At 65.8% G+C, this 46,330-nt stretch carries 39 protein-coding genes and 2 tRNA genes (1 of these 41 cut by a window edge); 27 read left to right on the plus strand and 14 right to left on the minus strand.

The window, feature by feature from the left end:
• Both NX782_RS06595 and NX782_RS06600 read right to left on the minus strand, forming a co-directional pair.
• Positions 1-431 carry the start of a TonB-dependent receptor gene (locus NX782_RS06595; RefSeq protein ID WP_258844639.1) on the minus strand. The gene continues 2,146 nt to the left of window position 1, outside the view, so only the first 431 of its 2,577 coding nucleotides appear in the window; the start codon lies at positions 429-431; its stop codon lies off the left edge, out of view.
• 251 nt (positions 432-682) lie between these two features.
• Positions 683-3,547 (minus strand): TonB-dependent receptor, encoded by a 2,865-nt coding sequence (locus NX782_RS06600; RefSeq protein ID WP_258844640.1) that lies wholly within the window; start codon positions 3,545-3,547, stop codon positions 683-685.
• 150 nt (positions 3,548-3,697) lie between these two features.
• Here NX782_RS06600 and NX782_RS06605 point away from each other — a divergent pair, with 150 nt between their 5' ends.
• Positions 3,698-4,519 (plus strand): hypothetical protein, encoded by an 822-nt coding sequence (locus tag NX782_RS06605; protein ID WP_258844641.1) that lies wholly within the window; start codon positions 3,698-3,700, stop codon positions 4,517-4,519.
• Between the two features lie 72 nt (positions 4,520-4,591).
• Complete coding sequence (locus NX782_RS06610; protein ID WP_258844642.1) at positions 4,592-6,709, plus strand: putative bifunctional diguanylate cyclase/phosphodiesterase; 2,118 nt, start codon at positions 4,592-4,594, stop codon at positions 6,707-6,709.
• Here the strand turns inward: NX782_RS06610 and NX782_RS06615 are convergent, their stop codons facing one another.
• Together NX782_RS06615 and NX782_RS06620 are read right to left on the minus strand one after the other, a co-directional pair.
• Positions 6,710-7,159, minus strand: coding sequence for a MarR family winged helix-turn-helix transcriptional regulator (locus NX782_RS06615; protein ID WP_258844643.1), 450 nt, complete (start codon positions 7,157-7,159; stop codon positions 6,710-6,712).
• Between the two features lie 13 nt (positions 7,160-7,172).
• Positions 7,173-8,717, minus strand: coding sequence for a GGDEF domain-containing protein (locus NX782_RS06620; RefSeq protein WP_258844644.1), 1,545 nt, complete (start codon positions 8,715-8,717; stop codon positions 7,173-7,175).
• A 294-nt stretch (positions 8,718-9,011) separates the two neighbouring features.
• On the opposite strand from NX782_RS06620, the gene NX782_RS06625 reads away from it, so the two are divergent.
• From NX782_RS06625 to NX782_RS06655, 7 genes are all read left to right on the plus strand, one after another.
• Positions 9,012-9,101: a potassium-transporting ATPase subunit F gene (locus tag NX782_RS06625; protein WP_258844645.1), complete on the plus strand. Its 90-nt coding sequence runs from the start codon at positions 9,012-9,014 to the stop codon at positions 9,099-9,101.
• Entirely contained in the window at positions 9,101-10,834 is a 1,734-nt protein-coding gene (gene kdpA / locus NX782_RS06630) for a potassium-transporting ATPase subunit KdpA (RefSeq protein WP_258844646.1), read from the plus strand. The genes NX782_RS06625 and kdpA overlap by 1 nt, the downstream gene beginning before the upstream one ends.
• 1 nt (position 10,835) lies before the next feature.
• Complete coding sequence (gene kdpB, locus NX782_RS06635) at positions 10,836-12,926, plus strand: potassium-transporting ATPase subunit KdpB (RefSeq protein ID WP_258844647.1); 2,091 nt, start codon at positions 10,836-10,838, stop codon at positions 12,924-12,926.
• Positions 12,927-12,942: 16 nt separating this feature from the next.
• The gene (gene kdpC, locus NX782_RS06640) at positions 12,943-13,536 is read left to right on the plus strand and encodes a potassium-transporting ATPase subunit KdpC (RefSeq protein WP_258844679.1); all 594 of its coding nucleotides are present in this window, start codon (positions 12,943-12,945) and stop codon (positions 13,534-13,536) included.
• Positions 13,533-16,247, plus strand: a complete 2,715-nt coding sequence (locus NX782_RS06645; RefSeq protein ID WP_258844648.1) for a DUF4118 domain-containing protein — start codon at positions 13,533-13,535, stop codon at positions 16,245-16,247. The genes kdpC and NX782_RS06645 overlap by 4 nt, the downstream gene beginning before the upstream one ends.
• A complete protein-coding gene (locus NX782_RS06650; RefSeq protein WP_258844649.1) occupies positions 16,240-16,944 on the plus strand; it encodes a response regulator in 705 nt (234 codons plus the stop codon). Before NX782_RS06645 ends, NX782_RS06650 begins: the two co-directional genes overlap by 8 nt.
• A gap of 83 nt (positions 16,945-17,027) precedes the next feature.
• Positions 17,028-17,780 (plus strand): TorF family putative porin, encoded by a 753-nt coding sequence (locus NX782_RS06655; protein ID WP_258844650.1) that lies wholly within the window; start codon positions 17,028-17,030, stop codon positions 17,778-17,780.
• On the opposite strand, the gene NX782_RS06660 is transcribed toward NX782_RS06655, so the two are convergent.
• Positions 17,781-19,697, minus strand: a complete 1,917-nt coding sequence (locus NX782_RS06660; protein ID WP_258844651.1) for a sensor domain-containing diguanylate cyclase — start codon at positions 19,695-19,697, stop codon at positions 17,781-17,783. It abuts the gene before it with no gap.
• Positions 19,698-20,169: 472 nt separating this feature from the next.
• On the opposite strand from NX782_RS06660, the gene NX782_RS06665 reads away from it, so the two are divergent.
• Genes NX782_RS06665 through NX782_RS06675 form a run of 3 tightly spaced genes read left to right on the plus strand, consistent with a single transcriptional unit; the run spans position 20,170 to position 24,028 of the window.
• Positions 20,170-20,697, plus strand: coding sequence for a (2Fe-2S)-binding protein (locus NX782_RS06665; protein WP_258844652.1), 528 nt, complete (start codon positions 20,170-20,172; stop codon positions 20,695-20,697).
• A complete protein-coding gene (locus NX782_RS06670; protein WP_258844653.1) occupies positions 20,694-21,707 on the plus strand; it encodes an FAD binding domain-containing protein in 1,014 nt (337 codons plus the stop codon). The genes NX782_RS06665 and NX782_RS06670 overlap by 4 nt, the downstream gene beginning before the upstream one ends.
• The gene (locus tag NX782_RS06675) at positions 21,704-24,028 is read left to right on the plus strand and encodes a xanthine dehydrogenase family protein molybdopterin-binding subunit (protein WP_258844654.1); all 2,325 of its coding nucleotides are present in this window, start codon (positions 21,704-21,706) and stop codon (positions 24,026-24,028) included. Before NX782_RS06670 ends, NX782_RS06675 begins: the two co-directional genes overlap by 4 nt.
• Positions 24,029-24,061: 33 nt before the next feature.
• On the opposite strand, the gene NX782_RS06680 is transcribed toward NX782_RS06675, so the two are convergent.
• Positions 24,062-26,224, minus strand: a complete 2,163-nt coding sequence (locus NX782_RS06680) for a TonB-dependent receptor plug domain-containing protein (RefSeq protein ID WP_258844655.1) — start codon at positions 26,222-26,224, stop codon at positions 24,062-24,064.
• 260 nt (positions 26,225-26,484) lie between these two features.
• On the opposite strand from NX782_RS06680, the gene NX782_RS06685 reads away from it, so the two are divergent.
• Positions 26,485-27,129 (plus strand): PEP-CTERM sorting domain-containing protein, encoded by a 645-nt coding sequence (locus NX782_RS06685; RefSeq protein WP_258844656.1) that lies wholly within the window; start codon positions 26,485-26,487, stop codon positions 27,127-27,129.
• Between the two features lie 65 nt (positions 27,130-27,194).
• Positions 27,195-27,629: a DNA-binding transcriptional response regulator gene (locus NX782_RS06690; RefSeq protein ID WP_258844657.1), complete on the plus strand. Its 435-nt coding sequence runs from the start codon at positions 27,195-27,197 to the stop codon at positions 27,627-27,629.
• A 19-nt stretch (positions 27,630-27,648) separates the two neighbouring features.
• On the opposite strand, the gene NX782_RS06695 is transcribed toward NX782_RS06690, so the two are convergent.
• Positions 27,649-30,213, minus strand: a complete 2,565-nt coding sequence (locus tag NX782_RS06695) for a family 20 glycosylhydrolase (protein WP_258844658.1) — start codon at positions 30,211-30,213, stop codon at positions 27,649-27,651.
• A 13-nt stretch (positions 30,214-30,226) separates the two neighbouring features.
• On the minus strand, positions 30,227-31,531 hold the full coding sequence (locus NX782_RS06700) for a sugar MFS transporter (RefSeq protein ID WP_258844659.1): 1,305 nt from the start codon (positions 31,529-31,531) through the stop codon (positions 30,227-30,229).
• 211 nt (positions 31,532-31,742) lie between these two features.
• Between NX782_RS06700 and NX782_RS06705 the strand changes: the two genes are divergently transcribed.
• The 3 genes from NX782_RS06705 to NX782_RS06715 are packed head-to-tail and all read left to right on the plus strand — an operon-like array spanning position 31,743 to position 33,096.
• A complete protein-coding gene (locus NX782_RS06705; protein ID WP_258844660.1) occupies positions 31,743-32,234 on the plus strand; it encodes an Hcp family type VI secretion system effector in 492 nt (163 codons plus the stop codon).
• A 12-nt stretch (positions 32,235-32,246) separates the two neighbouring features.
• Positions 32,247-32,717: a hypothetical protein gene (locus tag NX782_RS06710; RefSeq protein ID WP_258844661.1), complete on the plus strand. Its 471-nt coding sequence runs from the start codon at positions 32,247-32,249 to the stop codon at positions 32,715-32,717.
• A gap of 1 nt (position 32,718) precedes the next feature.
• Positions 32,719-33,096: a hypothetical protein gene (locus NX782_RS06715; protein WP_258844662.1), complete on the plus strand. Its 378-nt coding sequence runs from the start codon at positions 32,719-32,721 to the stop codon at positions 33,094-33,096.
• A gap of 77 nt (positions 33,097-33,173) precedes the next feature.
• Here the strand turns inward: NX782_RS06715 and NX782_RS06720 are convergent.
• Positions 33,174-33,264: transfer RNA gene (locus NX782_RS06720), tRNA-Ser, on the minus strand.
• Between the two features lie 69 nt (positions 33,265-33,333).
• Positions 33,334-33,657, minus strand: coding sequence for a helix-turn-helix domain-containing protein (locus tag NX782_RS06725; RefSeq protein WP_258844663.1), 324 nt, complete (start codon positions 33,655-33,657; stop codon positions 33,334-33,336).
• Between the two features lie 84 nt (positions 33,658-33,741).
• Here NX782_RS06725 and NX782_RS06730 point away from each other — a divergent pair, with 84 nt between their 5' ends.
• Together NX782_RS06730 and NX782_RS06735 are read left to right on the plus strand one after the other, a co-directional pair.
• Entirely contained in the window at positions 33,742-34,107 is a 366-nt protein-coding gene (locus NX782_RS06730; protein ID WP_258844664.1) for a VOC family protein, read from the plus strand.
• Between the two features lie 127 nt (positions 34,108-34,234).
• Positions 34,235-36,955 (plus strand): polysaccharide deacetylase family protein, encoded by a 2,721-nt coding sequence (locus tag NX782_RS06735; protein ID WP_258844665.1) that lies wholly within the window; start codon positions 34,235-34,237, stop codon positions 36,953-36,955.
• Here the strand turns inward: NX782_RS06735 and NX782_RS06740 are convergent.
• Together NX782_RS06740 and NX782_RS06745 are read right to left on the minus strand one after the other, a co-directional pair.
• On the minus strand, positions 36,950-37,885 hold the full coding sequence (locus tag NX782_RS06740) for a lipase secretion chaperone (RefSeq protein WP_258844666.1): 936 nt from the start codon (positions 37,883-37,885) through the stop codon (positions 36,950-36,952). The genes NX782_RS06735 and NX782_RS06740 overlap by 6 nt on opposite strands.
• A complete protein-coding gene (locus NX782_RS06745; RefSeq protein WP_258844667.1) occupies positions 37,882-38,814 on the minus strand; it encodes a lipase family alpha/beta hydrolase in 933 nt (310 codons plus the stop codon). Before NX782_RS06745 ends, NX782_RS06740 begins: the two co-directional genes overlap by 4 nt.
• A gap of 163 nt (positions 38,815-38,977) precedes the next feature.
• Here NX782_RS06745 and NX782_RS06750 point away from each other — a divergent pair, with 163 nt between their 5' ends.
• A complete protein-coding gene (locus tag NX782_RS06750; protein WP_258844668.1) occupies positions 38,978-39,304 on the plus strand; it encodes a KTSC domain-containing protein in 327 nt (108 codons plus the stop codon).
• Positions 39,305-39,451: 147 nt separating this feature from the next.
• On the opposite strand, the gene acs is transcribed toward NX782_RS06750, so the two are convergent.
• Positions 39,452-41,446, minus strand: a complete 1,995-nt coding sequence (acs, locus tag NX782_RS06755) for an acetate--CoA ligase (protein ID WP_258844669.1) — start codon at positions 41,444-41,446, stop codon at positions 39,452-39,454.
• A 240-nt stretch (positions 41,447-41,686) separates the two neighbouring features.
• On the opposite strand from acs, the gene NX782_RS06760 reads away from it, so the two are divergent.
• The 7 genes from NX782_RS06760 (at position 41,687) to NX782_RS26580 (ending at position 45,844) form a co-directional block, all read left to right on the plus strand.
• Entirely contained in the window at positions 41,687-42,238 is a 552-nt protein-coding gene (locus NX782_RS06760; RefSeq protein ID WP_258844670.1) for a YqhA family protein, read from the plus strand.
• Between the two features lie 16 nt (positions 42,239-42,254).
• On the plus strand, positions 42,255-43,790 hold the full coding sequence (locus tag NX782_RS06765) for a fumarate hydratase (RefSeq protein ID WP_258844671.1): 1,536 nt from the start codon (positions 42,255-42,257) through the stop codon (positions 43,788-43,790).
• 86 nt (positions 43,791-43,876) lie between these two features.
• On the plus strand, positions 43,877-44,740 hold the full coding sequence (gene murI, locus NX782_RS06770) for a glutamate racemase (RefSeq protein ID WP_258844672.1): 864 nt from the start codon (positions 43,877-43,879) through the stop codon (positions 44,738-44,740).
• 74 nt (positions 44,741-44,814) lie between these two features.
• Positions 44,815-44,890, plus strand: a tRNA-His gene (locus NX782_RS06775).
• Positions 44,891-45,042: 152 nt separating this feature from the next.
• Positions 45,043-45,405, plus strand: a complete 363-nt coding sequence (locus NX782_RS06780) for a Rap1a/Tai family immunity protein (RefSeq protein WP_258844673.1) — start codon at positions 45,043-45,045, stop codon at positions 45,403-45,405.
• A complete protein-coding gene (locus tag NX782_RS06785; protein ID WP_258844674.1) occupies positions 45,402-45,572 on the plus strand; it encodes a type VI secretion system amidase effector protein Tae4 in 171 nt (56 codons plus the stop codon). Before NX782_RS06780 ends, NX782_RS06785 begins: the two co-directional genes overlap by 4 nt.
• Positions 45,518-45,844: a T6SS effector amidase Tae4 family protein gene (locus NX782_RS26580; protein WP_502572700.1), complete on the plus strand. Its 327-nt coding sequence runs from the start codon at positions 45,518-45,520 to the stop codon at positions 45,842-45,844. The genes NX782_RS06785 and NX782_RS26580 overlap by 55 nt, the downstream gene beginning before the upstream one ends.
• A gap of 10 nt (positions 45,845-45,854) precedes the next feature.
• Here NX782_RS26580 and NX782_RS06790 read toward each other — a convergent pair whose 3' ends face one another.
• Positions 45,855-46,265 carry a hypothetical protein gene (locus tag NX782_RS06790; RefSeq protein ID WP_258844675.1) on the minus strand — a complete coding sequence of 137 codons (411 nt, stop codon included), beginning with the start codon at positions 46,263-46,265 and terminating at the stop codon, positions 45,855-45,857.
• Positions 46,266-46,330 lie beyond the last annotated feature (65 nt).

Here is a 46,330-nt window from a genome sequence, read left to right on the forward strand (position 1 = left end):
ATCTCGGCGCCCTGCGATTTGTAGACGTCCACGCGCTGCAGCATCGAGACCGGCACGTCGGTCAGGTTCAGGCTGCGGCCGGCGGCGGTGAACATCTCGCGGCCGTTGAACAAGGTGGTGACGCCGCCCAGGCCGCGGATCACGATGCGGCCGGCTTCGCCGTTCTCGCGCACGGTCTGCACACCGGTGATGCGGCCCAGGAGTTCGGCCACGTTCTTGTCGGGGAATTTGCCGATGTCTTCGGCGACGATGGAGTCGACCACCTGCTCGGCGTTCTGCTTGATCGCCTGGGCGCTCTGGGCCGCCTGGCGCTGGCCGCTGACGACCACGACGTTCGCGTCGTCCTGCTGGGCCTGGACGGATGCGCTGCCCAGCATCCCGGCACCGGCGAGCGTGGCGACGATGCCGCGCAATGGGAAGATGCGTTCCATATGTCTCCTAAGTATTCTTATCTTGTGCTGTCCATGGCATGTCTTTATGTGTGCATGCTCAGCGGTATCTTAGGAGGGAAAGTGATTTCAATCCAATCAAATTTTCCGCATTTCCGATATCGAAATTCGTATCGATTGCCCCAAAATTTCGCGCCAGAAAGTATGTGCTGTATGCACGATGGGTGTCAATTTCTTAAATGAAAATGGGCGTTGCGGAGGGGCGAACCCGGCAACGCCCTGCCCCTCAAGGCTTACATCTTCCAGCGCAAGCCAGCCGAGACCGAACGGCCGATCTGGAGGGTGCCGAAATTGGTCACCTGCTCGTTGCCGGCACTGCCGAAGTGGTAGTACTGCCGCTGCATTTCGTTGGTCAGGTTCACCCCACTGATATCGAAGGACATGTTGTCGTTGATCTTGTAGGAGATCTGCATGTCCACGCTCTTTTCCGGATGACGCCAGATACCGATCGGATTGGCAAACAGGGCGGCTTCGTTGGCGGCCAGGAAGCCGGAGCGCCAGACATAGGACAGGCGGGCGCTGACCGGGCCCTTTTCGTAAGCCAGGGTAGCGTTATAGGAGTTGTTGGACACGCCGAAGAACGGCGTCTCGAGCTGGGCGACGATGACGCCGGCATCATTGGCGTCCGGCACGTTCTGCGACGAGGTGAGTCGCGTATAGCTGCCCTGGAAGCCCAGGCCGTCCAGCAGGCCCGGCAGCCCTTTCGGGAAATAGATGAAGCCAAGCTCGGCGCCGCTGATCTTGCCGTTGGAGGCGTTGACCGGCGAGTTGATGACGTAGTCGTAGCCGTTCGTATGGTCGCCGCCCGAGGTCGAGTTGCGGAACGGGTCGTTGGCCGGATCGACGTGCACCCGGTGACGCAAGCCGACCACCAGGCCGTCGATCTTGCGCTTGAACAGCGTGCCGTAGAGTGCGCTGTCCTTCTGGAAATACCACTCGGCCGTCAGGTCGAAGTTCTTGGAATGCGTCGGTTTCAGGTCCGGATTGCCGCCGCTGCCCGAGCCATACCCCACCCTCGACACGTCGTCGCCGAGTTGCAGGACAGGATTCAGATCGCCAAAGTTCGGCCGGCGCAGGGTTTCACCGTAGTTAAAGCGCAGCACGACGTCCCTGGCCGGGTCGTAAATCAGGGTCATGCTGGGCAGCAGCTTGCTGGTCGACTTGCTGGCACTCGACGCCGTCACCGCCTTGGTGCTGGCATCGACCGTATAGAAGGTCATGTCGGTTTTGACCTTGACGTAACGGACGCCGAAATTGCCGCGCAGGCGATGGCCGAACAGCTCGTTCTGGGTATTCCCCATCAGGAACAGGTTGGTCGTCTTTTCATCGACCTCGAAGGTCTTCTGCAGGCGCAGCTGGTCGGTGGTCTGGAAGTTCGGATCGACCGAGTTGAAGAGCTTGCGCCAGTCGTCGATATTGTCGCGGATATAGTAAGCATTCGGTTCCACCCATGAGCGCGGCACGTCCGAGATGTCGCTGCCGAAGTTCGCGTTGGTCGAGGCATACGCCGCGCCCAGTGAGCCGAGGTTGCGGTTCAGGGTGCTCGATTGCGTCCGGTTGGCCTCCGACGCCTTGCGGTCGTCGAAGCGCGCGCCGAAGTGGATCGTGTCCAGCGGCCCCCAGTTGGCATCGAACACGCCCGCCAGCGTCGCCGTCGCGGCGCTGCCCTTGTTGCGGTTGGCGTTATCGTAGAACTGCGCGACATTCCACTTGGCCGGGTTGACCAGGTCGGCACCGTCGTTGAAGTGGAAGGCGGTGTCGTTGCTGCCGTCATTGAAGTTGACGTTGATGGACGGTGCGACGCGATCGATCCGGGTGGCTGTGAATTCCGAGTGATAGGTGCTGGTCTGGTAGGACACATCGCCATCCAGCCGCAGGCGGTCGCCGACATTCCACTTGCCGTTCAGGGCATACACATAGGAGTCGGTTGCCGAGGTAGTGTAGTCGCCGCTGTTGAAGCCATAGACGTTATTGACGGTACGGCTCTTGATGACGTTGGTTCCCGGGAAGGTCGTGATCGTCCCCGCCGGGTTGCTGCCGAGATCTCCCCACCAGTCGACAAAGCTGAACAGCAGGCGGTTGAAGGACTTGTCGCGATAACCGTTGTACATCGATTCGAAGGTGTAGACCGCATCGCTGTTCGGTTTCCACTGCAGGGCGATATTCGCGGCAGGACGCTTGCGCTCGCCTTCGACGTCGCTCTGGAAAACGGCGTCGCGCGCCAGGTAATAAGGATAGGGTTTGCCGTCGAAGTTCAGCGTCGAACCGGCGGCCATCGGCAAGCCGGTATGGGTACCGGCGGCCCAGATACTGGTGTCGGTGATGCGCTGCAGCGGCGTATAACCGGCGGGAACTTCGGCGGCATTCGGGCTGGTAAACGGCACCATGGCGCCCGGCGTCACGCTCTCGTTGCGGTAGTTGGTCTTGCTGGCCGACAGATTGACCAGCGCACCGAATTCGCCGGCGCTGGTGTCCCAGCGGTTGCTCAACATGCCGCTCAGCTGCGGGTTGGCTTTTTTCGCGGGATCGAGCCAGGTTTCACGCGCCGACAGCGACGCTTTCGGGCCTTTGAAATCGAAGGGCCGCAGCGACTTGACGTCGATCTGGCCTGCAATGCCGGTGTCCAGCTGGCTGGCGTCGCGCGTCTTGTAGACGTCGATCTGGCGCACCAGGGTCGAAGGAATGTCCTGCAGCGCGACCTGGGTGCCGGACGCGGTAAAGATATTGCGGCCGTTCCAGGTGGTCTGGACGTCGGGCAGACCACGGATCGACAAGGTGCCGACTTCGCCGCCGGCGCGATTGGTGACCTGGATGCCCGTCACGCGCTGCAGCGCTTCGACGACATTGTTATCGGGCAGCTTGCCGATGTCTTCGGCCACGACCGATTCCACGACCTGGTCGGTGGTGCGCTTGATCGCCAGGCTCTTGATCAGCGAGGCCTTGACGCCGGTGACGACCACCGTCGCGGTGTCAAGCGGTTCCGTGCTGTCGGCGGCCGCCTGCGCCCACACCGAGGCGCTGCTGAGCAGGCCGGCGCCCATCAGCACAGTCACCGTCAGCTTCAAGGACAAAGGACGTGCAGATACTTGCGATTTCATACGTCTCCTGTGTTTCTAGTTATGGGTATTTTTTTCTCAAACTGGCATTGCTCTAAAATCATGTTAGAGATCCGGCAATGATCAAGCCAATCGTTTTTTCTGGGTTTCCCATATCGGTTTCGATATCACACGAGATTTTTCAGGGACTGCATGCACAAAGAATGTCAATTTCTCGATTACGCCGAGCTGATTGCCGCCACCGATCTTGAACGGATTGTGAAAGCCGCCGACATCCCCGACGGCTTCCTGCTGGCCCGCGCCGGCCGGGTCGAGGCGCACTACCTCCCCTTCGATTACGTGAACGTCGATGCGCGCGTGGTGGTGGTCGGGATCTCGCCCGGCTTCGTACAATGGAAGAACGCGGTGCGCGCCGCGCAGCAGGGCTTGCGGGCAGGCTTGCCGCTGCCCGAGCTGCTGCGCGCGGCCAAGTACACGGGGGCCTTCAGCGGTGCGATCCGTCCCAACCTGGTGGCGCTGCTGGATGACATCGGCCTGCAGCGCTGGCTGGGCATCGCCAGTTGCGCCAGCCTGTTCGGCGCGGATGCGCACCTGATGCACGTGAGCGGGGCGCTGCGCCAGGCGGTCTTTGTCGACGGTCCCGACGGGGCAAAACTCAACTACAACGGTGCCAGCCCGAACATGCTGACCACGCCGCTGCTGCAGGACCAGCTGCTCGACTACTTCGGCCGGGAAGCGGCCCTGATCAAGGACGCCGTGTTCGTGCCGCTGGGGCCGAAGGTCGGCCTGGCCCTGGACTGGCTGGCCCGCCGCGGCGTGCTGGACGAGGGGCGCATCCTGCATGGCCTGCCCCACCCTTCCGGCGCCAACGCCGAGCGCATCGCCTACTTCCTCGGCCGCAAAGAGAAGACCGCCCTCTCCAGCCGCACGAACGGCGCGCAGATCGACGCCGACCGCCTGGCGCTGCGCGCGAAAATGGCGGCGCTGGGCATGCCGGGCATGAACCAAGGATGAGTTCACTTTGCGTGCTCCGCGTCTTGACGGCGGCGATTACACTGGAAGCGTCCCGTGTCCAAATGGCCGACCATGTCACCTCTTTCGTGGGAATACAACCAGCTCACCCTCGTGAACCTCGAAGACAAGCCCGCCGCTTTCTTCAAGGGGCTGATCCGCGCGAGCACGACGTCCATCATCATCACCGACCCGCAACAGGGCGATAACCCGATCGTCTGGGTGAACCCGGCCTTCGAGGCGGTGTCCGGCTATTCCCTGGAAGAGGTGGTCGGCCGCAACCCGCGTTTCCTGCAGAACAGCGACCGCGGCCAGCCGCCCATCGCGGCGCTACGCGAGGCCGTCGCTGCCGGACGAGCCCACACCTGCACGCTGCGCAACTACTGCAAGGACGGCACGCAGTTCTGGAGCCGCATGCACGTCTTCCCGGTCAAGAACGACGAAGGCAAGGTCGTCAACTTCGTCGCCTTCCTCGAAGACGTCAGCACGGCGATGCGGGCCCAGGCAGCGGTGGCGAGTGCGCGCGAACACCTCAGCACCGTCCTCGAGAGCATTTCGGACGGGTTCTTCTCAATCGATCACGACTGGCGCTTCACCTATGTCAACAACAGGGCCGCGGCCTGGATGCGGCGCACGCGCGAGCAACTGCTGGGCAAAATGATCTGGGACGAGTTTCCGGAAGCGGTCGGCGAGGCCTTCCACCAAGCCTATCTGCGCGCGCTGGAAAGCCAGGAGGCCACCAGCGTCGAGACGTACTACGCGCCGCTGGAGCTATGGGTCGGGGCCCGCATCTATCCCTCCGCGGATGGCATGACGGTCTTCTTCGCCGACATCAGCGAGCGCAAGGAAGCCGAGGCGCGCCTGGTCCACATGGCCACCCACGACAGCATGACCGGCCTGCACAACCGCTTCAGCTGCCTGCGCACGCTCGACCAGCTGCTGGCGACGGACAGCATGGTCGGCGTGCTGTTCATCGACCTCGACCACTTCAAGGAAGTCAACGACGCCCACGGCCACCACGCCGGCGACCTCGCGCTGCAGGAGATCGGGCGGCGCCTGGCCACCTTCGAAAACACCGATACCACGGTGTCGCGCATCAGCGGCGACGAGTTCGTCATCGTGCTCGCCAACGCGGAGGTCGGGAAAGCCAAGGCGCTGGCCGCGGCCGTGCTGCAGCGCCTGGCCGAGCCGATCGCGGTCGACCACCTGAAGGTCACGCTCGGCGCCAGTATCGGCATCGCGCTGGGCCGGGCCCGCGAACACACGGCGGACGAACTGCTCAACAATGCCGACGCCGCCATGTACGCGGCCAAGGACAACGGCCGCCACACCTTCAGCGTGTTCTTGCCCGAATCGGCGCGGCTGATCAAGGAGCGCCTGCAGTTGCGCCAGGAAGTCTTTTCGGCACTCGAGCGGCGCCAGTTCGTGCTGTTCTACCAGCCGCAGATCAGCGCCGCCAACGGCGCCGTGGTCGGCGCCGAGGCGCTGCTGCGCTGGGACCATCCGCGCCTGGGCGTGATCGCGCCCGGCGCCTTCCTGTCCATGCTCGAGGATACGCCGGCGATCACGGCGGTCGGGGCCTGGGTCTGCGAGGAAGCCTGCCGCCAGGCGCGCGAATGGGAACTGCTCGGCTACCAGCTGCAAATGGCGGTGAACGTCTCGCCGCGCCAGCTCACCGACGAGAACCTGCCGCTGCTGCTGAAAAACCTGGTGGCGCACTACGGCCTGGATACCCGCTGCATCAAGCTGGAGGTCACGGAAAGCATGCTGACCCAGGACATCGGCAAGGCCGCCACCGTCCTGCGCTCGCTGGAAGACGAGGGCTTTCGTATCGCCCTCGACGATTTCGGCACCGGCTACTCGAACCTGTCCTACCTGCGCCAGTTCCCGATCACGACGATCAAGATCGACCGCTCCTTCGTCGAGCAGATCGACGAGGACCAGCGCTGCCTGGACATCGTCATCGGCGTGATCGCCTTCGCCAAGTCGCTCAAGCTGGCGGTAATCTGCGAAGGGATCGAGACCGAGGCCCAGGCCAGCGCGATCCGCTCGACCGAATGCGACGTGCTGCAGGGCTACCTGATCGGCAAGCCGATGCGCGCCGGCGAATTCCAGGCCCTGCTGCTGGCCCAGCGCAGCACGCCGCAGCAGGCCGATCCCGGCTGCGGCCAGGCCGGGCCCGCCGAACACTGATCAGGTATTGTCGGCCAGTTTGCCGCGCAGGCTTTCCAGCTGCTGCTTGAGCGCGACGAGGTCGCCCGGCGCGCAGGCGGCGGCGCACAGCACGCCTTCCTGGATGCTTGCCGCCTCGCCGCGCATGGCGCGGCCGGCATCGGTCAGGCTGACCACGACCTGGCGCTCGTCCTGCGCGGAGCGGGTGCGCGCCACCAGGCCGGCCGCTTCCAGGCGCTTGAGCAGCGGCGTGAGGGTGGCGGAATCGAGGAAAAGCCGCGCGCCGATCTCCGACACGCTCACGCCCTCGCGCTCCCACAGCACCAGCATCACCAGGTATTGCGGGTAGGTCAGGTCCAGCTTGCGCAGCAGCTTGCGGTACACCTTGTTCATCGCCAGGCCGGTCGAATACAGCGCGAAGCACAACTGCTCGTCCAGCAGCGGGGTCTTGTTCGATTCCATGGAAGGCATACTAGATCGCGCGCTATGCAATTGCAAGCGATACGGGCTTCGCCACCACCTGGTCGCGTCCGCCGGACTTGGCTTCGTACAGCAGGCGGTCGGCGGCTTCGATCCAGGCGCTGCCCGCTTCGGCGCCGGGGGTGCCGGCCACCACGCCCAGGCTCATGCCGACCCTGCCGGCCGGACTGTCGGCGTGTTCGATCGCCAGTCCGGCGATCGTCGTGCGGATCGCCTCGGCCACGGTCCGCGCACCTTCCAGCGTGGTGTCGGGCAGGAGCACCGCAAACTCTTCGCCGCCGTAGCGCGCCGCCAGGTCGCCGGGACGGCGCGCGCCTGCCGCGATGGCGGCCGCCACCCGGCGCAGGCAATCGTCGCCGCCCACGTGGCCGTAGCGGTCGTTGTACTTCTTGAAGAAATCGACGTCGCACAGGATCAGGGCGAAGGAGGTGCCGGCGCGGCGCGCGCGCGCCAGTTCGCCGGCAAGGGCTTCTTCGAACAGGCGGCGGTTGGCAAGCCCGGTCAGGCCATCGCTCTCGGCCAGGGTCTTGAGCGCCTGGTTCTGCTGTTCCAGCGTGTCGCCGGCGCGGCGCAGTTCCGCCTCGAGCTGTTCGCGGACGCGGATCTGGCGGATCATGCGCACCCCGCCCCAGCCCAGCAGCAGGATCGCGCCCAGGACCACACCGCTCATCTTGAGCACCGAACTCCACCAGTGCGCCAAAATCTCCTCCTTCGACTGCGCGCTGGCGACCACCAGCGGATAGCCTTCCAGGTGGCGGTAGCTGTACAGACGCTCGATGCCGTCGATCCTGGCGCGCAGCATGGCCGTGCCGACCGGCCCCGACTTCCGCATCATCTGGATCACCGGTCCCTGGGCGATGCTGGTGCCGACCATACTCTCGTTGAACGGGCGCCGGTAGATCAGCGTGCCGTCGTCGAGGGCAAGCAGGATGGTGCCTTCGCTGCCGACGTCGAAGCGGTCGTAGAAGCGCCCGAAATAGCCCAGGTCCAGGGTCACCAGCGCAATGCCGCCGAAGCTGCCGTCGGGGCGGTCGATGCGGCGTGACACCGGGATCACCATCACGCCGGTGGAGCGGCTGCGCACCGGCTTGCCGACGTGGCTGCCGCGGTCGGCATGGGTCTGGTGGTATTTGAAGTAGTCGCGGTCGGCGTTGTTGTCACGGGCCGTGCTGATCGGCGCCGAGACCAACCGGCTGCCGTCCGCGCCGAACACGAACAGGCCCTGCACTTCTGTCGAATGGCCCGCGAAGGACATGAAGCGCTCATGCAGGCGTTGCCCCGCCGTGCCCTGCGCGCCATCGTGCTCGACGCGCTCCACGGTTTCGCCCAGGATCGCATCGGCGATCTTGAACGAGGTCTCGGCCTGGGCCGCCAGCGCGCGCGCCATGTTCGCGGTGCTGGCCGTGGTCTCCGCCAGCTGGCCCTGGTGCGCCGCCCACAGGCTCCAGCCGTGGATGCCGACCAGCATCACGCAGAAGGCAGTCAACAGGGCGATCGAACGGGCGATCAGCGGGCGGCGGATCTGGGTCAGGCGATGGAGGTGGGGCATGGAACGGGACAGGTTGGATCGGGAACTCGCGAGGGTTTCGGGAGGATAGCCCGTCCTTCGAAATAAGTCCAACACGCAACATTCAGACGCGCGCGTTTACGTCGCATATATGGCCGGACGGCGACTATTTACGCCTGTTTTAGGTCCTTCTCCCTAAGCTGGCCAGGTCGTCAACAACATCCTGAAGGGAAAAATGGACATTCTCAATGACAGCTTATTCATTGCCGCGACGGTCGGCCTGACCGCCCTCGTGTGCGGCCTGGCCCAGGCCTGCGAACGCCTTGGAGGCAGGCCATGAACCTCGGCTACTGGGCCGTGGGCCTGGCGGCGCTGGCCGTCCTGCTCTATCTCGTCAACGCCTTGCTGAATGCGGAGAAGCTGTGATGCCTACCGATGCGATTTTGCTACTGGCCGCCTTCATGGCCGTCGTGACGCTGCTCGCGGTGCCGCTCGGCGCGCTGCTGGCCGCCGTCGGCGAGATGCGTCCGGTGCCGGGCCTGCGCTGGCTGGCGCCGCTCGAGCGCCTGTGCTACCGCGTCGCCGGCGTGAAGCCCGAACGGGGCATGGGCTGGAAAAGCTATGCCTTCGCGCTGCTGCTGTTCAGCGGCCTGGGCACCCTGTTCGTCTACGCCGTGCAGCGCCTGCAGGGCTTGTTGCCCTTCAACCCGCAACACCTGGGCGCGGTTTCTCCCGATTCCGCCTTCAATACCGCCGTTAGCTTTGTCGGCAACACCAACTGGCAAGGCTATGCCGGCGAGCAGACCATGAGCTATTTCAGCCAGATGGTGGCGCTGGCCAGCCAGAACTTCCTGTCGGCCGCCACCGGCATCGCCGTGGTGTTCGCGCTGGTGCGCGGGCTGGCGGCGCGCTCCTCGGCCTCGGTCGGCAATTTCTGGGCCGACCTGGTGCGCGTCACCGTCTACGTCCTGCTGCCGCTGTCGCTGGTCTTCGCCGTGTTCCTGTGCAGCCAGGGCGTGATCCAGAACTTCGACGCTTACCTGCAGGTGCCGCTGCTCGACCCGGCCGCCGGCGCCCCCACCCAGACCATCGCCATGGGCCCGGTCGCGTCGCAGGAGGCGATCAAGATGCTGGGCACGAACGGCGGCGGCTTCTTCAACGCCAACTCGGCCCACCCTTACGAAAACCCGAACGCGCTCACCAATTTCCTGCAGATGGTGGCGATCTTCCTGATTCCTGCCGGCCTGTGCTTCGCCTTCGGCCGCATGGTGGGCGACCGCCGCCAGGGCTGGACCGTGTTCGCCGCGATGGCGATCCTGTTCGTGACCATGGCCCTGGCCTTGATGTGGGCCGAAGGCCAGGCCCATCCCGCCCTGCAGGCGCTCGGCGTCGACCAGGCGGCCGGGGCGCTGCAGGCCGGCGGCAACATGGAAGGCAAGGAGACCCGCTTCGGCATCGCCGCCTCCAGCCTGTTCGCGGCCGTCACCACGGCGGCCTCGTGCGGCGCGGTCAATACCATGCACGACTCCCTGATGCCGCTCGGCGGCCTGGTGCCGATGGCGCTGATGATGTTCGGCGAAGTCGTGTTCGGCGGCGCCGGCTCGGGCCTGTACGGCATGCTGGTGTTCGCCGTGCTGGGCGTGTTCATCGCCGGCCTGATGATCGGCCGCACCCCGGAATACCTGGGCAAGAAGATCCAGTCGCACGACATGAAAATGGTGTCGATCGCGATCCTGGTGACGCCGCTGGTGGTGCTGCTCGGGACCGCGCTGGCGGTGAGCAGCGGCGCCGGCACGGCCGGCATCGCCAATCCCGGCGCGCACGGCTTTTCGGAGATGCTGTACGCCGTGACCTCGGCCGCCAACAACAATGGCAGCGCCTTCGCCGGCCTGTCCGCCAACACGTCGTTCTGGAACGCCCTGCTGGGCGTGGCGATCTGGCTCGGCCGCTTCGCCATGATCGTGCCGGTGCTGGCCCTGGCCGGCTCGCTGGCCGCCAAGCCGCGCCTGGCAACCACCGGCGGCACCATGCCGACCCACGGCCCGCTATTCGTCGCGCTGCTGATCGGCGCGGTACTGCTGGTGGGCGTACTGAACTACGTTCCGGCCCTGGCGCTTGGCCCGGTCGCGGAACACCTGCAACTCTTTTCGGTGAAATGACATGGCCCATCCCGATTTAACGCTGTTCGATCCGAAACTGATCGCCCCCGCTTCGCTCGACGCCCTGCGCAAGCTGTCGCCGCGCCAGCAGTACCGCAGCCCGGTCATGTTCGTGGTCTACATCGGCGCCATCGTCACCACCCTGCTGTGGCTCGACGCCCTGAGCGGCGGCCGCTTCGTCGATGGCGGCGCGCCGGCCGGCTTCACCTTCGCGATCGCCGTCTGGCTGTGGTTCACGGTGCTGTTCGCGAACTTTGCGGAAAGCCTGGCCGAGGGCCGCAGCAAGGCCCAGGCGGCCTCGCTGCGCGCCCTCAAGCAGACCGTGATGGCCAAGAAGCTGAGCACCCCGGTGTACGGCACCACCTGGCTGCCCTGCCCCGCCGCCGACCTGCGCAAGGGCATGTTCGTGCTGGTCGACGCCGGCGACATCATCCCGGCCGACGCCGAGGTCGTGCAGGGCGTGGCCTCGGTCGACGAATCCGCCATCACCGGCGAATCGGCGCCGGTGATCCGCGAATCCGGCGGCGACTTCTCGGCGGTCACCGGCGGCACCCGCGTGCTGTCGGACTGGCTGGTGCTGCGGATCGCCGTGAATCCGGGCGAAGCCTTCATCGACCGCATGATCGCCATGGTCGAAGGCGCGGCGCGTCGCAAGACCCCGAACGAGATCGCGCTGACCATCCTGCTGGTGGCGCTGACCATCGTGTTCCTGGTCGTGACCGCGACGCTGCTGCCGTTCTCGCTGTACGCGGCGCAGGCCGCCGGCGCCGCCGGCCTGGCCAGCTCGCCGGTCACGATCGCGGTGCTGGTGGCGCTGCTGGTGTGCCTGATCCCGACCACCATCGGCGGCCTGCTGTCGGCGATCGGCGTGGCCGGCATGAGCCGCATGATGCAATCGAACGTGATCGCGACCTCGGGCCGCGCGGTGGAAGCGGCCGGCGACGTCGACGTGCTCCTGCTCGACAAGACCGGCACCATCACCCTCGGCAACCGCCAGGCCGCCGCCTTCCTGCCGGCGCCGGGCGTGACCGAGCGCGAACTGGCCGAGTCGGCGCAGCTGGCATCGCTGGCCGACGAAACCCCGGAAGGCCGCAGCATCGTGGTGCTGGCCAAGCAGAAGTTCAACCTGCGTGCCCGCGAGATGGCGGAACTGAAGGCCGCATTCGTGCCCTTCACCGCGCAGACCCGCATGAGCGGCGTCGACCTGCTCGAACGCCCGCTGCGCAAGGGCGCCGCCGACACCATGCGCAAGTACGTGCTGGGCCTGGGCGGCGTCTATCCGCAGGCGGTGTCCGCCGCCGTGGACGAGGTGGCGCGGCGCGGCAGCACGCCGCTGGTGGTGGTGGACGGCGCGCGCGTGATGGGCGTGGTCGAGCTGAAGGACATCGTCAAGGGCGGCATCAGGGAGCGCTTCGCCGAGCTGCGCCGCATGGGCATCGAGACCGTCATGATCACCGGCGACAACCATCTGACCGCGGCCGCGATCGCCGCCGAGGCGGGGGTCGACGACTTCCTGGCCGAAGCCACGCCGGAAGACAAGCTGGCCCTGATCCGCAAATACCAGGCCGAGGGCCGCCTGGTGGCGATGACCGGCGACGGCACCAACGACGCCCCGGCGCTGGCCCAGGCCGACGTGGCGGTGGCGATGAACACCGGCACCCAGGCCGCCAAGGAAGCCGGCAACATGGTCGACCTGGATTCGAACCCGACCAAGCTGCTGGAGATCGTCGAGATCGGCAAGCAGATGCTGATGACACGCGGCTCGCTGACCACCTTCTCGATCGCCAACGACATCGCCAAGTATTTCGCGATCATCCCGGCCGCCTTCGTCGCCACCTACCCGCAACTGAAGGCGCTGGACGTGATGAACCTGGCCAGCCCGGCCTCGGCGATCCTGTCGGCAGTGATCTTTAACGCCCTGATCATCGTGGTGCTGATTCCGCTGGCCCTGCGCGGCGTGCGCTACCGCGCGATCGGCGCCGCCGCCCTGCTGCGCCGTAACCTGCTGATCTACGGCCTGGGCGGCATCGTCCTGCCCTTCATCGGCATTAAACTGATCGACATGCTGCTGGCTGCCCTGCACCTGGCCTGAAGAGAACGACATGAACATGACTTCGCATTTCCGCCCCGCCGCCACCCTGCTGGTGCTGCTGACCGCGCTGACCGGCGCCGCCTACCCGGCGCTCGTGACCGGCATCGCCCGACTCGCCTTTCCCGGCCAGGCCGGCGGCAGCCTGGTGAGCCGGGACGGCAAGCCGGCAGGCTCGCGCCTGATCGGCCAGTCCTTCGCTTCGCCGCGCTACTTCTGGGGCCGGCCCTCGGCCACCGCGCCGGCCGCCAACAACGCGGCCGGCTCCTCGGTCGCCAACCTCGGGCCGTCCAACCCGGCCCTGCTGGACGCCGTCAAGGGCCGCATCGCCGCCCTGCGCGCCGCCGATCCCGACAACCTGGCGCCGGTGCCGGTGGACCTGGTCACGGCCTCGGCCAGCGGCCTCGATCCGGAGATCAGTCCGGCCGCCGCGTTCTACCAGGCCGGCCGGGTGGCACGCGCACGCGGCCTGGCGCGCGCCGAGGTCGACGCGCTGGTGCGCCGCCATAGCGAACACGCCCTGTTCGGCTTCCTCGGCGAAGAGCGCGTCAACGTGCTGGCACTGAACCTCGCGCTCGACGCTCTGCCGCCGGCCAGGGTCCCACGCCCATGATCGACGAGCGCAGGCCCGACCCGGACCAGCTGCTGGCCCAGGTGCGCGAGCAGGAAGCGCGCGCCGGCCGCGGCCGGCTGCGCATCTATTTCGGCGCCTCCGCCGGGGTCGGCAAGACCTATGCGATGCTGTCGGCGGCGCGCGCCCTGCACGCCGCCGGCGAGCGGCTGCTGGTCGGCGTGCTTGAAACCCATGGCCGGCGCGAGACCGAGAGCCTGCTCGACGGTTTGCCGCGCCTGCCGCTGCGCCAGGTAAGCTACCGCGGCAAGCTGCTCGCCGAGTTCGACGTCGACGCCGCCCTGGACAGCGGCGCGGCGCTGGTGCTGGTGGACGAGCTGGCGCATACGAACGCGCCCGGCTCGCGTCACCGCAAGCGCTGGCAGGACGTCGAGGAATTATTGGCCGCCGGGATCGACGTCTACACCACCGTCAACGTCCAGCACCTGGAAAGCCTGAACGACGTGGTTGGCGGCATCACCGGCATCCGCGTCGGCGAAACGGTACCGGACAGCGTGTTCGACGGCGCCGCCGAGGTGGTGCTGGTCGACGTCCCGGCCGACGAGCTGCTCGAGCGCCTGCGGACGGGCCGGGTCTACCAGGGGCCGCAGGCCGAACGCGCGGCCGGCAATTTCTTCCGCAAGGGGAATTTGATCGCCCTGCGCGAGCTGGCCCTGCGCCGCACCGCCGACCGCGTCGAGGGCGACGTGCGCGCCTGGCGGGTCGAGCAGTCGATCGCCACGGTGTGGAAGACCGGCGCCGCGCTGCTGGCCTGCGTCGGCCCCGGCCCGGAAGCCGAACAGGTGGTACGCAGCACGGCGCGCCAGGCCGGCCAGCTGGGCGCGTGCTGGCATGCGGTGTACGTCGAGACCCCAGCGCTGCAGCGGCTGCCGGCGGCCCGCCGCGCCGCCATCCTCGACCAGCTGCGCCTGGCCGAAAAGCTGGGCGCCACCACCGCGGTGCTGTCGGGCGCCGATGCGGCCGCCGAGCTGGCGCGCTACGCCGGCAGCCGCAATCTCTCGACCCTGGTGCTGGGCCGCCCGGCGCGCCGCCCTTTCTGGCAGCCGGGCCTGGCGCGCCGCCTGGCGCAGCTGGCGCCGGGTGCGGACCTGCTGGAAATCGCCTGCGCGGCGGCGCCGGCGCGCGCTGCCGCCGCCACGGCCGGGCAGCAAGCGGCGCAACAAGGCTCGCTGCGCCCCCTGCCCTACCTGCTGGGCGCGGGCGCCAGCCTGGCTGCCGGCGCCGTCGGCTGGCTGCTCAGCGCCTGGCTCGACCTGCCGAACATCGCGATGCTGTTCATGCTAACGGTGCTGCTGGTGGCGTATCGCCTGGGACGCGGCCCTTCGGTGCTGGCGACCTGCGTCAGCGTGGCCGTGCTCGACTTCGTGTTCGTGCCGCCGCGCCTGTCGTTCGCGGTGTCGGACCTGCAGTACCTGGTCACCTTCGGCACCATGCTGGCGGTCGGCCTGATTACCGGCCACCTGACCGCGCTGCTGCGCTTCCAGGCGCAGGTGGCGCGCCAGCGCGAACGGCGCTGGCACGCGCTCTACGAATTCGCCAGCCGCCTGTCCGGCGCCCTGCAGCCGGAGCAGGTGCTGGACGCGACCCACGAATTCGTGGCCCAGGCCTTCCGCGCCCGCGCCGCCCTGCTGCTGCCCGATGTGGAAGGCCGCCTGCAGCTGCCGCAAGACCCGGCCGCCGGCGCGCCGCAGCCCGAGGCCGGTACCGCGCAGTGGGTGTTCGACCATGGCCGCCCGGCCGGCCTCGGCACCGACACGCTGCCGGCCAGCCCGCTGTTCTACCTGCCGCTGGTGGCGCCGATGCGCACCCGCGGCGTGCTGGCGCTGGCGCCAGAGCACGACGGCGCCGGCTGGCTGCAGTCGCCGGAGCAGCGCCAGCAGCTCGACACCTTCGCCACCCTGACCGCGATTGCACTGGAGCGCGTGCATTACATCGAGGTGGCCCAGGGCGCGCTGGTCGACATGGAATCGGAGCGCCTGCGCAACTCGCTGCTGGCGGCGCTCGGCCACGACCTGCGCACCCCGCTGACGCTGCTGGTAGGCGTGTCCGAAACGCTGGCCGCCTCGCGCCCGCCGCTGGCGCCGCAACAGCTGGCGCTGGCCGCCACGCTCAAAAGCGAGGCGCTGCGCATGAACACCCTGGTCGCCAACCTGCTCGACATGGCGCGCATCCAGAGCGGCGGCGTGCACCTGCACCTGGAGTGGCAGTCGCTGGAGGAAGTGGTCGGCAGCGCGCTGCGCGCCAGCGCCGCCCTGCTGGCCGGACACACGGTAGCGGCAACGCTGCCGGCCGCGCTGCCGCTGCTGCAGTTCGACGCGCCGCTGCTCGAGCGCGTGCTGTGCAACGTGCTGGAAAACGCCGCCAAGTACACGCCGCCCGGCTCGCGCATCGCGATCGATGCGCGCGAGCGCGGCGACCTGGTCGAGCTGCGCGTCACCGACGACGGCCCCGGCCTGCCGCACGGGCGGGAAGAAACGATCTTCGAAAAATTCACGCGCGGACGGCAGGAGTCGAACACGCCCGGCGTCGGCCTCGGCCTGGCGATCTGCCGCGCCATCGTCGAAGCGCACGGCGGACGCATCCATGCCGAGCAGGCGCCGGGCGGCGGCGCCCGCATCGTGATCGCCCTGAAACGCGGCGCGCCGCCGCCGATGCCGGACCTGGAACCCGAAATGGAGGACCACCATGAGTGAGCGCCATCCCCTTGCCTTGCTGGTCGAGGACGAAGCGCAGATCCGCCGCTTCGTGCGCGAAGCGCTGCAGGACGAAGGCTGGCAGGTGTTCGAGGCCGGCGACAGCAAACACGGCCTGATCGAAGCCGGCACCCGCCAGCCCGACCTGATCGTGCTCGACCTCGGCCTGCCCGACGGCGACGGCGTCGCCTTCATTACCGAACTAAGGCAGTGGTCGCGCGCAGCCGTGATCGTGCTGTCGGCGCGCACGCTGGAATCGGAAAAGGTGCGCGCCCTCGACGCCGGCGCCGACGATTACCTCACCAAACCCTTCGGTGTCGGCGAGCTGCTGGCGCGGGCCCGCTCGGCGCTGCGCCGCCAGCGCCAGGCCAGCGCGGCGCCGGACGGCAGCAGCGTGGTGCGCTTCGGCACGGTGGCGATCGACCTGCAGGGACGCGCCGTCACCCGCGACGGCCTGGGCGTGCGCCTCGCGCCCACCGAATACAAGCTGCTGGCGGCGCTGGCACACAATGCCGGGCGCGTGGTCAGCAATCCGCAGTTGCTGCGCGAAGTCTGGGGCCAGCAATCGGCCGGCAACGCGCACTACCTGCGCATCTACATGGGACACCTGCGGCGCAAGCTGGAAGACGACCCGGCCCAGCCGAAGTACCTGATCACCGAAACCGGGGTCGGCTACCGCCTCACCCTCCCGCTCTAGTTTCTTCAACCAGCGAAGACCCGCTGCGCCGTGCCGCCAGGCCCGGCGAGGGCAGAACACATCCTCGAGAAAGTGAAAGCACCATGAAACAAGCCATCGCCACCACTGCCCTGTTCCTGCTCGCGCATGCCGCCGGCGCCCACGAAGCGTCACCTGCGCCCGCGCCGGCTGCCGTCGCCTGGAACATCGGCGCGGTTTCGGACTACCGCTACCGCGGCATCTCGCAGTCGCGCCTGCATCCGGCCCTGCAGGGCGGCGCCGACTGGTCGGACCCGGCCAGCGGCCTGTATGCCGGCACCTGGCTGTCGACCATCACCTGGGCCAGGGATGCCGGCGGCGGCGGCCACCTGGAATGGGACATCTACGCCGGTAAAAAAAGGGAATTGACGGGTGGCGTCAGCTACGACGTGGGCGTGCTCGACTACCTCTATCCGGGCAATGGCCTGGCCGACGTGCCGGGCTTCGTCAACGCCAGCACCGGCGAGATCTACGGCCAGCTCGGCTACGGCGCCTGGTATGCCAAGTATTCGCATGCGCTGAGCAATCTGTTCGGCTTCCCGGACAGCCACGGCAGCGGCTACCTGGACCTGGGCGGCAGTATCGACGCCGGCCAGGGCGTGAGCGTGCTGCTGCATGCCGGCCGCCAGCGCGTGGTGCACAACGATGCCGCCAGCTACACGGACTGGAAACTGGGCATCGCCAAGGCCTGGGCCGGCACCACGCTGACGCTGGCGGCGGTGGGCACCAACGCCGGCGCAGCAGCCTACACCTCGGCCGCGAACGGCAAATTCCTGGGCCGCAAAGCCCTGGTGCTGAGCGCAGTACGCAGCTTCTGATTACCCTGCGCTGGCCACCAGCACCGATGCCGTGTTGCGCCCCGCCTGCTTGGATTTGTACAGGGCTTCGTCGGCGGCGTGCGCCAGTGCCGACTGCTCCGGATGGGCGGACCAGGCGATGCCGATGCTGGCCGTGACCTGGCGCGGCTGGCCGTCGATCAGGAAGTCGGCACGCAGCGCTTCGAGCAGCTTGTCGGCGATGCGCCCGCACTCGCGTGCCGAGCCGACCTGTTCGAGCACGATCACGAATTCGTCGCCGGCCAGGCGCGCCACGGTGTCGGTGGCACGCACGGTGGCGGAGAGTCGCTTGGCGAATTCGCGCAGCACGGCGTCGCCGCTGGCGTGGCCGAGGGTATCGTTGATCTGCTTGAAGTGGTCGACGTCGAGATAGACCAGGGCCATCGCCATCGCGCTGCGACGCGCGCGTGCGATCGCCTGCACCAGGCGTTCTTCGTAGCTGCGGCGGTTCGGCAGGCCGGTCAGGTGGTCCGAGTGCGCCAGCGCGTGTAGCTGGCGCTCGTATTCGCGTGCCGAGGTGGCGTCGGTGGACAACACGTAGATGCCCTGCACCACGCCGTCACGCACGTGCGGCAGATAGGTGGTGCTGATCACGCGGCGGCGGCCGCGGCGCTCTTCCTCGATCTCCAGCGCCGAGGCATGGCCGTCCAGGCAGCGCTCCAGGGCCGCGCGGCGCGGCGCGAAGAAGGCTTCGCCCATCGCTTCGAGCACGGTCTTGCCGAGCATGTTGGCGCTCTTCACGCCAAACCACTCCTGGTAGCGCAGGTTGGCGAAGCCATAGCGCAGGTCGGTGTCGATATAGGCGATCAGGGCCGGCACGTTATCGGCGATGGTGCGCAGGCGCTCCTCGCTCTCGACCACGCGGGCGCGCGATGCCGTCAACTCGGTGACGTCCTGCATCGCCACCACGGCGCCGAGCGCCTCGCCGTTCGGGCCCTTCAGCGCGCGGCCGCTGGCCAGGATGCGGTGCATGCTGTGGCCATCGCCGTCCTGGCGCAGGATCACCATCGGCGCATCCTTGACACGTTCGCCGCGCAGCGCACGCGCCAGCGGAATGCGGGCTTCGTCGAGCGGCGTGAGGCCGTCTTCCTCGAACAGCTGATAGTGCCCGGCCCATTGCGCCGCCGTCAGACCGGCGACGTCCATGCCGTGCAGGTCGCGTGCGGCGCGGTTGAACAGGCTCAGGGTGCCGTCGGCGCCGCACGCGACCACGCCCACGTCCACCGATTCCAGCAAGGCGTCCAGCAATTCCTGCTTCTGCACCAGGGCCTGCTGGGCCTGCGCGCGCTGCTGCGCTTCCTTTTCCAGCAGACGGTTCTTGGCTTGCAGTTCGCGCGTACGGTCCTCGACGCGGCGCTCGAGCTGCACGTTCATCTCGCGCAGCGCCATCTGGGCGGCATCACGCGCGGCCACGAGCACGCTGCGGTTCAATTCATCCTGCACCATCTGGGCAAGGTCGCGCAGCATGCGTTTTTCGGCGTCGCTGAACTGGCGCGGCTGCTGGTCGATGATGCACAGGGTGCCGAGCGGCTGGCCGTCCACGCTGTGCACCGGCTGGCCCGCGTAGAAACGCATGAAGGGCGCGCCCACCACCAGCGGGTTGTCGGCGAAGCGCTCGTCGAGGTGGGTGTCGGGCACGACCAGCAGGTCGTCCAGCGCGACCGTGTGGCTGCAGATGGACATCGAGCGTGGCGTCTCGCTGGGTTCCATGCCGATACGCGACTTGAACCACTGACGCTGCGCATCGACCAGGGACACGAGCGCGATCGGTGCGCCGAAAGCCGTGGCGGCGATGCGCGTAAACCGGTCGAAACGGTCTTCCTGGGGCGTGTCGAGCACGCCGAGCGCGTGCAGTGCCTTGACGCGTTCGTCTTCTGCGAGATCCTGTTGACTGAGCATGAATCGTCCTTGCCGCCGAGCGGCCAACCAATGAACCGGCCACATCCAGCCGGGGGATCGGAAAGCCCGATGTGTTAGCGCTTTCCCAAGAGAACGATTCTAGTGGATTTCAAACGGGCTGTGCAGTATATCCACTATGATTTCCATGTGGAAACTATTGCAAATATTTTCATTTCTTTGTGCGAGTTATCGCCCCTGCCTGCTGGGACGGCGGCGGTTCGGGGCTGCAGATCTGACAAATTTGCGCGTTCAAAATCGAAAGCGGGGACGTGCTGAGTGGAGTTGGATACGTACAACACCACGATTTGACGAGCCATCCGAACTTGCACCAGAAGCAATTGTTATACAAGGAAGCCGTAAACCAAATGGCAAGCGGCGCCATCATCAAAGTAATCAAACAATATGTGTGTCATCTAACCGAGCAGGAAAGAGCCTCCCCGTAAGGTGAGCGTCTTACGATGAAAGGACGGCCATGGACCCTCACCAGCAGCATCCGATCCGCCTGCGCCTGAATGGGCAGGACCGGGAATTCGACGTCGAATCCTGGGTGACCCTGCTCGATCTCCTGCGCGAGCGCGCCGGGCTGACCGGCACCAAGAAAGGCTGCGACCACGGCCAGTGCGGCGCATGCACCGTGCTGCTCGACGGCCGGCGCGTGAATGCCTGCCTGACCCTGGCCGTGATGCAGGACGGCCACGAAGTCACCACCGTCGAAGGCCTGGCGAAGGAAGACGAACTGCATCCGCTGCAGCAAGCCTTCATCGATTGCGACGCCTTCCAGTGCGGCTACTGCACGCCGGGCCAGATCTGCTCGGCGGCCGGCCTGATCGCCGAAGGCCAGGCCAAAACCATCGCCGATGTGCGCGAACTCATGAGCGGTAACGTGTGCCGCTGCGGCGCCTATCCGCAGATCGTGCGCGCGGTGGCGCAGGTGCTGGAGCTGGACGCCTCGGCGCTGGACGAAGGCAAACCCTTCACCACCGGATCGGTGCTCGCATGAACCCGTTCGCCTTTACCCAACCCAAGGACATCGATGGCGTGCTGGCGCAGCTGGCCGAGGGCGCGCGCCCGATCGCCGGCGGCACCAACCTGCTCGACCTGATGAAGGAAGGCGTGATGCAGCCGCCGCAGGTGGTCGACATCAATGCCATCGCCTGCGCAGGCCTGGACGGCATCGAAGAAGCCGACGGCGGCCTGCGCCTGGGCGCCCTGGCCCGCAATGCCGATACCGCCTACCATCCGCTGGTGCGCGACCGCTACCCGCTGCTGTCCAGCGCGATCCTGGCCGGCGCCTCGCCGCAGCTGCGCAACATGGCGACCAACGGCGGCAACCTGCTGCAGCGCACCCGCTGCGTCTACTTCTACGATGTCGGCGTGCCCTGCAACAAGCGCGAACCCGGCACCGGCTGCCCGGCCAAGCACGGCATCAACCGCCAGCTGGCCATCCTCGGCACCAGCGAACAATGCATCGCGACCCACCCGTCCGACATGTGCGTGGCCCTGCGCGCGCTGGACGCGGTCGTGCACGTGCGCTCCAGCAGCGGCGAACGCGAGATCCCGTTCGGCGAATTCCACCGCCTGCCGGGCGAGCGGCCCGAGCTCGACACCACGCTGCAGCCGGGTGAGCTGATCACCCACATCGCCCTGCCCGACGCCGCGCGCTTCGTTGCGCACTCGGCCTACATCAAGGTGCGCGAGCGCCTGTCGTATGCCTTCGCGCTGGTGTCGGTGGCGGCCGCGCTCGACCTCGATGGCGGCACCATCCGCGCCGCCCGCATCGCCCTCGGCGGCGTGGCCCACAAACCCTGGCGCGTCGAGGAAGCCGAGCGCGAACTCGAAGGCAAGCAGGCCGATGAGGCCGCGTTCGCGCTGGCCGCCGAGCGCATCCTGCAAGGCGCGCGCGGCTGGGGCCAGAACGACTTCAAACTGCCGCTGGCGAAGAACGCCATCGTCCAGGCTTTACAGACCGCCGTGCGCGGCACCGCTTACGCCAGGGGAGAACGCGAATGACTGATTTGATTCCGGACCTGCGCGCCCCGAGCGCGCCGGAGGGGACCGGCCGCGTGAAGAGCGGCATGCCGGTCTCGCGCGTGGACGGCCGCGCCAAGGTGACCGGCGCCGCCAGGTACGCCGCCGAACACGCGGCGCCCGACCTGACCTATGGCGTGGTCGTCAGCGGCACCGTGGCCAAGGGCCGCATCAAGACCATCGATACGTCTGCAGCCGAAGCCGTGCCGGGCGTGATCGCCGTGCTCACGCACGAGAACCGCAAGGTCAAAATGCGCGGCAACGACCTCGCCTACAAAGACATGACGGCGCCCGCCGGCTCGCCCTTCCGTCCCCTGTACAGCGACCGCATCTTCTACAGCGGCCAGCCGGTGGCGCTGGTGGTGGCCGAGACCTTCGAAGCCGCACGCCATGCGGCCAGCCTGGTCAGCCTGACCTACGACGTCGAGGAACACGACACCAACCTGCTGGCCAACCTGGGCCGCGCCTACAAGCCGCGGCCCTTGAAGGCCGGCTTCACGCCGCCCAGCTCGAAAGGCGATGCCGATGCCGCCTGGGATGCAGCGCCGGTGAAGATCGAGGCCCAGTACTACAACGGCGTCGAGCACCACAACCCGATGGAGATGCACGCCTCCACCGTGGTCTACGGCGAAGACGGCCACCTGACCGTCTACGACAAGACCCAGAGCTCGCAGAACAGCCGCTGGTACATCTCGCATGCCTTCGGCCTGTCCAAGGACAAGGTCACGGTGCGCAACCCGTATGTGGGCGGCGCTTTCGGTTCCGGCCTGCGCCCGCAATACCAGCTGCCGCTGGCGGTGATGGCGGCCCTGCAGCTGAAGCGCTCGGTGCGGGTGGTGCTGACGCGCCAGCAGATGTTCAGCTTCGGCCACCGTCCCGAGACCTGGCACAGGATCAAGCTCGCCGCCGACCGCGACGGCCAGCTGAGCGCCATCGTCCACGAGGCGATCCAGGAAACCTCGCGGCTGGAAGACTACGTCGAGGTGGTGGTCAACTGGTCCGGGCAGATGTACGCCTGCGACAACATCAAGCTGGCCTACGAGCTGGTCGGCACCGACCGCTACACGCCGATCGATATGCGCGCACCCGGCGCGGCGCACGGCGTGCATGCGCTCGAGGTGGCGATGGACGAACTGGCCTACGAACTCAAAATGGACCCGCTGGCCTTCCGCCTCAAGAACTACGCGGAAAAGAACCCGCTCGAAGACAAGCCCTATTCCAGCAAGGAGCTGCGCCAGTGCTACCAGCTGGGTTCCGAACGCTTCGGCTGGAAGGACCGGCCGATCGAGCCGCGTTCGATGCGCGACGGCGAAGAGCTGGTCGGCTGGGGCATGGCCACCGGCATGTGGGATTCGCTGGTGATGGTGGCACGGGTCTCGGCCGTGCTGCACGCGGACGGCCGCCTGGTGGTGTCCAGCGCCGCCTCCGACATCGGTACCGGCACCTATACCGTGATGTCCATGATCGCGGCCGAAGCCATGGGCCTGCCGATGGAGCGCGTGACCTTCCAGCTGGGCGATTCGACCCTGCCGCTGGCGCCGGTCGAAGGCGGCTCCTCGCATGTGTCCACGGTCGGCTCGGGCGTGGCCGGCGCCTGCGAGAAGCTGCAGAAGACGCTGCTGAAGATGGCGCAGGCCATGCCGGATTCGATCTTCAGGAAGCTGCAGCTGCGCCAGGTCGAATTCAACGACGGCCGCATCCACCTGCGCGGTCAGCCGGACAATGGTGTGTCGCTGTCCGAGGTGCTGGCCCATGCCGGCAAGGACCGCGTCGAGGAAAAATTCCTGCTCACGCCGCAGATGCTGAAGCAGCGCAAGTACTCGCGCGCCGTGCACTCGGCCGTGTTCTGCGAGGTCCGGGTCAACGAAAAGCTCGGCATCGTGCGCGTGACGCGGGTCGTGAATGCGGTGGCGGCCGGGCGCATCATCAGCGCCAAGACCGCCGAGAGCCAGATCGTCGGCGGCGTGGTCTGGGGCATCAGCCAGGCGCTGCACGAAGAGACCTACACCGACCACCGGTTGGGCCGCTTCATGAACCACAACTACGCCGAGTACCACGTCGCCGTGAACGCCGACATCCACGACATCCAGGTCATCTTCGCCGACGAGGACGACCGCGTGGTCAGCAAGCAGCTCGGCGCCAAAGGCGTCGGCGAGATCGGCATCGTCGGCGTGGCGGCGGCGGTCTCGAACGCGATCTTCCACGCCACCGGCAAGCGCTTGCGGACCACGCCGATGTCGCCGGACAAGCTGCTGCTGGGGGACCATGAGGTGCCGCTGCACTCGCCGCCTGAGCTGAACTGAACTGAGCTGAGCTGAACCAGGCGGTGCGCGGGCTCAGAACTTCGTCTCGAGCATCGCCCGCAGCTGCAGGAAGGTCGGCGTGAAGGTGGTGTCGGTCAGGCGGCTACCGTCCGCGCTCACGTAGCTGGACGCGCTCACGTTATCCTGGCGCAGGGTGTTCGCCAGCGACATCCGCAGCTGCGCCCTGGGCGTGAATTTCCAGGTGCCGTACAGGTCCAGCCCGCGCTTCACGCCGGTATAGGCGTACTGGTTTTGCGCGATGCGCACCGGGCCGCCGTTCTGGAAGCTCAGGCTGCCGCCGAAGGTGGCCGGCAGGCCGTCGAAGCGGTAGTCGAAGCCGAAGGTGCCGGAGAGTGGCGTCTGCTGGTCCAGGCGATTGTTCGGGCCCGGCACCATGGACAGGCTCGACCAGCTGCGCGTGAGATTCGCGCGCAGGTCCAGCGCCGGCCAGCCGGGGAACATCTGGCGCAGCGGCAGCTTGGCTTCCAGTTCGATGCCGCGGGTGTTGGCGGCGCCATCGTTCACCGGCATGGCCACCCACAGGCCGTCGACCAAGAACACGCGCGAATGCGTGATGTCGTCGATGTGGCGGATGTAGGTGCTGGCGCTCAGCAGGCCGCCGCCCTGCAGGTAGTGTTCATACGCCAGGTCCAGGCCCCAGGCCAGTTCCGGCTTGAGGTTCGGGTTGCCCATGGTGTCCGGCGTGGTCGGGCTGTTGTTCGAGGCGATGCCGCGGCGCGGCACCAGGCTGGCCACGTTGGGCGCCTTGTAGGTGCGGGTGATGCCGCCGCGGATCTGGTCGTTCTTCGAACCCGGGATCTTGTACAGGGTCTGGAACAGCGGGCTGAAGACGCTGGACTTGTTGTCGATCGCCGCGTAGCTGTTGCCTTCGCTGCGGATCCGGATGCCTTCCCAGCGCAGGCCGAAGTACACCGACCATTGCTTGGTCACGCTCCACTCGTCCTGGGCGAACAGGGCCACGCGGCGCACGGTGGCGTCGAAGCTTTCGTCGCGGTTGGCGATGGGCGCGCCGACCGTGCTGGTCTCGCGCTGCAGCCGAGTCTCGTCGTGCAGGCTGTAGGCACCATCCCAGCCGAGCGCGATCGCATGGCCATCGCCGATCGGGCGCGCGTACTTGCCGGTGGTGCTCCAGCCCTTGTCGCTGAAGTCGCTGGCGATGTCGCGGTCCAGCGCCAGCACCTCGTTGGCGTCATACTGCTGCTGCCCCAGGCCGCTGTCGCGATGCGCATAGTTGAGGCCGAACTTGGCGTCGATCTTCGCGCCCTGCTCCAGGCGCTTGGTCCACGACAGGTCGCTGCGCAGCATCTCCATCTTGTTTTCCGCATCGGTGGCGGTGGCGACGTAGCGCGGCGGCGCGCCCAGCACGGTCGTCACGGTCTCGGGCGCGTCGCCACGCGAGCGGGCGATGTTGATGAAGTTCTGCGAGGTGATCACTTCGCCGGCGCCGAGGTTCCAGTTGATGCGCGGCGACAGGCCGATGGCCAGCAGGCGCCCGCGGTTGCCATCCTCGGCCACGCGGCGCAGGACTTCGCGCCCGGCAGCGTCATGGCCTTCGGTGACGACGGTCGACGGACGGTCCTGGCGGCCGTACAGCAGGTTGCCGCTCATCGCGTACGACATCTTGCCGCTCTTGTCCGACAGCTGGAAGGTCGAGACCGCGCCGTATGCGCCGTTCTCCACCTGCACACCGGTCTTCAGTTCGCGCTGCGCATTCTGTACCTGGCGTTTGAGGACGATGTTGATGCCGCCGGCGATCGCCTGGGTACTGTATTCGGCGGTGGCGGCGCGCATGATCTCGATGCGCTCGACCATCTCCGGCGACACCTGGTCCAGCGAGAAGCCCGGCGGCGCCGGTTCGCCGTTCAGCAGGATCTGCGTGTAGCCGCTACCGAGGCCGCGCATGCGGACATCGCCGCCACGCCCCTGCACGCCGCCCACGGTAATGCCCGGCAGGCGCTTGAGCACCTCGCCCAAGGTGGTATCGCCGTGACGCAGGATCTCTTCCTGGTTGACGACGATCTTGGTGGCGGTGTCGTCGCGGCGGGCGTCGTAGGCGGCGGCCTGGCCTTTCACTTCGACTTTCTGCACCTCGTTGGCATAGGCACTGAACATGCCGAAGATGGCGGGCGAGGCGGCGAGCAGGCGGACCAGGGTGTGGGTGTTTTTCCGTGACATGGGTTCTGGTGAGGCGATGAGCGTTGATCGAGGCCGCATCATGCCCCGCGCTCATCGCTGCAGACGGACCCATGCGACGACGTGTCGAAAATCCGGCGCGAAATGCCGGATAGCGCTATGTACGCTAGAGCACTGTCGGTCTGCTTTACAGATTTGTGACTGCCAGGCACAAATGATTGTTAATTCCGTTTACAAATCAAGGAGATAAAGTTGCAGGCGCAGAACTTGCTTGTTAAACGGAATCTTTTTGGGAGACACATATGTTCCGCAAGATTCTCTGCCTGGCCGCCACCGCCCTCCTCACCCAGGCCGCTTCGGCCAACGTCGTCTACACCTGGCAGCAGGTGGAACATTCGGATGCCATGCCCGATGGGCTGCACTTGGAGCTCACCTTCACCGATGCCGCCGTCGCCGCGAAGACGCTCACACTGGACCTCGAAAACCGCTGCATGTACGGCGATTGCGAAGAGCAGCAGGACAGCCTGGTATCGCTGCGCTACTGGTATGCCGGCGCCGACGGCAGCCAGCAATGGAACCTGATCGACTATCGCTACCGCGACGAGACGCTGTGGGGCCTGCAGCGCCTGTCGTTGGACCTGCAATTCGAGCCGGACGGCTACCTGAGCGGCTCGATCATGGCGAATGACGGCGCGTCGGACTTCACGATGCAAAGCGACGGCAATATCTTCAGCATGCTGTGGGCCCACAGCGACCAGCCTGCAGCCTGCGGCAACCCCGCTCTCGCCTGCACCGGCGAACGCGGCCTTCTGCGCAGCAGCGTGCCGGGCACGATGCACCCGCAGGAGCAGCCGCTGCCCGAGCCCGGCAGCCTGGCCATCCTGGCAGCGGGCGGACTGGCCGGCTGGCTCGCGCGGCGCCGGAGCAAGGCCGTACGGATGAGATAAATTGTTACAACTTGGCGATTGAACTCGCGTGAAGCGTCGTCATCCCTCTACCAGGAGGATAGACGATGAAATGCGCACTGCTTGTCGAACATGACCCGAAGGCCTGCGGCGAGACTGCTGCCCTGCTGAAGTCGCTCGGCTATATCGTGGCGACGACGGACAGCCCGCGCGCCGCGCTGAACACGGCACAAACGGTGCGCTTCAACCTGATTCTCACCTACACCACCTTCAACGCCGACGATCGCCGCTCCTTCCTCGGCGAGATCACCCGCCTGGCACCGCAGGCGCCGGTGGTCCTGCTGCTGGACGACGATACCCAGGTCCCGCACTACCATGCCGGTCGCATCGCGGTGCTCGCCAAACCGGTCACGCTGCGCGGGCTGCGCCGCGTGATCGAATTCGGCATCGACGGCAACGGCGCCATGCCTTCGTATGCGATGCAGCAGGCGCCGGGCGAGGAGCGGCGCGGGCGTAGTCAGCGGCGCACGCGGCCGCGCTGATCGTGCGCTTGCGCCTGCCTTATTCCTTTCCCGTCTTTGCCCTGTCGATGCCGGCCACCAGCCCTCGTCGCCCCTTGCGGTCGAAGGCGGCCACCCTGATCGATCCGGGTTCGGTAATCGGCCCGGTGACCAGTTTGCTGGTGACGGTCGGCTCGCTGCCGTCGCTGGTATAGCGGAGCTGGATGCCGGGCAGGACGTGGTTGACCAGCACCCGGTCGCCATCCAGCATCAGGCCGGGCGGCGCGATGCGATAGGCGACGTCGCCGCGCTCCAGGTCGAGGCGCGGCAACACGCGTTGGCCCAGCGCGTTCACGAAGCCCGACCAGGCCGTGCGGCGGAGTGCGGCGGCCCTGGCGGCGTCCGGTTCGGTGGCCCAGACAGGGTCCGGCGCCCAGGCCCGCTCCGCCACCGCCAGCAGACGCGGCATGAGCATGTAATCGACGCGGCTGGCGTCCAGCACGGTCTCGGTGAACAGCGTCGCCTCCAGTCCGCGCACGTGGCGCCTGCCGTAGTCGGTCAGGCCGTCCTTGCCGACGCGCCCGGCTTCCGGCAGGTGCTTGAGCATGTCGAAGGGAACGAAGTCGTAGACGGTGTCCAGCTCGACGTAGTCGTTCCAGTTGACGCCCGGCTCCTCCGGATTCGGATTGGCCGCCATGTCCAGGTACATGCTCGAGACCGGCGCCAGCACGATGTCGTAACCGCCGTTGGCCAGGCGGTTGGCGAAGTCCTCGGCGCCGCGCGTGTTGTTCCAGACCCAGGCCGTGAAGCCGCGCGTCGTGAAGCGCGGATTCGGGATCAGGCGGTTGCGGCCGGCCAGTTTCGTCTTGCGCGCCGCCAGCTCTTCCCAGCCCGACGTGGCCAGGCCGTGCCTGCGCAGGATGCCGTCGACGCGCTCGTAAAAATAATCCCACAGGTCGGCGGTGTCTTCCAGCTTCTCCTTCTTCATGCGCGCGAGGCTGGCCGGCGACTGCTCCCATGCGCCGTTGGCCAACTCGTCGCCGCCCATGTGGATGGTCTTTATTGGTACACCGGCATCGCGGTGCATGGCCACGACCTGCCCGACCACACGGTCGATGAAGGTGAAGGTGGAGTCGAGGCCGGGGTTGATGACGTTGTCGGTGAAGTACTGGGCCGAGCGGTAGCGCGAGCGGTCTTCGAGATCGTTCAACAGGTATTTGTCCGCATCCTTGCGCCCCGCCGCCTTCAGGCGCCGGTAGCGCGCCTCCATCGCCTGCACGGCGGCGCGCGCGTGGCCGGGCATCTCGATTTCCGGGATCACCTCGATGTGGCGCGCCTGGGCGTAGCGCAGGATCGCGATGTAGTCGGCGCGTGTGAAATAGCCGCTGCCGGCGGCGTTTTCCGGATCGGGGCCCGAGCCGTAGGCCGGCTGCAGGCGTACGCCCGGACCGGCAGCGTGGCCGCGCACCGCGCCGATGCTTGTGAGTTCCGGCAGCCCGGCGATTTCGAGGCGCCAGCCTTCGTCGTCGGTCAGGTGGAAGTGGAATTTGTTCAGCTTGTAGCGCGCCATCAGGTCGAGCCACTTGAACACCGTCTGCTTGCCGTGGAAGTTGCGGGCGACGTCCAGCTGCAAGCCGCGGTAGCCGAAGCGCGGGGCGTCGACGATGGTGGTCTCCTTCAACGCCAGTTCGTCGGCACCCGGCAGCGGCAGCAGCTCGCGCAGCGTCTGCAGGCCGTGGGCGACGCCGGCGGCGCTGTTACCGACGATGGCGATGCCGCTGTCGGCGCGGACCGTCAGGCGGTAGGCTTCAGGCGAGGTCTGGCCTTCCACGGCGCCGATGCTGAGCTGCAGTTTCGGTCCGTTTGGCGGGAGCGTCTGCGGGAACAGCGAGCGGGCCAATGCGGCTTCGTTTTTCAATGCTGCGGATGCCGTGATGGTCGGCTGGGCCTTGATGGGCAAGCTGCCTTCTTGCTGCTCGATTCGCAGCGGGGTCGGCAGCACAGCCGGCACTTCATTCGGCGGCAGCAGGTCGGCACTGGCGTTACGGCGATAGGTGTCGGCCGGCGTCACCACCGGCTTGGCGCCGCTCGTACCACGGTCCAGCTGTTCCGGACGCGTGACCGGCTGCAGCGCGAAGTCCTTGATGACCACGCCCACGTCCGGCACCGCGTCGTAGACCAGGTAGGGACCGACCGGCGCCTTGGATAGTTTGATGACCAGGCCCGGATAGGTGTAGGCGATGTCCAGCGTCTGGCCCGGCGCCACGCCTTCGAAGCCTGGTCCCGGATGCAGGCGGAACAGGCTGCCCGCGATGTGTTCGAGCACCAGCTTGCTGGGCAGCGGCCCCGGTTCCAGGCGATCCATGCAGTTGAAGTAGAGCGACCAGCCCTGCGCCGGCAAGGGCTGGCTGTCGTGGTTGGTCAGGATCAGGTGGGCCAACGAGCGGCCGTGCGGGGCCTGGGGGCTGAACAGGTTGCGCTCGAGTTCCCAGCGCAGTTGCAGTTTGGCGGCGCTGGCTTGTTGGTGATGGATTGCTTCCTGTTTGGTACTCGTTTGTGCCGCCGTCGGGGCGACCGGCGCGGCCAGCAGGGCCAGCACGCAGCCGGCAAATAAATGGTGACGCAAGCTTTTCTCCCAATCAGCGCCAGCGGCGGATCTTGTGGCCGGCCGCGGCATACCACAGGATCAGCGCATAGCAAGGCAGCAGCAGCCAGTAAGCGCTGCGCGGTGTGACGATGTCGGCCAGGTGACCATACAAGAGCGGCAGCAGCGCCCCACCGGCGATCGCCATCACCAGCACGGCGGACCCGCTGGCGGTATGACGCCCCAGTCCCTGCAAGGCCAGCGGCCAGATGGCCGGCCACACCATCGCATTCGCGAGGCCGAGCAGCGCCAGGCACATCACCGTGTTCGGCACCAGCGGCGCACCGCTCCAGCCCAGCAGCGCCTGCGACAGGCCGTGCTCCGCGGTCGACCCGAGCGCCACGCCGACCGTCAGCACCACGCCGGCAAGCCCTGACAGCACCAGCGCACGCTGCTGCGACATCCAGCGCGGAATCGCCACCACCCCGACCAGGTAGCCGAGCACCATGCAGACCATCGTGTACGAGGTCAGCACCCCGAAGTTGGCGACCTTCAGTTCGTGGCCGTACAGGCCGATGGTGTCGCCGGCGATCACCTCCACGCCGACATAGCAGAACAGCGCCAGCGCGCCCAGCACCAGTTGCGGGAACTGCAGCACCGAGCTCGCATCGACGCGGTCATCGATACCGTCGGTTTCGGGCGGGATCTCGCGCAGCTTCGACACATGGATGAAGGCCATGATCGCGAACAGGACCGCGGCCATGCAGGCATACGGGAACACCAGCCGCTGCGCCAGCACGTCCTGCGAAGCGGTATCGACGTTCTTCAGCATCAGGCTCGCGAAGATGATCGGCACGACGATGCCGGCACCCTTGTTGAAGAGGCCCATGATACTGATGCGCATGGCCGCGCTTTCACGCGGGCCGAGGCAGACGATGTAGGGATTGATGGCGGTCTGCATCAGCGTCATGCCGGTGGCCAGCGTGAACAGCCCGCCCAGGAAGAGTTCGTAGTGCCTGGTCTGCGCGGCGGGGATGAAGAGCAAGGCGCCGACGCCCATGATGCCCAGGCCCAGCGCCATCCCCTTCTTGTAGCCGGTGCGCTTGAGCACCGCCGCCGATGGCAGGGCCATCACGGTGTAAGCGATGTAGAAGGCGAAGGTGACCAGCAGCGCCTGGAAGTTGGTGAGCTGGCAGACGACTTTCAGGAAAGGGATCAGGGAGCCGTTCAGCCAGGTGACGAAGCCGAGGATGAAGAATAGCAGGCCGACGAAGAGCATGCCGGTGAGGATGTCGCGGGTGGTGCTAGGGGTGGTGACGGGGGCGGTGGGCTGCTCTGGGGGGCTTGCGCTGAGGTCCATGCTGCGGCACCTTGGGGGTTGTCGATGTGGCATGGTAGCAATGGCTTTGGTGCAAGTCTAGCGTTGGCGGAATTGAGGGCTTTTGTCTCGTCGTCGCCGCTAAACACGAGGTGATGTAGGGCTGGTTGACTCTGCCCAAATGCCATCGCTCGGCCTGGCGCAACAATGCGCCCTTGGCCCCGCTTACAAGCTCAAGCATGGAGAGAACGACATGGCAATCGACGTGTATCTGCAGATCGACGGCATCAAGGGAGAGTCCCAGGATGACAAACATAAGGATTGGATCGAAATCACTTCGGCCCAATGGGGTGTGATTCAGCCTAAGTCGGCAACGGCATCGACTGCTGGCGGCCATACCGCTGAACGTTGCGAACACCGAAGCGTTACGCTCACTAAATTGGCCGACCTGTCATCGCCGATGCTCATGCAGACGTCTTCGGCAGGCAAGACAATCCCCAAAGCCAGGCTGGAAGTCTTCCGTGCCGATGGACAGGGAGAGCGCATCAAGTACTACGAAGTCGAGATGGAAAATGTACTTATTGCCAGCGTCAACCAGGCAATTCACGAAGGCGGTCCGCTCCAGGATTCCGTTGCCCTGCGCTTTTCCAAGGTCAAATGGAAGTACACGCAGCAGAAAATTGGCGGTGGGGCTGGCGGTAACACGTCTGGCGGCTGGGATCTGGCTGCGAATAAAATTGCCTGACCGGAGTTGACGATGCTTGAAGTCCAACCCAAAGACAGCCGGGGCTACTTCATGTTGCCCCAATCGCCCGAAGGCGCCGGTTATTACGTTTATGGCACGCCGGCCGAGGGCGCCGGTCAGTATGCTCACCCAGCCATGATGAGCATGCTACTTTTCGTGGAAAGGCAGTGGTTGGCGACGGACAACCGGAAGTTTGGCATCGGGAATATCAGCCTGGCTGGAGGTGCCGATTACGCAAAACACCGCTCTCACAAGTCGGGGCTGGAAGTCGATGTACGCCCTGTCCGAAAAGACGGCAAACGGACCCCCGTCTATTGGCAGTGGGCAGATCAGTATGATCAGGCCGCGACTGCAAAGCTCATGGAACTCTTCCGCGCCTATCCCGGCGTCGGCAGAATTTATTTCAATGATCCAGAGCTTCGCCATCTTGCGCTGCCGCTGATCCATCACGATCATCATTTCCATGTTGAGCTGAAGGCCTGAGATGAAAATACTGTCCGGTGTGATCCTCTGTGCGACGGCATTGGTGACCCTTGCGTACGCAGCAAAGCCTTGGGACGGCAGCTACACGGTATTCAAAGGCGAGTATCTGATTTATTCAGGCGATCTGGGTGAGGAGGCTGCGCCGACACCAGCTGACCGTAAAGCGTCGTTTCTGCTGCAAGGGGAAGTGGCCCGAAACCTTTTCGAGTCGATCGGCCCTGACTTGAAGGATGCATGCGGCAGCTCTTCTGGAATGCGTATACGGCAGAAAGGAGATCTCGACTGCACGTATGACAAAAGCTCGAAGTCGTCGCCATATGCGTGTCATTTTGGGATCAATCTTCGTACAGGGAAGAGTATGTATGGGTCGATTTGCTAGACAATTCCAACGTCCAGTGCGATCTTGGACGCAATAAAACAAAAGCCACCCGTAGGTGGCTTTTGTTTTTTTATTCTTGGCGGAGAGAGGGGGATTCGAACCCCCGATAGGCTATGAACCTATACACGCTTTCCAGGCGTGCGACTTAAACCACTCATCCATCTCTCCTGATGGGTTTTCGCATGGTTGCGAAGCCGCCTATTATAACAAGGATTCCCAGCAGCACAATAGTAACTGTCACGCAGCGTCCAAACGCCGACGCCACGGCCTCAGCACCTGCCGCACCGGGTTCACCTGCGTTCCCAGCTCCTCCGCCCCGATCAGCCCACGCCGCTTCAGATGCCGCAGCGCCACCTGCACCGCCGACTTCGACAAGCCGGTCTTCACCGCAATCGTCTGCAGGCTGGCCGGCACCTGGTCGCGTCCCAGCGCCTGCGCGCTGTGCAGCAGGAACAGGTAGACGACAAACGCCGCCGGACGGCGGTCGTGCCCGACGAGATCGGGCATCAGGACATCGAACACATAGGCATCGACCAAAGATTGCCGCGCAAGGGTAGTCATGAATACTATAGTCGTTAAAAGCACACGGCGGGAGATGGTGCCACGATAATGCCACCCACTACAAGTACGACAGGACCACCACCCATGATCACCCAACTCAAGTTCGTCAGCATCCCCGTCTCCGACCAGGACCGCGCCCTCGCCTTCTACACCGACAAGCTCGGCTTCGAGATCTCCACCGACCAGCCGATGGGCCCGGGCAAGCGCTGGATCGAACTGCGCGTGGCGCGCTCGAGCACGCGCGTCGTTCTGTTCACGCCGGACGGCCAGGAAGACCGCATCGGCAGCTTCTTCAACGGTTCCTTCGCCTGCGACAACGTCGAGGCGACCTACCGCCAGCTCAGCGCGCGCGGCGTCGAGTTCATCGAGGCGCCGACCGTGCAGCCTTGGGGTTCCTTTGCCAAGTTCAAGGATCCGGATGGGAACACGTTTGTGCTGTCGTCGTCGTAAGACGGATACGAACTTGGGTTCCCGCCTTCGCGGGAACGACGTGTAAGGGCAGCACTTGCGCATTTCCCTGTTCCAGATCACACGACTGGTGATATTGTTGCCGAGTTAAAACTTTTGTCACCCGGCCGTGAAACGCAAAGCCTTCTATCTCGTCATCTTCGCCGTCGCCGCTGCCGGCGCCGGCTCCGGTACCTGGATCGCTTCCCGCAAGCCAGCCGGCTCGACGCCAACGCCGCAAGCCGCCGGCCCGGCCATGAACGTCAGCAGCATCACCGCCGACATGGCCCGCATGCTGGATGCCTACCGCAAGATGATCGTGCTGACGCTCGACGACGACAAGCTGTCCGACGCCGCAAGAAGCCAGACGCATGCGGTCGGCCAGCAGCTCTTCCACGAGAACCAGGAACGCATCGCCCGGGTCGACGAGGCGCTGACCAAGCTGCTGGCCTCCGGCGATCCGCGTCGCTTCGATGCGGTCGGCAGCCTGCTCGATGTCGTCGAATCAGGCGAGGGTCTATACGACGCCGACCGCCTCGCCTACCGCGAGACGATGCAATCGCTGCTCGGCCTGGTGGCCAGGGATTCGTCGCTGCCGGCCATCAAACTGCACAAGCGCGTGTCCGAAGACCTCGATGCACTGGCCGAGATCGAGCGCAATTACGAGAAGGAGATCCGCGCGGTATTCGGGCGCTTCGAGTCGCGCTCGATCGCCCTCAAGCGCGAGAAGTGGGACAGCTACACGACCTACCTGAAGACGCTCTACCAGCGCGAGCGCATCCTGAAGGATTACGGCGTGGTCCTGCCCTACCCGTCGAAGCCCGAGCCGACGGAGCCGCCGCCCCAGGCCCAGCAGCCGCAAAAGGACGAAGCCGAAATCTTCGGCAAGGCGCTGCCGAAGAAGACCATCGTCCTGACCTTCGACGATGGCCCGCACCGCCGCTACAGCGAGGAGATCGCGGCCATCCTCAAGCAGTACAACGCGCCGGCCGTGTTCTTCAGTGTCGGCCGCAATATCGGCTCGCTCGATGCGAAGGGCGCGGCCCACCTGGGCGCCGGCGCGGACGTCAGCCGCAAGCTGAAGGCGGCCGGCTATGTGCTGGCGAACCACAGCCTGACGCACGCGCAGCTGTCCAAGCAGAGCGGCGATGGTTTGAAGGCCGAGATCCTCGGCACCGACGCCCTGCTCCGCGCTGTCGATCCAGAGCGCTCCACCCTGTTCCGCTTCCCCTACGGCGCGCGCAACAAGGAAGGCATGCTCATGCTGGCCGATGCGCATCTGAAGTCGGTGATGTGGAATATCGATTCTCTGGACTGGGCCGATCCGGTGCCGTCCTCGATCGCCGACCGCGTGCTGCGCTCGGTGGACAAGGAAGGCCGCGGCATCATCCTCTTCCACGACATCCACGAACGCACCGTGAAGGCGCTGCCGCTGGTGCTGGAGAAGCTGGCGGCCGAGGGCTACCAGTTCGCGGGCTGGGATGGCAGCACGTTCAAGGCGGCCGGCGCTCCGGGGTCCGGTTCGGCGGCCGGCGGCGCCGCGCAATTGCCCATCCAGCGCGCAGCCGCCACCGGTTACGCGAACTCCTGGGCGATCCTGGTCGGCATCGACGATTACAAGAAGTGGCCGCGCCTGCAGTACGCGGTGCGCGATGCCGAGGGCATCGGCCAGGTGCTGGTGCAGAAGTTCGGCTTCGCGCCCGAGCGCGTGATCACGCTGAAGAACGAGCAGGCGACGCGGGCCGGCATCCTCGGCGCCTTCCACGACCTCATGGAACGCGGCAAGAACGCCGGCGGCCTGCAGCCGAACGACCGCGTCTTCATGTTCTTTGCCGGCCACGGCGCCACGCGCAAGCTCAGCTCGGGCCGCGACCTCGGCTACATCGTCCCCTACGATGCCGACCCGGATAACCTGGCCCTTGACGCGATCCCGATGACCGAAATCCAGAACATCGCCGAGAGCCTGCCGGCCAAGCACGAGCTGTTCGTGATGGATGCCTGCTACAGCGGCCTTGGCCTCACGCGCGGCGGCGCCAACGCAGCCTTCCTGCGCGAGAACGGACGCCGCCTGGGCCGCCAGATGCTGACCGCCGGCGGTACCGACCAGCTGGTGTCGGACGGCGGCCCGAACGGCCACTCGGTGTTCACCTGGACCCTGCTGCAAGGCCTGGGCGGCAAGGCCGACCTGAACGGCGACGGCATGATCACGGCGACCGAGCTGGCGGCCTATGTGGCGCCGGCGGTGTCCAGCGTGTCGCAGCAGACGCCGGCCTTCGGCAGCCTGCCGGGCTCGGAAGGCGGTGACTTCGTGTTCGAGCTGCCGGAAGAAACCGAGTTCCTGAATACGAATACGGCCCAGCTGTCGAACGATGCGATCGCACTGAACACCAAGCTGGATGCCAAGGCATCGCAGCCCGCCGCCACCGTGGTGGTGAAGGATCTGCAGGGCGGCACCGCGACGATCACCGCGCCCGCCGCCGTGCCGGTATCGAGCCGCCAACAGGCCCAGCGTGCCAACGACCATGGCCTGCAGCTGTACAAGGAAAAACAGTATGCGCAAGCCGAGGCGCAGTTCACCGAGGCCCTGAAACTGCGACCCAATTTCGCGCTGGCAGCCAACAATCTCGGCTTCGTGTTCTTCAAGCAGGACAAGTATGCCGAGGCCGCGCGCTGGTTCGAGAATGCGATCAAGATGGACCCGTCGCGCGCGATCGCCTACATGAACCTGGGCGATGCTTACGCGCGCGCAGGCCAGGGCGACAAGGCGAAAACGGCCTACAAGACCTACCTGGAGCTGGCGCCGAGCGGCAGCGGCGCGGGGTATGCGAAGCAGCAGCTGGAAAAGCTATAGCTGCCCTGACTCGTACACCGCCAGCCGCCGCTGCTCTTCCTCGCTGAACATCCGGCTGCGCAGCGCCGCCACCGCCGCTTCATCCTGCAAGCCCCGGCGCTGCGCAAGATAGGCGGCGATGCGCTGCTTCCACGCCGCCTCTTCCCGGTCCACCTCCGCCAGCCGCCCGGCCGCATCGGCGCCGAAGGCCTCGGCGCGCAGGCGGAAGATGGCGTCGTCGTCCGCGCCCGCGGCGCGCATCCGTTCGACCTCTTCCTGCATACGCCCGATCTTCAAGGGCGCTTCCCGCGCGGCGCGTTCGGCGGGCGACAGGCTGGCCTCCAGCGCCGCCAGGCGTTCCTGCTTCTGCTGCGGCGTGAGCGTGACGTCTTCGCGGATGCGCAGACGCGCCAGCGCCTCCTGGTTGGCGGCGTCCTCGCGGCCGAAGACGGCGGCGATCTCCTGCCTGCTGAAGAAGCGCGCGCGCAGGGTGGCCAGCGCCGCCAGCCTGCGCTGCAGCGAGGCCGCGTCCATGCCCGCCAGTCCCTGCCTGGCTTCCAGCGCGCCCAGCGCCTGCTTGTAGGCGAAGTAGCGTGCCAGCACCCGCTTGGCGGCAGCGGCGGCGGGCGGTCGCAAGGTCCGGTCCAGCTCGCGCTCGATCTGGGCCCGCACCTGGTCCGGCGACTTTTCGCCGACGGTACTCAGGTAGTAGTCGAACAGGCCGATCAGCTGCTCGTCGACGACCACGCTGTCGTCGGGTGCCACACGCACGGCGCCGTCGGGCCGCGTGCCCTGCAGCGAGGGCGCGAACGCCGCGGCCGTCGATACCGGCGTCGCCGGTACCGGGTCGGCCGGCCCGGCGGGCGGCGACACGGGCCATCCGATGAAGGCGGCAAGCGGCAGCAGCGCCGCCGCCGCCGCGACAAGCAGCCAGCCGCGGCGCAGGTTCACAAGCCCATCTCGCGCAGGCGGTTGGCGTGCTGGCGGTACACCGTCACCGGGTTGGTCTCGAACAGGTTGACCAGCCCCGCCACCTGGTTGATTTCGTCCATGTGGTTCATGCCGTAGTCGTCGCGGATCACGCGCCCGAGGTGGCTGGAGCAGCTGCCCACCAGGCCGTCGTTCTTCTCGCCCTTGAACGCCAGCGACAGCAGCCCGAAAGGCGCGTCGAGCGGATCGAGCACGTTCGTCATCGGCTGGGCGCCGCTCCAGGAGAAGTAGTAGACGCCCTTCACCTGGTAGTCGCCCTCGCCGCAGGCGGTGCGCGGCACGCCTTCCGGATGGGCGGCATTGAACTTGGCGGCGCCGGCGGTGGTCATCGAGCCCAGCGCCGCGGTCGAGACCTGGGTGCTGCGGTCGCCCGACAGGAAGCCGATGGTCTGGCCCACGCCGTTGACGATCGAGGCCAGCACCGATTCCGGGAACGAGCCCGGCGCCACCGAACCGCGGATGATGTCGGCCAGCGGCGCGCCCTTGTTGACGCCGCCCACGCTGGTCGCCGAGGCCACCAGTCCCGGCGCCACCGAGGCCACGTAGCGCACGGTCGGCCCGCCATGGCTATGGCCGATCAGGTTGACCTTTTTCGCGCCGGTGGCGGCCAGCACCTGCTTGACGTAGGCGAGCAGCTGTTCGCCGCGCACCTCGGTGCTGTTGGCGGCCGTCACCTGGGCCACGTAGACCTTGGCGCCGTCGCGCCGCAGGGCATCGGCGATGCCGAACCAGTAATCGTAGGGGCCGATATTGTCCCACCCGAGAAAGCCGTGCACCAGCACGATCGGGTATTTGGTCTGGGTGTAGCCGCTTGCGGCGGATGCGACGGGCAGGTGCAGGAACGACAGGGCGAACAACAGCGTTCCCAGCCATTTGGCGAAGGTCTTCATGGTGTGTCTCCGATAGTTGTCGAGTCTATGTTGGTACGGCTGGGCCAGCGTAGGGTCTCGCGGCCGACTCAACAAGACGCGCACATTTGGCGTGGGTAGCATGGCTTGCCGAAACAGGCGATTGTCCCAATAATCCATGCAGGACCAACAGGAAAGCCACATCATGGACATGAAACGCATCAACGCCGGCAAGCTGCGCGCCATCGGCTACGACCCGAAAGAACGCCTGCTGCGCGTGGAATTCGATGATGGCAGCGCCATCGATTACGCGGGCGTGGGCAGCGAGGTCTGGCGCCGCTTCTCGACCTCGGGCGCGGCCTGGAGTTTTTACCGCGACAATATCGAGGAAGAGTTTGCCGGCAAGCGCGGGCGGGCAGCGGTGGCCAGCCAGCGGGCGGCGCTGGATGCGCTGTTTGGTGGAGGAGAAGCGGAAGTGCCTAAGAAGGCGAATCCGCTCGATGCGCTGTTCAAGGCGCCTGGCGAAGAATAAAAAAACGCCGCACCACTTTCATGGGGCGGCGTAACTCTGCTATCAAGCATGCAGTCATCCCCGCGCAGGCGGGGATCCAAGTTTGCTGGCATTACCGCTATTCACGCAGCACTTGGATTCCCGTCTTCGCGGGAATGACGTCATTGGTTACGCGGACTCTTTGAGCTGATCCAGAATCGCCGGATTCTCCAGCGTCGACACGTCCTGGGTAATCGCCTCGCCCTTGGCCAGCACGCGCAGCAGGCGGCGCATGATCTTGCCGCTTCGCGTCTTCGGCAGGTTGTCGCCGAAGCGGATTTCCTTCGGCTTGGCGATCGGGCCGATCTCCTTGCCGACCCAGTTGCGCAGCTCGGCCGCCAGCTTCTTCGCGTCTTCGCCGGTCGGGCGCGCCTGCTTCAGCACCACGAAGGCGCAGACGGCTTCGCCTGTGGTCTCGTCCGGTTTGCCGACCACTGCGGCTTCCGCCACCACCGGGTGCGCCACCAGCGCCGACTCGATTTCCATCGTGCCCATGCGGTGGCCCGAGACGTTCAGCACGTCGTCGATGCGGCCGGTGATGGTGAAGTAGCCGGTGTCCTTGTTGCGGATCGCGCCGTCGCCGGCCAGGTAGTATTTGCCGCCCAGCTCGTCCGGGTAGTAGGCCGTGCGGAAGCGGTCCGGGTTGTTCCAGATGGTGCGGATCATCGACGGCCACGGACGCTTGACGACCAGGATGCCGCCCTGCCCGTTCGGCACGTCGGCGCCGGCTTCGTCGACGATCGCGGCCATGATGCCCGGCAGCGGCAGCGTGCAGGAGCCCGGCACCATCGGCGTCGCGCCCGGCAGCGGGGTGATCATGTGGCCGCCGGTTTCGGTCTGCCAGAAGGTGTCGACGATCGGGCAGCGTTCCTGGCCGACGTTCTTGTAGTACCACATCCAGGCTTCCGGATTGATCGGCTCGCCAACGGTGCCCAGCAGGCGCAGGCTGGACAGGTCGAAGCTCTTCGGATGCACTTTTTCATCCGCGTTGGAGGCCTTGATCAGCGAGCGGATCGCGGTCGGCGCGGTGTAGAAGATCGAGACCTTGTGCTTGGCGATGGTTTCCCAGAAGCGGCCGGCGTGCGGGAAGGTCGGCACGCCTTCGAACACGATCTGGGTGGCGCCGACGGCGGTCGGGCCGTAGCAGATGTAGGTGTGGCCGGTGACCCAGCCGATGTCGGCCGTGCACCAGTAGACGTCGCTCGGCTTGATGTCGAAGGTCCACTTCATCGTCAGCGCGGCCCACAGCAGGTAGCCGCCGGTGCTGTGCTGGACGCCCTTCGGCGTGCCGGTCGAGCCCGAGGTGTAGAGGATGAACAGCGGGTGCTCGGCATCGACCCATTCCGGCTCGCACTCGGCCGACTGGCCGTCGACGAGGTCGTGCAGCCACAGGTCGCGGCCTTCCTGGAAGGCGATGTTGCCGCCGGTGCGCTTGTAGACGATGACGTCCTTGATCGTGTCGCAGCCGCCCAGCGCCAGCGCTTCGTCGACGATGGATTTCAGCGGCAGCGATTTACCGCCGCGCATCTGCTCGTCCGCGGTGATGATGGCGACGGCGCCGGCGTCGATCACGCGTTCCTGCAGCGATTTCGCCGAGAAGCCGCCGAACACGACCGAGTGGGTCGCGCCGATGCGGGCGCAGGCCTGCATCGCGGCCACGCCTTCGATCGACATCGACATGTAGATGATGACGCGGTCGCCCTTCTTGATGCCGCGGGCTTTCAGGCCATTGGCGAACTTGCAGACGCGCTCGTGCAGCTCGCGGTAGGTGGCGCGGGTCACCTGGCCGTCGTCGGCCTCGAAGATGATCGCGGTTTTATCGGCGTTGCCGTTGGTGAGGTTGCGGTCGAGGCAGTTGTACGAGGCGTTCAGCTGGCCGTCGGCGAACCACTTGTAGAACGGCGCATTCGATTCGTCGAGGGTCTGGGTGAAAGGCTTCTGCCAGTCGATGTTCTCGCGGGCCAGGCGCGCCCAGAAACCTTCGTAGTCGGTCGCGGCTTCCTGGCACAGCTTGTTGTACGCATCCATGCCGGAGATGGTTGCGTTGGCGGCAAATTCAGCGGGCGGCGGGAACACGCGGTTCTCTTGCAGGCCCTGCTGCTGATTGTTTTCGGTCTCAGCCATTCTGGTCTCCTTAGGATAATAGTTTTGCGACATACCATATCGGTGCTCGCTTACTGAGCCCTTACAGGCATCCCGAGATCATTCTACCAACGTTTGCCGAACAACGAAGGGCAAGCCAGCCAGCCGTTCCGGGTGTAGAATGTTGAGCTGTCTTGACCCTGCCCTAGCGGCTTTCCAATACAGATGCTCGATTCACAATCCCCTTCCGCACCACGCAAGCGCAGTGCCCTCGCCAGTTTCATGTTTGCCAGCCGCTGGCTGCAACTCCCTCTCTACCTCGGCCTGATTCTGGCGCAGTGCGTGTACGTGTTCCATTTCTGGGTCGAACTGAAGGATCTGATATTTACTGCGATGGGCAACGAGGCTGCCCTGCAACACATCTTCCAGGCGGTGGCCGTGCCCGGTGCGCCGCTGCCCGACAAGCTGAACGAAACCACCATCATGCTGGTCGTGCTCGGCCTGATCGACGTGGTGATGATTTCGAACCTGCTGATCATGGTGATCGTCGGCGGCTACGAGACCTTCGTCTCACGCATGTATCTGGAAAATCACCCGGACCAGCCGGAATGGCTGTCGCACGTGAACGCCTCCGTGCTGAAGACCAAGCTGGCGATGGCGATCATCGGCATCTCGTCGATCCACCTGCTGAAGACCTTCATCAACGCAGGCTCGTATAACGAGAAGGTCCTGATCGCGCAGACCGGCATCCACATCGCATTCCTGCTGTCGGCCATGGCCATCGCCTACACCGACCGCATCATGTCCAATACCGCAAGCAGCAACAAACACTAACCTGAACGAGAACGAAATGACTGTCATCAAACAGGAAGACCTGATCGAATCCGTCGCCGCCGCACTGCAGTACATCAGCTACTACCACCCGGCCGACTACATCCAGCACCTGGCGCGCGCGTACGAATCCGAGCAGAGCCCGGCCGCCAAGGATGCCATCGCCCAGATCCTGACCAACTCGAAAATGTGCGCCGAAGGCAAGCGCCCGATCTGCCAGGACACCGGCATCGTCAACGTGTTCCTGAAGGTCGGCATGAACGTGCGCTTCGAAGGTTTCGGCAGCGGCAGCATTACCGATGCCGTCAACGAAGGCGTGCGCCGCGCGTACAACTTCCCGGACAACAAGCTGCGCGCCTCGATCGTCGCCGACCCGCACTTCGAACGCAAGAACACCAAGGACAACACCCCTGCCGTCGTGCACATGGAACTGGTGCCGGGCGACACCGTCGACGTCAAGGTCGCAGCCAAGGGCGGCGGCTCGGAAAACAAGACCAAGTTCGTCATGCTGAACCCGTCCGACTCGCTGGTCGACTGGGTCCTGAAGACCGTGCCGCTGATGGGCGCCGGCTGGTGCCCGCCGGGCATGCTGGGCATCGGTATCGGCGGCAGCGCCGAAAAGGCGATGCTGATGGCGAAAGAGTCGCTGATGGAAGACATCGACATGTACGAGCTGAAGCAGCGCGGCCCCTCGACGAAGCTGGAAGAACTGCGTATCGAACTGTGCGACAAGATCAACGCGCTGGGCATCGGCGCCCAGGGCCTGGGCGGTCTGACCACCGTGCTGGACGTGAAGATCAACATGTACCCGACCCACGCGGCATCGAAGCCGGTCGCGATGATCCCGAACTGCGCCGCCACCCGCCACGCCCACTTCGTGCTGGACGGCTCCGGTCCTTCGTACATCGAACCGCCGGCACTGTCGACCTGGCCGGACGTGCAGTGGACCCCGGACACCCAGAAGTCCAAGAGCGTGAACCTGGACACCCTGACCAAGGAAGAAGTCGCGTCCTGGCAGCCGGGCCAGACCCTGCTCCTGAACGGCAAGATGCTGACCGGCCGCGACGCCGCGCACAAGCGCATCCAGGACATGCTGGCACGCGGCGAGAAGCTGCCGGTGGACTTCACCAACCGCGTGATCTACTACGTCGGTCCGGTCGATCCGGTCGGCGATGAAGTGGTCGGCCCGGCAGGCCCGACCACCGCGACCCGCATGGACAAGTTCACCGACATGATGCTCGAGCAGACCGGCCTGATCGCGATGATCGGCAAGGCCGAGCGTGGCCCGGCGGCGATCGAATCGATCAAGAACCACAAGTCGGCCTACCTGATGGCGGTCGGCGGCTCGGCCTACCTGGTGTCGAAGGCGATCAAGTCAGCCAAGGTGCTGGGCTTCGAAGACCTGGGCATGGAAGCGATCTACGAGTTCGAGGTGAAGGACATGCCGGTGACCGTGGCTGTCGATTCCACCGGTACCTCGGTGCACACGACCGGTCCAAAGGAATGGTCGGCGAAGATCGAGTCGCTGAAGGGCATTCCGGTCACGACCGCTTAAGGCGTGATACGGGCCGACGTTCGAACTGCCTCGCCGTTTCGAACGTCGTTCCCGCGAAGGCGGGAACCCAAGTTAGTATTACCCAAATGAGCACCTCCCCTCTCCCTCACGACGCCCCGGTCGGCATCTTCGATTCCGGCGTCGGCGGCCTGTCGGTCCTGCGCCATATCCGCGCCCAGCTGCCGCACGAACACCTGATCTATGTCGCCGACTCCGGCTTCGCCCCCTACGGCGACAAGCCGGAAGACGTGGTCGCCGAACGCTCGCTGACGATCGCCCGCTTCCTCATCGCCCGCGGCGCCAAGGCGCTGGTCGTGGCCTGCAATACGGCCACGGTGGCGGCCGTGAAGCTGCTGCGCGCGCGCTTTCCCGAGATGCCCATCGTCGGCGTCGAGCCGGGCCTGAAACCGGCCGCCGCGACGACGCGCAACGGCAGGGTCGGCGTGCTGGCCACCGAGCGGACGCTGGCTGGTGCGAAATTTTTGAAATTGCGCGACGAGATCGCGGCAAGCACCGGCGCCACCTTCCTGCTGCAGCCCTGCCAGGGCCTGGCCGACCAGATCGAATTCGGCGAACTCGATTCCGCCGCGACCACCGCCATGCTCGAGCGCTACATCGCCCCGCTGCTGGCGCAGGGCGCCGATACCCTGGTTCTGGGCTGCACCCACTATCCGCTGGTGCAGGCCTCGATCGAGCAGGTGATCGCGTCTTGCGGCGCGCGCGGGGTCGTTCTCATCGATACCGGCGATGCGGTGGCACGCCAATTGGGGCGCCTGCTGGAAGCCGGCGGTCTGCTGCGCCATGTCGATGCGCAGGTGCCGGCGCGGCTGGAGGGCTATACGAGCGCCAGCGCGACCGCGCTGTCGGCGGCCTTCAACAGCCTGGTCGGCATCGATCCACCGGTCCAGGAAACCGATTTTGCCGAGCGCAGCACTGTTGGGCACATTTAGATTTGCCAGATCGGGAAGGTGCCGCTATAATCTTGTTCTGTCTCGGCAACAACGAGACAGAAAGCAAGACAGTGGTGGCTGTAGCTCAGTTGGTAGAGTCCAGGATTGTGATTCCTGTTGTCGTGGGTTCGAGTCCCATCAGCCACCCCAAGAATTCAGTAGTAGAAAACGGGTTACAAGCGTTATCGCTGTAACCCGTTTTTGTTTTTGGAAGATGCATTCCGTCGCTGAGTTGACGCTAACCAAGTTGACGTAATCCACGACTGCGACGATTTCTCCCTCACATCACGATGGAGAAACCGATGCAACGATCCCTCCTCCTTGCCTTATTGCTGCCGGCCATATCAAGCGCAGCGCCCTACCCCTACACGATGAGCGGCGACAAGTTCGTCAAGATGATGGGCGCGCTCACGTCCCGGCCGGATGATGGCGATGCCTATATGCAGCGCGAAAAAGCCTACAGCTACCTGGATGGCGTCCGCGATGGCACCGAGGGAACGGTGTGGTGCGATGTCGGTGAATACAAAACGCCCGACATGGCGTACGAAGTGGCAGACAAGATCGCCAAGCTGCCAGCGCCTGAGCGCAAGAAGAATGCATCGCTGCTCATTCGGGAACAGTTGAAGCGCATGTATCCGTGCCACCAGGCTGGGAGCCGGCCATGAAGCCGTCCTTCTCGGCCTTGATGGCTCGTTACCCAAGATCGGAAGTCAGGGCGGTTCTCTACAAACAGATCGGTTGGGACGATGTCATCGATCATCCGGCATTTCAGGATACTTGCGCTATCCGCATGAGCATCGCCCTTCTCGGCGCTGGCGTGCCGGTCCGTTAAAGGGGCGCCGGATCGAGACCGGCCAAGGACGCCTGTCTCATGCGCTCAAAAAACTGTGGGGTCAGCCAGAAGTTTACAAGGACGAAACTGCAGCGAACGAGGGCATCGGCTCGCGCCAGGGCGTGGTGTCGTTCTTCAGGATTCGCATCCTTAGCGTTCCAAGCAATGGCGGACATATCGATCTTGTCTACCCGGCCGGGAATGGCTTTCACAGATGCGCGCGAAGCTGCTACTTCGATTCAGCTGAGGTGTGGTTCTGGCCACTGGACTAGTAGCCATATCTCACCGGCACCGAAACTCCATCGACCCCGGCATCAGCGCATCCCCGCGAATCCGCCGCTTGCCCACGCAACGCGCCGCACTACGCGCATCGAAGCGGACGAAGCGGTTGGTGCCGGTGTACAGGCAATTCACCTGATAGACCATCGCGCGCCGGCCCGCCTTCATGTTCCACGACTGAAACAAGGTGCCGCCGACCTGCCACTCCCGCTCCGGCAGCCCTTCCGCCAGCCCTCGTTCGTCGGCGCGCGTGCTCGGCAGGTAGCTGAGCACGCGCGCCCGGTCCAGTCTGGATTTCGGCAGCTTCCAGTCGGCGGGGGCATTGATGGGACACTCCAGCACGGCCGCCTGGGCCGACCCGGCGATCAGCAGCAACGCCGCCAAGACGAATTTCTTATCAACAATGTAAAGCATGGTGTTATTCCGACAATATGCGGACTTCCCATGCTAGGCAGCCGGCATACGGCAGGCTTGGCCAA

Source organism: Massilia norwichensis (assembly GCF_024753245.1).
Classification (GTDB): Bacteria; Pseudomonadota; Gammaproteobacteria; order Burkholderiales; family Burkholderiaceae_D; genus Telluria; species Telluria norwichensis.

Excerpts from the sequence above, each read along its gene's own strand:
- NX782_RS06615 (WP_258844643.1), bottom strand. The coding sequence starts at position 7,159 with ATGCCTTCCATGGAATCGAACAAGACCCCGCTGCTGGACGAGCAGTTG.
- NX782_RS06625 (WP_258844645.1), top strand. The coding sequence starts at position 9,012 with ATGAACCTCGGCTACTGGGCCGTGGGCCTGGCGGCGCTGGCCGTCCTG.
- NX782_RS06680 (WP_258844655.1), bottom strand. The coding sequence starts at position 26,224 with ATGTCACGGAAAAACACCCACACCCTGGTCCGCCTGCTCGCCGCCTCG.
- NX782_RS06620 (WP_258844644.1), bottom strand. The coding sequence starts at position 8,717 with ATGCCCCACCTCCATCGCCTGACCCAGATCCGCCGCCCGCTGATCGCC.
- NX782_RS06745 (WP_258844667.1), bottom strand. The coding sequence starts at position 38,814 with ATGAAGACCTTCGCCAAATGGCTGGGAACGCTGTTGTTCGCCCTGTCG.
- NX782_RS06705 (WP_258844660.1), top strand. The coding sequence starts at position 31,743 with ATGGCAATCGACGTGTATCTGCAGATCGACGGCATCAAGGGAGAGTCC.
- NX782_RS06645 (WP_258844648.1), top strand. The coding sequence starts at position 13,533 with ATGATCGACGAGCGCAGGCCCGACCCGGACCAGCTGCTGGCCCAGGTG.
- NX782_RS06675 (WP_258844654.1), top strand. The coding sequence starts at position 21,704 with ATGACTGATTTGATTCCGGACCTGCGCGCCCCGAGCGCGCCGGAGGGG.
- NX782_RS06655 (WP_258844650.1), top strand. The coding sequence starts at position 17,028 with ATGAAACAAGCCATCGCCACCACTGCCCTGTTCCTGCTCGCGCATGCC.
- NX782_RS06760 (WP_258844670.1), top strand. The coding sequence starts at position 41,687 with ATGTTTGCCAGCCGCTGGCTGCAACTCCCTCTCTACCTCGGCCTGATT.
- NX782_RS06650 (WP_258844649.1), top strand. The coding sequence starts at position 16,240 with ATGAGTGAGCGCCATCCCCTTGCCTTGCTGGTCGAGGACGAAGCGCAG.
- NX782_RS06685 (WP_258844656.1), top strand. The coding sequence starts at position 26,485 with ATGTTCCGCAAGATTCTCTGCCTGGCCGCCACCGCCCTCCTCACCCAG.
- NX782_RS06665 (WP_258844652.1), top strand. The coding sequence starts at position 20,170 with ATGGACCCTCACCAGCAGCATCCGATCCGCCTGCGCCTGAATGGGCAG.
- NX782_RS06780 (WP_258844673.1), top strand. The coding sequence starts at position 45,043 with ATGCAACGATCCCTCCTCCTTGCCTTATTGCTGCCGGCCATATCAAGC.
- NX782_RS06730 (WP_258844664.1), top strand. The coding sequence starts at position 33,742 with ATGATCACCCAACTCAAGTTCGTCAGCATCCCCGTCTCCGACCAGGAC.
- NX782_RS06785 (WP_258844674.1), top strand. The coding sequence starts at position 45,402 with ATGAAGCCGTCCTTCTCGGCCTTGATGGCTCGTTACCCAAGATCGGAA.
- kdpA (WP_258844646.1), top strand. The coding sequence starts at position 9,101 with ATGCCTACCGATGCGATTTTGCTACTGGCCGCCTTCATGGCCGTCGTG.
- NX782_RS06660 (WP_258844651.1), bottom strand. The coding sequence starts at position 19,697 with ATGCTCAGTCAACAGGATCTCGCAGAAGACGAACGCGTCAAGGCACTG.
- NX782_RS06600 (WP_258844640.1), bottom strand. The coding sequence starts at position 3,547 with ATGAAATCGCAAGTATCTGCACGTCCTTTGTCCTTGAAGCTGACGGTG.
- NX782_RS06790 (WP_258844675.1), bottom strand. The coding sequence starts at position 46,265 with ATGCTTTACATTGTTGATAAGAAATTCGTCTTGGCGGCGTTGCTGCTG.
- NX782_RS06700 (WP_258844659.1), bottom strand. The coding sequence starts at position 31,531 with ATGGACCTCAGCGCAAGCCCCCCAGAGCAGCCCACCGCCCCCGTCACC.
- NX782_RS06610 (WP_258844642.1), top strand. The coding sequence starts at position 4,592 with ATGTCACCTCTTTCGTGGGAATACAACCAGCTCACCCTCGTGAACCTC.
- NX782_RS06765 (WP_258844671.1), top strand. The coding sequence starts at position 42,255 with ATGACTGTCATCAAACAGGAAGACCTGATCGAATCCGTCGCCGCCGCA.
- NX782_RS06725 (WP_258844663.1), bottom strand. The coding sequence starts at position 33,657 with ATGACTACCCTTGCGCGGCAATCTTTGGTCGATGCCTATGTGTTCGAT.
- kdpC (WP_258844679.1), top strand. The coding sequence starts at position 12,943 with ATGACTTCGCATTTCCGCCCCGCCGCCACCCTGCTGGTGCTGCTGACC.
- acs (WP_258844669.1), bottom strand. The coding sequence starts at position 41,446 with ATGGCTGAGACCGAAAACAATCAGCAGCAGGGCCTGCAAGAGAACCGC.
- NX782_RS06605 (WP_258844641.1), top strand. The coding sequence starts at position 3,698 with ATGCACAAAGAATGTCAATTTCTCGATTACGCCGAGCTGATTGCCGCC.
- NX782_RS06690 (WP_258844657.1), top strand. The coding sequence starts at position 27,195 with ATGAAATGCGCACTGCTTGTCGAACATGACCCGAAGGCCTGCGGCGAG.
- NX782_RS06715 (WP_258844662.1), top strand. The coding sequence starts at position 32,719 with ATGAAAATACTGTCCGGTGTGATCCTCTGTGCGACGGCATTGGTGACC.
- NX782_RS06710 (WP_258844661.1), top strand. The coding sequence starts at position 32,247 with ATGCTTGAAGTCCAACCCAAAGACAGCCGGGGCTACTTCATGTTGCCC.
- murI (WP_258844672.1), top strand. The coding sequence starts at position 43,877 with ATGAGCACCTCCCCTCTCCCTCACGACGCCCCGGTCGGCATCTTCGAT.
- NX782_RS06750 (WP_258844668.1), top strand. The coding sequence starts at position 38,978 with ATGGACATGAAACGCATCAACGCCGGCAAGCTGCGCGCCATCGGCTAC.
- kdpB (WP_258844647.1), top strand. The coding sequence starts at position 10,836 with ATGGCCCATCCCGATTTAACGCTGTTCGATCCGAAACTGATCGCCCCC.
- NX782_RS06670 (WP_258844653.1), top strand. The coding sequence starts at position 20,694 with ATGAACCCGTTCGCCTTTACCCAACCCAAGGACATCGATGGCGTGCTG.